At 50.6% G+C, this 57,671-nt stretch carries 39 protein-coding genes (1 of these 39 running past the window's edge); 22 read left to right on the forward strand and 17 right to left on the reverse strand.

The window, feature by feature from the left end:
- Positions 1–60 precede the first annotated feature (60 nt).
- The 11 genes from AAHB90_RS27450 to AAHB90_RS27500 all read left to right on the forward strand — a co-directional run bounded on the left by AAHB90_RS27450 (position 61) and on the right by AAHB90_RS27500 (position 19,880).
- The gene (locus AAHB90_RS27450) at positions 61–3,810 is read left to right on the forward strand and encodes a PVC-type heme-binding CxxCH protein (protein WP_342088454.1); all 3,750 of its coding nucleotides are present in this window, start codon (positions 61–63) and stop codon (positions 3,808–3,810) included.
- 276 nt (positions 3,811–4,086) lie between these two features.
- Positions 4,087–7,278, forward strand: a complete 3,192-nt coding sequence (locus AAHB90_RS27455; RefSeq protein ID WP_342088455.1) for a SusC/RagA family TonB-linked outer membrane protein — start codon at positions 4,087–4,089, stop codon at positions 7,276–7,278.
- A 9-nt stretch (positions 7,279–7,287) separates the two neighbouring features.
- Positions 7,288–9,171, forward strand: a complete 1,884-nt coding sequence (locus AAHB90_RS27460; protein WP_342088456.1) for a RagB/SusD family nutrient uptake outer membrane protein — start codon at positions 7,288–7,290, stop codon at positions 9,169–9,171.
- Between the two features lie 5 nt (positions 9,172–9,176).
- Positions 9,177–9,866 carry a DUF3823 domain-containing protein gene (locus tag AAHB90_RS27465; RefSeq protein ID WP_342088457.1) on the forward strand — a complete coding sequence of 230 codons (690 nt, stop codon included), beginning with the start codon at positions 9,177–9,179 and terminating at the stop codon, positions 9,864–9,866.
- Between the two features lie 158 nt (positions 9,867–10,024).
- Positions 10,025–10,282 (forward strand): family 43 glycosylhydrolase, encoded by a 258-nt coding sequence (locus AAHB90_RS27470; protein WP_342088458.1) that lies wholly within the window; start codon positions 10,025–10,027, stop codon positions 10,280–10,282.
- A 298-nt stretch (positions 10,283–10,580) separates the two neighbouring features.
- The gene (locus tag AAHB90_RS27475) at positions 10,581–11,453 is read left to right on the forward strand and encodes an AraC family transcriptional regulator (protein ID WP_342088459.1); all 873 of its coding nucleotides are present in this window, start codon (positions 10,581–10,583) and stop codon (positions 11,451–11,453) included.
- Between the two features lie 133 nt (positions 11,454–11,586).
- Positions 11,587–15,348, forward strand: coding sequence for a hydantoinase B/oxoprolinase family protein (locus tag AAHB90_RS27480; protein ID WP_342088460.1), 3,762 nt, complete (start codon positions 11,587–11,589; stop codon positions 15,346–15,348).
- 77 nt (positions 15,349–15,425) lie between these two features.
- Entirely contained in the window at positions 15,426–16,583 is a 1,158-nt protein-coding gene (locus AAHB90_RS27485; protein WP_342088461.1) for an NRAMP family divalent metal transporter, read from the forward strand.
- 27 nt (positions 16,584–16,610) lie between these two features.
- Positions 16,611–18,182: a glycoside hydrolase gene (locus AAHB90_RS27490; protein WP_342088463.1), complete on the forward strand. Its 1,572-nt coding sequence runs from the start codon at positions 16,611–16,613 to the stop codon at positions 18,180–18,182.
- A gap of 42 nt (positions 18,183–18,224) precedes the next feature.
- Entirely contained in the window at positions 18,225–19,271 is a 1,047-nt protein-coding gene (locus tag AAHB90_RS27495; protein WP_342088464.1) for a hypothetical protein, read from the forward strand.
- Positions 19,272–19,664: 393 nt separating this feature from the next.
- Complete coding sequence (locus tag AAHB90_RS27500) at positions 19,665–19,880, forward strand: hypothetical protein (RefSeq protein WP_342088465.1); 216 nt, start codon at positions 19,665–19,667, stop codon at positions 19,878–19,880.
- A gap of 179 nt (positions 19,881–20,059) precedes the next feature.
- Here AAHB90_RS27500 and AAHB90_RS27505 read toward each other — a convergent pair whose 3' ends face one another.
- Entirely contained in the window at positions 20,060–21,460 is a 1,401-nt protein-coding gene (locus AAHB90_RS27505) for a S8 family peptidase (RefSeq protein ID WP_342088466.1), read from the reverse strand.
- Between the two features lie 160 nt (positions 21,461–21,620).
- Between AAHB90_RS27505 and AAHB90_RS27510 the strand changes: the two genes are divergently transcribed.
- Positions 21,621–21,947, forward strand: a complete 327-nt coding sequence (locus tag AAHB90_RS27510; protein ID WP_342088467.1) for an ArsR/SmtB family transcription factor — start codon at positions 21,621–21,623, stop codon at positions 21,945–21,947.
- Positions 21,937–22,431 carry an SRPBCC family protein gene (locus tag AAHB90_RS27515; RefSeq protein WP_342088468.1) on the forward strand — a complete coding sequence of 165 codons (495 nt, stop codon included), beginning with the start codon at positions 21,937–21,939 and terminating at the stop codon, positions 22,429–22,431. The genes AAHB90_RS27510 and AAHB90_RS27515 overlap by 11 nt, the downstream gene beginning before the upstream one ends.
- Positions 22,432–22,508: 77 nt before the next feature.
- Here AAHB90_RS27515 and AAHB90_RS27520 read toward each other — a convergent pair whose 3' ends face one another.
- From AAHB90_RS27520 to AAHB90_RS27550, 7 genes are all read right to left on the reverse strand, one after another.
- A complete protein-coding gene (locus AAHB90_RS27520) occupies positions 22,509–23,927 on the reverse strand; it encodes an APC family permease (RefSeq protein ID WP_342088469.1) in 1,419 nt (472 codons plus the stop codon).
- Positions 23,928–24,042: 115 nt separating this feature from the next.
- Entirely contained in the window at positions 24,043–25,302 is a 1,260-nt protein-coding gene (locus tag AAHB90_RS27525; RefSeq protein ID WP_342088470.1) for an NAD(P)/FAD-dependent oxidoreductase, read from the reverse strand.
- A 108-nt stretch (positions 25,303–25,410) separates the two neighbouring features.
- Entirely contained in the window at positions 25,411–26,412 is a 1,002-nt protein-coding gene (locus AAHB90_RS27530; RefSeq protein WP_342088471.1) for a 4-hydroxyproline epimerase, read from the reverse strand.
- A 117-nt stretch (positions 26,413–26,529) separates the two neighbouring features.
- Positions 26,530–28,005, reverse strand: coding sequence for an aldehyde dehydrogenase (NADP(+)) (locus tag AAHB90_RS27535; RefSeq protein WP_342088472.1), 1,476 nt, complete (start codon positions 28,003–28,005; stop codon positions 26,530–26,532).
- 269 nt (positions 28,006–28,274) lie between these two features.
- Entirely contained in the window at positions 28,275–29,207 is a 933-nt protein-coding gene (locus AAHB90_RS27540; protein WP_342088473.1) for a dihydrodipicolinate synthase family protein, read from the reverse strand.
- A 109-nt stretch (positions 29,208–29,316) separates the two neighbouring features.
- Entirely contained in the window at positions 29,317–31,257 is a 1,941-nt protein-coding gene (locus AAHB90_RS27545; RefSeq protein WP_342088474.1) for a DUF3857 domain-containing transglutaminase family protein, read from the reverse strand.
- A gap of 15 nt (positions 31,258–31,272) precedes the next feature.
- Positions 31,273–33,312: a hypothetical protein gene (locus AAHB90_RS27550; RefSeq protein WP_342088475.1), complete on the reverse strand. Its 2,040-nt coding sequence runs from the start codon at positions 33,310–33,312 to the stop codon at positions 31,273–31,275.
- Between the two features lie 215 nt (positions 33,313–33,527).
- Between AAHB90_RS27550 and AAHB90_RS27555 the strand changes: the two genes are divergently transcribed.
- The 5 genes from AAHB90_RS27555 (at position 33,528) to AAHB90_RS27575 (ending at position 43,442) form a co-directional block, all read left to right on the forward strand.
- Positions 33,528–34,619: a Gfo/Idh/MocA family protein gene (locus AAHB90_RS27555; RefSeq protein ID WP_342088477.1), complete on the forward strand. Its 1,092-nt coding sequence runs from the start codon at positions 33,528–33,530 to the stop codon at positions 34,617–34,619.
- 698 nt (positions 34,620–35,317) lie between these two features.
- Positions 35,318–38,548, forward strand: a complete 3,231-nt coding sequence (locus tag AAHB90_RS27560) for a SusC/RagA family TonB-linked outer membrane protein (RefSeq protein ID WP_342088478.1) — start codon at positions 35,318–35,320, stop codon at positions 38,546–38,548.
- A gap of 26 nt (positions 38,549–38,574) precedes the next feature.
- On the forward strand, positions 38,575–40,158 hold the full coding sequence (locus AAHB90_RS27565) for a RagB/SusD family nutrient uptake outer membrane protein (RefSeq protein ID WP_342088479.1): 1,584 nt from the start codon (positions 38,575–38,577) through the stop codon (positions 40,156–40,158).
- A gap of 132 nt (positions 40,159–40,290) precedes the next feature.
- Positions 40,291–42,345, forward strand: a complete 2,055-nt coding sequence (locus AAHB90_RS27570) for a T9SS type A sorting domain-containing protein (protein ID WP_342088481.1) — start codon at positions 40,291–40,293, stop codon at positions 42,343–42,345.
- Between the two features lie 101 nt (positions 42,346–42,446).
- A complete protein-coding gene (locus AAHB90_RS27575; RefSeq protein WP_342088482.1) occupies positions 42,447–43,442 on the forward strand; it encodes a two-component regulator propeller domain-containing protein in 996 nt (331 codons plus the stop codon).
- Positions 43,443–43,493: 51 nt separating this feature from the next.
- Here the strand turns inward: AAHB90_RS27575 and AAHB90_RS27580 are convergent, their stop codons facing one another.
- The 6 genes from AAHB90_RS27580 to AAHB90_RS27605 all read right to left on the reverse strand — a co-directional run bounded on the left by AAHB90_RS27580 (position 43,494) and on the right by AAHB90_RS27605 (position 48,208).
- Positions 43,494–44,273: a TIGR00266 family protein gene (locus AAHB90_RS27580; protein WP_342088483.1), complete on the reverse strand. Its 780-nt coding sequence runs from the start codon at positions 44,271–44,273 to the stop codon at positions 43,494–43,496.
- 50 nt (positions 44,274–44,323) lie between these two features.
- Entirely contained in the window at positions 44,324–44,578 is a 255-nt protein-coding gene (locus AAHB90_RS27585) for a hypothetical protein (protein ID WP_342088484.1), read from the reverse strand.
- 107 nt (positions 44,579–44,685) lie between these two features.
- The gene (gene gltX, locus AAHB90_RS27590; RefSeq protein ID WP_342088485.1) at positions 44,686–46,236 is read right to left on the reverse strand and encodes a glutamate--tRNA ligase; all 1,551 of its coding nucleotides are present in this window, start codon (positions 46,234–46,236) and stop codon (positions 44,686–44,688) included.
- A 168-nt stretch (positions 46,237–46,404) separates the two neighbouring features.
- On the reverse strand, positions 46,405–46,773 hold the full coding sequence (locus AAHB90_RS27595) for a Rid family detoxifying hydrolase (protein ID WP_342088486.1): 369 nt from the start codon (positions 46,771–46,773) through the stop codon (positions 46,405–46,407).
- Between the two features lie 53 nt (positions 46,774–46,826).
- Positions 46,827–47,345 carry an acyl-CoA thioesterase gene (locus tag AAHB90_RS27600; RefSeq protein ID WP_342088487.1) on the reverse strand — a complete coding sequence of 173 codons (519 nt, stop codon included), beginning with the start codon at positions 47,343–47,345 and terminating at the stop codon, positions 46,827–46,829.
- 17 nt (positions 47,346–47,362) lie between these two features.
- On the reverse strand, positions 47,363–48,208 hold the full coding sequence (locus AAHB90_RS27605) for an outer membrane beta-barrel protein (RefSeq protein ID WP_342088488.1): 846 nt from the start codon (positions 48,206–48,208) through the stop codon (positions 47,363–47,365).
- 446 nt (positions 48,209–48,654) lie between these two features.
- Here AAHB90_RS27605 and AAHB90_RS27610 point away from each other — a divergent pair, with 446 nt between their 5' ends.
- Both AAHB90_RS27610 and AAHB90_RS27615 read left to right on the forward strand, forming a co-directional pair.
- On the forward strand, positions 48,655–49,404 hold the full coding sequence (locus tag AAHB90_RS27610; protein ID WP_342088489.1) for a hypothetical protein: 750 nt from the start codon (positions 48,655–48,657) through the stop codon (positions 49,402–49,404).
- Between the two features lie 52 nt (positions 49,405–49,456).
- Positions 49,457–50,527, forward strand: coding sequence for a hypothetical protein (locus AAHB90_RS27615; protein ID WP_342088490.1), 1,071 nt, complete (start codon positions 49,457–49,459; stop codon positions 50,525–50,527).
- A 63-nt stretch (positions 50,528–50,590) separates the two neighbouring features.
- Here AAHB90_RS27615 and AAHB90_RS27620 read toward each other — a convergent pair whose 3' ends face one another.
- The 3 genes from AAHB90_RS27620 to AAHB90_RS27630 form a co-directional block, all read right to left on the reverse strand.
- Entirely contained in the window at positions 50,591–51,286 is a 696-nt protein-coding gene (locus AAHB90_RS27620; protein WP_342088491.1) for a head GIN domain-containing protein, read from the reverse strand.
- Positions 51,287–51,355: 69 nt separating this feature from the next.
- A complete protein-coding gene (locus AAHB90_RS27625; protein WP_342088492.1) occupies positions 51,356–53,887 on the reverse strand; it encodes a PspC domain-containing protein in 2,532 nt (843 codons plus the stop codon).
- 31 nt (positions 53,888–53,918) lie between these two features.
- Positions 53,919–54,293 carry a PadR family transcriptional regulator gene (locus AAHB90_RS27630; RefSeq protein WP_090151757.1) on the reverse strand — a complete coding sequence of 125 codons (375 nt, stop codon included), beginning with the start codon at positions 54,291–54,293 and terminating at the stop codon, positions 53,919–53,921.
- 264 nt (positions 54,294–54,557) lie between these two features.
- On the opposite strand from AAHB90_RS27630, the gene AAHB90_RS27635 reads away from it, so the two are divergent.
- Together AAHB90_RS27635 and AAHB90_RS27640 are read left to right on the forward strand one after the other, a co-directional pair.
- A complete protein-coding gene (locus AAHB90_RS27635) occupies positions 54,558–55,043 on the forward strand; it encodes a dihydrofolate reductase (protein ID WP_342088494.1) in 486 nt (161 codons plus the stop codon).
- 34 nt (positions 55,044–55,077) lie between these two features.
- Positions 55,078–57,671, forward strand: the 5' portion of a protein-coding gene (locus AAHB90_RS27640; protein WP_342088495.1) for a C25 family cysteine peptidase. Its footprint extends 199 nt past the window's final position; 2,594 of the gene's 2,793 nt are visible here — the first part of the coding sequence; the start codon lies at positions 55,078–55,080; its stop codon lies beyond the right edge, outside the window.

Consider the following 57,671-nt stretch of genomic DNA (forward strand, 5'->3'; position numbering starts at 1 on the left):
ATAAAACTCACACACTGCAAGCCAATCAAATTCCATTACCACAAGAAACAATTAACCTCAATGAAAACCAAAGCGTTATCCTTTATCTTAGGTATTGTCCTGCTGGGATGTGCCTCTCAGCAAACGTCTCAGAACGCGTCGGTTAAAAGTGCTTCTTCCAAAAGCGAGGCTGGAAAGGCACGCCGACTGGAAATCCTGTTTCTGGGCGACAAGGGCCATCACAAGCCCGCCGAACGCGTTCCGCAGATCATGGCTGCATTGGGTCCCAAAGGGTTCAACTTTACCTACACGGATAACCTCAACGACCTGAACCCCGAAACGCTGAACAAGTACGACGCATTGATGCTGTATGCCAACTGGGACTCGATCGCGCCGCAACAGGCGAAGTCGCTGCTCGACTATGTGGCCAGCGGAAAAGGATTTATCCCCATTCACTGCGCTTCCTATTGCTTCCGCAACAATGCAGAGGTAGTAAAGCTGATCGGCGGGCAGTTCTGGCGCCATACCTGGGATACGATCCAGCCGGTATGGACGAAGCCCGACCACCCCGCCATCGCAGGCGTGAAACCATTCAAAACGGTGGACGAAACGTATTTGCACACCTTGCTGCAACCCGATAACATCGTATTGACCGAGCGCCTGATCCAGAAAGACCAGGAAAAAGACCGTCCCGGACAGCAGAAAGAGCCTTACACCTGGGTGAGAACGCATGGCAAAGGCCGCATTTTCTACACCGCATATGGCCACGACGAGCGTACCTGGGGCACGCAAGGCTTCCAGGACCTAATCGAAAAAGGTATTCTCTGGGCTGTGAACGACGATGCCCGCAAGTCGCTGGCGGCATTGGCCCCGAAGCCATTCGAATACCGCGAGGCAAAGCTTCCTAACTACGAGCAGCGCCCCGGACCGCAATTGCAGCAGTTGCCGCTTTCACCGGAAGAGTCTGTGAAACACATTCAAATCCCGGTTGACTTTACCCTGGACGTTTTCGCACACGAGCCTGACGTCATGCACCCGATCGCGATGACATGGGATGAGCGCGGCAGGTTATACGTACTGATCACGAAAGATTATCCTAACGAACGCAAAGACACAGGTGGTAGCGACTACATCCTGATCTGCGAGGATACGAACAAAGATGGCAAAGCCGACAAATTCACGAAATTCTCCGATGATTTGAGTATTCCAACCGGTTTGGCGTTCGCTAACGGCGGCCTGGTTGTATCGCAGGCACCGCATATGCTGTTTTTGCAGGATACCGATGGTGACGACAAGGCTGATGTGAAGAAAATTCTCTTCTCCGGCTTCGGAACCGGCGATACCCATGCAGGCCCTTCCAACCTGCATTATGGCTTCGACAACTGGGTTTACGGCTCGGTAGGATACTCCGGCTTCAAAGGCAAAGTAGGCAAAAGCGCAGACCTTGATTTTGGTCAGGCATTGTTCCGCTTCAAACCAGATGGTTCGGATATGGAAATCGTTGCCAAAACTTCGAACAACACCTGGGGATTGGGCTTCAACGAGGCCGGCGACCTGTTCGGTTCTACTGCAAACAACTCTCACGGCTGGTACAGCGCCATTCCAAACCGCTATTTCGGCGCGAGCAAGGTGGATAACGGCAGCCGCAGCACCGATACCCACAAGGATATGCAGCCCATCACGCCGAAAGTACGGCAGGTTGACGTATTCGGTGGCTTTACTGCCGCAGCGGGCCACAACTTCTACACCGCCCGTGCATACCCGAAAGAATACTGGAACAAGGTCGCATTCGTTTCAGAGCCTACCGGCCACATCCTGCACCGCAATGTAATGGTGAAAAAAGGTACGGATTATGAAGATCAGCTGGGCTTTAACCTGCTCGCCGGTGCCGATGAATGGGTTGCTCCCGTATTCGCCGAAGTGGGTCCGGATGGCGCCGTTTGGGTAGCCGACTGGTACAGCTACATTATCCAGCATAACCCTACTCCCAAAGGTTCGGAAAACGGAAAAGGCAATGCCTACGAAACGCCATTGCGCGATTTCACCCACGGCCGTCTTTACCGTATCGGTTGGAAGAATGCACCGAAGTACACGCCGATTTCTCTGAGCAAATCACGCCCGGACGAACTGGTAGCGACTTTGAAAAACAACAACATGTTCTGGCGCCAGCATGCGCAGCGCCTTTTGGTAGAACGCGGCAACAAAGATGTAGTTGCGAAGCTGGTTGAACTCGTCAAGGACAAATCCGTAGACGAAATCGGCCTGAATACGGCTGTGATCCACGCATTGTGGACACTGGAAGGTTTGAATGCGATCTCTGACCCGCAAGTGTTGCCCGTGGTGGTTGAAGCATTGAAACACCCGTCGAACGACGTACGTAAAACGGCTGTAAAAGTGCTTCCACGCACAGCAGCTACGGGCGAGGTATTGCTTACCGCCGATGCGCTGCACGACAAAGAGCCATTGGTGGTACTGAACACATTGTTGGCATTCTCCGAAATTCCATTGATTCCGCAGATCGAAACCGCCGTGCTTGCATTGCTGGATAACTATTCCAACGCGGAAGACCGCTGGATGCCGGATGCATTTGCCGCCATCCTGAATTCACATGACGGAGCTTTGCGTCAGAAATACCTTGCTCAACGTGCTGCAAAAGCTGGTTCAGCGGGAGCTGCGCAGCAAACAACTGCTGCCAGCCACGCAGATCACGCGGCCATGAACCACGAAGGTCACGGCGTAAGCAAAGTGACGGTGCAAGGCGCTGCCGACCTCGCGATTACCAACATCGTAATCGAGCCGAAGACACCTTACGTACGTGAATATGCACGCGTGGTGATCGAGATTACCAACATCGGTTCCGTACCCGTGACGAAAGAGCAGGTGCCTGTCGTGAATGTTGGTATCCGCAGCCGCTCATTGAATACGAACTATATCAGCCGCCAGCTTACCAATGGTATTGCCCCGGGCGAAACCGTTAAGCTTGTTGAAGGTAACAATGGTCCATGGAAAACCGCATTTGGTTTCACTTCCGATGAAGCCGGTAAAGTGAACGTAACGGCGACCGTCGACGTGGACAATGTAGTTCCCGAAAAAGACGAGAACAAAAACAACACGATGAGCAAGTCGTTCGAAGTGCGCCGCCTCGACCGCCTTTCGGATTTCGCGTTGGAACGTACCGTGCGTGGATACACTTCTTACGCAAGCGGTGACGATGTGCTGAAACTCATCCAGACGTCACAATCGCTGGACGCGCAGGGCCGTAATGCGATCATCAAAGGTATCCTGGGTGCATGGAACCCGAAACGGAAGGAAACCACCAGCGACGAAGGCCAGAAGTTGCTGACAAGCGTTAAAAGCACGATCCCGGACGACCTGAGCAGCCGCTACACAACTTTGCTCGAATCCTACGGCATTAAAGAAGACGTTGCCGCCGATCCGAATGTACAGGTTGTGACGATCAAGGCGATTCGTGAAGAAATGAAATTCACCGTCACTGAATTCACAGCGGTGGCCGGTAAAACTGTTGAAATCGTGTTCGAAAACCCGGATGCGATGCAGCATAACATTGTGGTAGGACGTCCCAAGTCTACCGAGATCATCGGCGCTGCTGCCGACAAAATGATCACCGCCAAAGATGGCGCAGAGAAGAATTATGTACCTAATATCCCTCAGGTTTTGGCTGCGACACCGCTCGTAAACCCCGGCCAAACTTACCGCTTGAAGTTTGTAGTACCGGATCAGGTTGGAGACTATCCGTATGTATGTACGTTCCCTGGCCACTGGCGTCTGATGACCGGGGTCATGAAAGTTGTAAAGGAAAAAGGGCTATAATTCTTAACTGCATTCGCCTATGGTTTCAAAAACAATTCAAGTTTAGCGTATAGTTGTCAACGTTCAGATTCGCAAGGCATTTAAAAGTGCCTTCGCGAATCTGGGTGGTTGATTTTAAAACACAAAACGTGCGACGGGTTTCCAAGACCCGCGGGAGGGCTATTTTTGCGCCATTTTTTAAATAGTATTTATTCAATAATTTTTATTAATAAATAGTTAAGAATACCAACAAACTATAATGCTTTAACAACTACTCACATCTAACCCAGGTTAACAATGAACAACCAACAAAGACGAAACCCCTACTCGGGGCTTTGCAGGCCTCTTTTTGCCCTTTTGGCGGCAGGATGCCTGTCGCCCCAGGAGGTCTGGTCGGAAAAACTGCGCTTTGAACCGGCCATCACCTACCGAAAAAACATCGACAAAACAATCACCGGAAAGGTTGTCGACGAAAAGAACACTCCGCTCCCCGGCGTAAGCGTGGTCGTGAAAGGCACCACAACGGGCAGCATTACCGGCACCGACGGCACCTACTCACTGAGCGTGCCCGAAACAGCGACCGCGCTATCATTCTCCTTCATCGGCTACACATCCCAGGAAATCGCGATCGGCAGCCAATCTAACATTCAGGTGACATTGCTCCCCAGCAGCGAAGAACTGACCGAAGTGGTCGTGGTAGGTTACGGAACCCAGTCTTCGGCGGCGGTAACCGGCGCGGTGAGCAACATTCAGGCCAAAGATCTCATCCGCACGCCGTCGATCGGAACGGCCGATGCATTGGTAGGCCGCGTCCAGGGAATCACCGCCCGTAAAGCGGATGCACGCCCGGGTGCTGCCACGACCATTCAGATCCGGAACATGGGAACGCCCCTCTTCGTTATCGACGGAGTTCCTTCGGATGCGGCCAGTTTCAACAACCTTGGACAAAATGACATCGAGAGCGTTTCCATCCTCAAAGACGCTTCTGCGGCTGTTTACGGTCTGCGGGCGTCGAACGGGGTTGTTTTGGTAACCACCAAGAGAGGTAAGGCAGGCGATGGTACGAAAATCAGCCTGTCGGGCTACTATGGCTTGCAAAACTTCACGCGCTACCCCAGGCCTGCGAATGCCTACCAACACATGCGCGGGCTCGTCGAGTCGGATGTGAACCAGGGACGTACACCTTCCATTACGCCTGCTGAATTGGAAAAATGGCGCGTGGGTACTGAAAAGGGCTACCAAAGCTTTGATTATTACGATATGGTCATGCGCCCGAATGTGCCCCAGTACTTCGGCAATGCGAGCGTGCAGGGCGGTTCGGAGAAAATGAATTACTTCCTCTCCATCAGCCATCTGAACCAGGATGCCTTGATCCGCGATTATAACTTCAAGCGGACGAACATTCAGGCCAACATCGAATCCAGCCTGACCAAAGGTTTGAAAGTAGGAACGCAGATCAGCGGCCGCATTGAGAACCGCTTCCAGGTAGGGGTACCGGGTTTGGATGATTACTTCAACCCCTTCCTCAGTATCTTCACCATGTGGCCTACGGAGCGTCCTTATGCAAACGACAATCCGAAATACATCAACCAGACCCACAATGTGAACGTCAACCCGGCTACTTACAAGAAGGACGTGACAGGCTACATCGACGAGGTCTGGCGAAATGTGAAGGGCAACTTTTACGCCGAATATGATTTCAAATTTGGCCTGAAAGCGAAAGGGACCTATTCCTACGCATTCACCAACTTCGATTTCGACGGTTTTGAATACACCTATGACGCCTATACCTACGACGAAAAGAACGACACCTACAATGTAGTGCCCGGGGGCGGTAACCAGAACCCCTGGCGCGAACGCCGGAAACGCAATATCGTCGACCGGTTTGCGCAGTTGCAGCTGAGTTATGCTAAATCATTCGGTAACCACGACATTTCGGCCGTTGCAGCCTACGAGCGTTCCGATAATGTGAACACCTACCTGGTGGTCCACACGGTTCCGCCGAATAATTACATCCCGCTGATGTCCTTCGCCAACCAGGATGTACTCATCGACGAATGGAGCACCGAGGCGCGGGCCGGTTATGTGGGCAGGATTAATTATGATTTTAAACAAAAATACCTGCTTGAACTGGTGGGCCGCTATGACGGATCGTTCCTGTATGCGCCTGGCAAACGTTACGGTTTCTTCCCCGGCGTTTCCGCTGGATGGCGTATTTCGGAGGAGAACTTCTTCAAAGGCAAACTGGAAAATGTGTTCAGCAGCCTGAAATTCCGTGCTTCCTACGGCCGTACCGGTGCCGACCGCCTGAGCAACGACAACTTCCTGGTAGCACCGTTCAGCTATTTGCCGGGTTACAACTTCCTGCAAGGCAGTGCTATTTTTGATGGTAACTACACCATTGGCGTTCGTCCGAGAGGCTTACCGATCACGACGCTTTCCTGGATCACCAACATTACGACCAACATCGGTCTCGACTTTGGTTTGCTGGACGGAAAGCTCACGGGTCAGTTTGATATTTTCGAAAGAAAGCGCGAAGGCTTACCGGCTGCCCGTTACGACGTGTTGCTGCCTTCAGAAGTGGGTTATTCTTTGCCAAACGAAAACCTGAATTCTGATACGCACCGCGGTTTGGAAGGGGTTTTGACCTACAAAAGCAATGTAGGACAGGTTGATTATACATTGAGCGCCAATGCGACGCTATCCCGCCGTCGCGACCTGGACTTCTACAAACCGCGCTTCGGGAATTCCTTTAACGAATACCGCGACTCATTCGTAGACCGTTGGGGAAATATCAACTGGGGTTACCAGGTGGTAGGCCAGTTCCAGTCGATGGAGCAGATCGAGAGCCATACGGTCGATAACGACGGACAGGGCAACCGCAGCCAACTCCCAGGCGATTTCATTTACAAGGATGTCAACGGCGATGGCATCATCAACGGTCTCGACGAACGTCCGATCGGATACGCGGAAGGCGCCAACCCGTACCTGAGCTTTGCATTGAACGGAAGTGTTTCTTACAAAGGCTTCTCGATGTTCTTCGACTTTGCGGGCGCTTCGCTGCAAAGCTTCCAGCGCAACTGGGAATTGAAAATTCCTTATCAGAACAATGGTACCTCGCCGCATTTCATGCTTGAAGACCGCTGGCACCGCGAAGATCCGTTCGATCCCAACAGTAAATGGGTCCCAGGCACCTATCCAGCCCTCCGCAAGGACAATACCAGCCACGTGAATTTCCGGAAAAGCGATTTCTGGATTACCAACGTTCGCTATATCCGCCTGCGTAACATCGAATTCGGTTATAGTTTTGATCAGAAAATTTCGAAGAAACTGGGCCTCTCGGCACTGCGCATTTATGTCAATGCATCCAACCTCTTTTCGATCGACAATGTGAAGAAGTACGAAATCGATCCGGAGATTTCATCGGGTAATGCATTGGTATACCCCCAGCAGCGCTTGTTCAATGCAGGTTTTAACCTTACTTTCTAAAAACTGATTATGAAAAAACTATCACTCAAAATATTCGTTTCTGCCTCCATGCTCGTTTTTGCCGGTTGCAACGACTGGCTGGAACGCAAGCCGCAGAACATTATCCTAGAAGAGCAGGTCTGGAACGATCCAAAGATGATCACGGGGCTACTTGCCAACTATTACGATCGCCTGCCCTACCATACCGACCTCAACCATGGCTCCAATGGTGATGTGAATGCAACCAACCGGGAAGGCTGGCAGGATTTTGCCGCCTATGACGAGGCGATGTGGTCCAACAACGACGATGCTCGGAACAATATCCTCTCCTACCCGGTGGACCGGTGGCGGCTTTGGGACTACGGGCTGATCCGTGACATTAACCTGGCGCTGGAAAATATCGGGACTTATGCGGTCAAAATCTCAGATGCCCAAAAGGCGCAGTTCACTGCTGAGCTACGGTTCTTGCGTGCATTCGCGTATTTCGAGCACGTAAAGCGCATGGGCGGTGTCCCGCTGGTAACCCAACAGCTCATTTACAACTTCGATGGCAATCCTGCGGCGCTCCAACAGCCCCGTAACAAGGAAGAAGAAGTGTACGACTTCATCGCCAGCGAGCTCGATGCCGTGAAGGATCAGCTGGGGAACGGGACCAGTAACACCCGCGCCAACAAGTTTACCGCATTAGCAGTAAAAAGTCGCGCAATGCTCTACGCTGCTTCGATTGCGAAGTACAATGGTAAAATGGCATCGCCTATTTCCACGCCAGGCGGTGAGGTGGGGATTCCTGCTTCCCGCGCCAACGATTATTATACCAAATCGCTGGAAGCTTCGAAGGAGATCATCAATAGCGGGAACTATGAACTTTACAAATCCAATCCCGATAAAGGTGTAAACTTCTATGAAGCCATTACGAAGAAAAGCGCTAACCGCGAGGTAATCTGGGCGCAGGATTTTTTGGTTACCAAAGACAAGCGCCATGGGTTCACTTATGACAACATTGCGCGCAACGTACGGGAAGATAACCTGTCGTCGTCGTCCATTACACCTTCGCTGAACCTGGTCGAAGACTACGAATACCTCGACGGCTCTTCGGGTGAGCTCAAAAACCGCAATACAGGCAACACGGATTACATCTATTACGACAAGTTACAGGACATTTTTGCCAACAAGGATGCCCGCCTCTACGGAACGGTCATCTTCCCTGGTACGACGTTCCGTGGTTTGGAAGTTCAGATACAGGCCGGGGTAAAAGTCTGGGATAATGCGACAAATGCTTTCAAAACTGTCGAATCCAACGTTCTGGGCTCTCTTTATGAAGACGGAGGCTTGCTTACCGGTGCTTCCGGCCCTCAGCGTTCGCAAACCGAGGTTTCCAACACCGGGTTCTATCTCCGCAAATATGTGGACCAAACCGCCATGTCCAGCACACGCGGTATTCGCAGCGACATGTGGTGGGTACGGTTCCGTTTGGGTGAAATTTACCTGAATGCCGCCGAGGCCGCATTGGAACTGGGACAAACTGCCGATGCATTGAAATATGCCAACACCGTCCGCGAGCGCGCCGGCTTCCCCGCCAACAGCTTGAAAACGCTCAACCTGGAAAAGCTCCAGAACGAGCGCCGCGTCGAGCTGGCATTCGAAGATCACCGCGTGTGGGATTTGAAAAGATGGCGCATTGCCCACGAAGTTTGGAATGGCAATCCGGCCAATCCGGATGCGGTTGTGTATGCATTATATCCTTACCGTGTAGTACGCCCGGGCCACGCTTCCCACGGCAAATATGTTTTCGACAAGCTCGTAGCACCGCGTTTCCGCGCTCCCCGATTCTTCCAGATGGGCAACTATTACTCAGCCATTCAGCAGAACGTCATCGATAACAACCCGAAAATCATTCGTAACCCATTCCATTAATCGCTATGAAATCAAAAATCATACAATGCATTCCCGCCTTGCTGCTGGCATTCATGGTCGGCCTGTCAGGATGTGAAAAAGATAATCGCACCGAACCTAAGTCGGTTTTGAAGGGGCGGGTCGTATTCGAAGGACAACCCGTTGGTCTGCGTTCCAATGGTGTACAGCTCGAACTCTGGCAGCATGGTTACCAGCTTTTCACCAAGTTGCCGGTGCACGTAAACCAGGACGGCACATTCTCCGCCTCGCTTTTCGATGGCAACTACAAACTCGTAAGGCTCCGCGGCAATGGCCCGTGGACCGACAATACCGATTCCATCGACGTGGAGTTGCGCGGTTCGAAAGAAATCGATGTGCCGGTCAACCCTTATTTTGTGTTTAAAAATGAAGTGTATTCCAAAGGCGAAGGCAAAGTCTCGGCCACTTTCAATGTGCAACAGGTGGCAACCGGCCGGACTATCGAACGGGTGAACCTTTACATTGGTACCACGACGATCGTTGACCCCAACAATAATATCGCCAATGCGCAGGAAGTAGCTGCGAATCTGACCGACCTGTCGAAACCGGTTACACTGACAGCCAATATTCCGGCTAACCTTGCCTCGCGGCCGTACGTTTACGCGCGTATAGGCGTGAAGACTTCGGGCGTGGGCGAAATGCTTTTCGGCATGCCGCAGAAGATCATACTGAAATAATGAGGCAATTCATGTTCTTTATACTCATCCTGGGCGTGCAAATCGGTCGCGCCCAGGATGGGGCCATCTAAGCGCCATTTATTTTCAAAAAATTTGATTATTTCTACCTCTTTGCCTCCTATGGTTATTGTTGCCGGGGTGCAAAAAGTACTTAAAAAATGCGCCTGGGCCGTTCGAAAGCATTAACCGGTCCCTACCTCGACCGCAATGGAACGCCAATGAAGCAGGGCGGCGGTACATTACTGCTGGAAGGCAATGCAGATTGGCACGGCGTCGGGTATAATACCGTTTGCACGTCTGATGGCGTGGACTATCTGGTTTTCCATGGTTACAATGTGAAGGATAAGGGGAGATCGAAGTTGCGTGTAGAGCGTTTGGAATGGAAGGATGGCTGGCCTGTGTTGCGTTCGCATTGATGTTACATCCCTGACGGGATTGGAAATGAATGCAAACAGCGGCTGGTTTCTACCAATGTTGCGTCGCTACGCGACTTGTTGCCTGAAATGAACCGTGTTACTGATTTCGACAATGCCGTCAGGCATGAAACATTGGTAGCTAACAGATCGTGACTCCGTTTCGCAATGCCGTCAGGCATGTAACAACCAATAGACGTTTGTTCCTCCGTCAGCCTCAACCGAAAAAAAATGCAAATCTACCCCTAAAATCCAAATCCGCATAAGGCATTAACCAACCTTCCTGCGTATATTTAGTATTATGAAAGTCGTACAGTTCACTATCCCCGTTTCCCGCGAAAGTACAATTGTAGTGCAGGAGGAAAAACTACCACATTACTACCCGCATTTGCACCGCCACCGCGAGGTTCAAATCGAATGGGTAGTAGAAGGCTCGGGCATTCTGGTTGCGGGAAATTATATGCAGCGGTTCGAGTCCGGCGACATTTACATTATCGGTGCCAATCAATCACACATCTTCAAGAACGACGAGTCCTATTTCAATCCTGACGAACCCAGGCAAATCCACTCCGTTTCCATCTTTTTCGATCCCAATTACCTATCCCAAAATATTCTGAGCCTGCCGGAAATGGCCAATATCCGGAAGTTCGTGAACGGGGTACATAATGGTTTTCAAATTCCGGAAGAAGCGCGGGAGGCTGTGCAGAAGATCATTTCTGAAATCATTCACCACAAAGAGAGTCAACGGGTTGCGGCGTTCATCAAGCTCCTTTACCAGTTCTCCACCACCCGTGATTTGAAGCCGCTGGCCACGAGCAATAGCGAACAGGTCATTTCCGAAGTCGAAGGTATCCGCATGGACCGCATTTTTCAATACCTCGTCACGAACTACAAACGCCACATTTCCCTCGCGGAAATCTCCGAGATCGCCAACCTTACGCCCCAGGCATTTTGCCGGTATTTCAAAAAGCATACGGATAAGACATTTGTCAGTTTTTTGAATGAGGTACGCATTAATGAAGCCTGCAAGATCATTCTTTCAGGCAAATTTGACAGCTTTTCGGATATCTGCTACCAGACAGGTTTCGACCATGTGACGAATTTCAACCGGGTTTTCAAGAAAACAACGGGGATGTCACCGGGGGAATATCAGAAGGGGTTCCGAGATATTTAATGGGTGTCTGGTGTTCATCAGGAGGCCCCAAAACTGCAATTTTGAATCATTAAAACGTGTCCAAAAACCGATTCTGTGTTATTGATTTGGCTAAATTGGAATCCGATCACTCTATTCTCACAAATTCGTTGTTTTGAAAGACACCCCTGCAACCGCCTGGCAAATCTGGATCGATACCGGCGGGACATTTACCGACTGCCTCGCTATTGATCCGGCCGGAAACAAGACGCGCATCAAAGTACTCAGTTCCAGTTGCCTTCGCGGCCGCATTACCGGAAAATCAAGCCCGAGTACCTATCGTTTCGAAGCCTCCTGGCCACACGATGGCGACCTTTTCAAAAACTATACATTCAAACTGCACGGCAACAATGAGACGAGTCACGTTATCCATATCGACCGGCAGCAACACACGATCACATTAGCGGACGATCTGGCGTTCACACAAGCGGTAGATTTTGAAATAACCACCGGCGAAGAAGCCCCCATCCTGGCCGCACGCCTGCTCACGCAAACACCACTGGATCACCCACTCCCACCGATCGCAATGCGACTGGGCACGACCAGGGGCACCAATGCATTACTCGAACGAAAAGGCGCTAAAACTTTATTGGTTGTTACAAAAGGTTTTAAAGACCTGCTTTACATCGGCAACCAGCAGCGTCCTTCGCTTTTCCAGCTCAATATTCCTGAACCTAAACTGCTTTATAATGAAGTGCTCGAAGTGGAAGAGCGGCTGGATGCAAGCGGAAATGTGTTGGAAGAATTGAAATTAACACAAATTGTGGATAAAGACAGACCTACTGATTACAAGTCAGTAGCCATTTCACTGCTGCATTCCTACCAAAACCCGGAACATGAAAAGCGGGTTGCAGGGCATTTCCGGGATAATGGCGCGAACTACATTTCCGCTTCCTCCGACCTGTTTCCATTCTCGCATTACCTGCGAAGAACGCAAACCGCGGTCGTCAACGCCTATCTCGACCCGATACTGGATCAATATCTGACCAATATCAGGGCTGTATTGAACGGCGCCAGCCTGCAAGTGATGACGAGTACGGGCAGCCTTTCGGAAGTGAGCGGTTTCCGCGCGAAAGACAGCCTGCTCAGCGGGCCGACAGGCGGAATGGTCGCGGCAACGAATTTTGCCCAAAAACTGGGTTTCACCAAAGCAATCACATTCGACATGGGCGGTACCAGCACCGATACGGCGCTGATAGACGGCCAGCCGGAACTGAAATACATTACCGAAATCGACGGCATTGAATTCCATAACCCTACCCTGGCCATTGAAACCGTGGCCGCAGGCGGTGGCTCGGTTTGCTGGTTTGATGGATTTTCCCTGCAAGTAGGTCCTGAAAGCGCTGGTGCATCGCCCGGCCCGGCTTGCTACGGCGCCGGCGGACCGTTGACGGTAACAGACGTGAACCTGCTGCTGGGCAAACTGGAAACTTCCAAATTCAGCATTCCCATTGACCCGGCGTCGGCGATTACCCGGCTGGGAGAGCTCAGGACCGCAATTCAAGCCCAAACCGGCAACCTACTCAGCCACCAGGAAATCCTGACCGGCCTCGAACGCATTGCCAACGAGAAAATGGCCGACGCGATCCGCAAGATTTCAGTGGAAAAAGGCATTAACCCCAATGCATTTGCTCTCGTCACCTTTGGCGGTGCGGGCGGCCTCCACGCTTGCCAGTTGGCCGAATTACTGGATATGGACACGGTGTTGCTGCCCTACGACGGCGGGCTTTTCAGCGCGGCGGGCATTGGTGAGGCGTTGATTAGCACTATTGTTTCGAAGCAGCTCCTTTCGCCGTGGCAGGGAGCATCGCAGCACATTGCCAGATGGCGTGATGTTCTGGAAAAACAGGCGGGCGAAATTTTAGGGGAACAGGGTATTATTGCTTCTGAAACTGTTTTTTGCCATCTCTACCTGCGTTTTGCGGGTCAGGAAAATACCATTGAAATACCTTTCCAAGCGGAAAATACACTGAAAGCATTTGAGGAAACCTACCGCGCGCAATTCGGTTACTATCCCGCCAATGCGATGGTGGAACTGGAAAGTATCAAGCTCAAAGTGCAGGAGCAAAGCCCGCGTCAGGAACCGTTCACGATCATCGGAATCGGGCGAAAAGCAGCGGATTCCGGCCATACCAGGCCTCTTATGACTGACATTAGGCTACCCGAAACAGCCGTTTTTGAATGGGATAATCTACTACCGGGCGACGGAATTGACGGGCCTGCCATTCTACTCAACAATACTTCCACCACTTATCTGCCGGCAGGCTGGCAGCTCGTGATTCAGCACGGGCTCGACGCCATTGCCCGGAAAACACGGGCTGCAAAGGTCAATGCAAGCCAGCAAAGCGAGGAAGTAGCACTACAACTTTTCACGAACCGTTTCAAAGCCATTGCCGACGAAATGGGCGTTCAGTTGCAGCGGACGGCCTTTTCCGTCAATGTCAAAGAGCGCCTCGATTTCTCCTGCGCCCTGCTCGATGCCGATGGCGAACTGCTCGTAAATGCGCAGCATATTCCCGTACACCTGGGTAGCATGGGCATATGCGGGCGCCTCGTGCGCGAGGCCATCGCGATTGACCCGGGCGATGTGGTAATTACCAACCATCCACGTTACGGCGGGTCGCATTTGCCGGATATTACCTTGCTTTCCGGTGTTTTTACGGAGGACGAGATTTGCGTCGGTTACGTCATCAACCGTGCGCACCATGCGGAAGTCGGGGGTAAAACGCCCGGCTCGATGCCGCCGGATGCTACCTGCCTGGCCGAAGAAGGCGTGGTGATTGTGCCGCAGTACCTAGTGAAGGCGGGGGAATTTCAGTGGGAGACATTGCGGGCTCTTTTTACCAGCGGCCCCTATCCTACCCGGTCGTTCCTCTCCAATGAAGCGGACATTATCGCAGCATTGTCGGCATTGAAAAAAGGCAGCGCGCAGTTGTTGAAACTGGTGGAAAATCATGGATTGGCAACCGTGCAGAAATATATGGGTCTGCTGAAACAGACGGCTGTTTCGCAGCTCCGGAATGCATTGGTACCATTGCAGGGCCGGGTTTTCGAAGCTTCAGAATCCCTGGATGATGACCATCGGATCGTCGTAAAAATCAGCATAACCGATAATAAGCAAGTTTTCGATTTTACCGGCACGTCAGGCGTCCATCCGAACAACCTGAATGCCAACATTTCCATTCTGTACAGCGCCATTCTGTATGTTTTAAGGCTTTTGGTTGATCAGGAAATTCCTTTGAACGACGGACTGATGCGGGATGTGGAAATTAAATTACCCGAAAACAGCTTCCTGCACCCCGATTTTTCGGACGACCCATTGCGCTGCCCGGCGGTGGTAGGCGGTAATACGGAAGTGAGCCAGCGGCTGGTCGATACCTTGTTGAAAGCATTTGGCCTCGCCGCTTGCAGCCAGGGGACGATGAACAATTTCCTTTTCGGGAACGAGCAATTCGGCTACTACGAAACCATTGGCGGCGGCGTGGGTGCAGGGGACGGGTTCAACGGCCGCTCGGCGGTTCACCAGCACATGACGAACACGCGCATTACGGATCCGGAACAGTTGGAGCGGAAATATCCGGTCAGACTGCTGGAATTCGGCATTCGTCGCGGTTCGGGCGGTGCGGGGCATTGGCGCGGCGGGGATGGAATCGTTCGTAAACTGGAATTTCTCGCGCCCTTGCAGGTGACGTTGCTCGGCCAACACCGGCGGTATGCGCCTTATGGGATGAATGGAGGTGGCGATGGGCTTTGCGGGAAGCATACGCTGTTATCAAATGGTTTGAATAATGAGCTACCGGGGATTTGTAGTCTGAAAGTGGATGCGGGGGATATTTTGACTATTGAAACTCCGGGGGGCGGGGGGTATGGTGTTTAAACTTTAAATGCCACGAAGACACAAAGGAACACAAAGCGCATTCGTGGACATTCGTGAAATTCGTGGCTAAATCAAAAATGTCAAAAAACAAAAATGCCCTGCTAGGCGCAGCATTCCTGATGGCCACCTCCGCGGTAGGCCCCGGCTTCCTGACGCAAACGACCGTCTTCACCGAAAAGCTGGCGACGAGTTTCGGTTTTATTATTTTTATATCGATTTTGATCGACCTCGCCGTCCAGTTCAACATCTGGCAGATCATCACCGTTTCCGGCAAACGCGCCCAGGACCTGGCCAATGAACTGCTCCCCGGCCTCGGTTACCTCCTCGCATTCCTCATCGTAACAGGCGGGCTCGCATTCAACATCGGCAATGTGGCAGGCGCAGGCCTGGGCGTCGAAGCTATGACGGGCATTTCGGTTAAAACCGGAGCCGTCGTCAGTGCGGGCATTGCCATCGCCATTTTCCTTTTCAAAGAAGCCGGGAAAGCGATGGACAGTTTCGCCAAAATCCTCGGTTTTGTGATGATAGCCCTCATTCTCTACGTCGCATTCACCTCGCACCCGCCATTGGAAAGTGCCTTGAAACACACCTTTTTCCCCGAAAAATTCGACGCGATCGCCACCCTCACGCTCGTAGGCGGGACCGTGGGCGGGTACATATCGTTCGCCGGCGCGCACCGCCTGCTCGACTCGGGCGTACGGGGCGAAAGTGCGTTGAAGGAAGTCAACCAGGGCGCATCAACGGGCATCCTCATTACCGCCACGATCCGCTACCTGCTCTTTCTCGCCACGCTGGGCATTATCCTCACCGGCGTCAGCATTAATCCGGAAAACCCGGCCGCTTCCGTATTCGAAAATGCAGCAGGAACATTCGGAAAGCAGCTTTTCGGGTTGATGATCTGGGCGGCGGCCATTACTTCCGTCGTCGGGGCAGCTTATACTTCCATATCGTTTCTGAGGTCGTTTCACCCGCTCATCGAGCGATATCATGCTTACATTACCATTGTTTTTATCCTCATTTCCACCGTCGTTTTCCTGCTGGTCGGCCGTCCGGTAAAAGTACTGGTATTTGTAGGTACGCTGAACGGCTTCGTACTCCCGGTAGCGCTTGGGATTTTGCTTGTAGCGAGCCGCAAGCCGCGCCTGATGGGCAGTTACAGGCATTCGTTGCTGCTGCAAACCGCGGGTTGGGTCGTCGTGCTGATCCTTCTTGCTATGGGTTTTAATATGTTTTGATTAATAATATTCCTGAATCCTTAGTCGATGAAAAAACTACTGCTTACTGCTCTTTCGCTGCTTTTTACCGTTACGGTTTACGCCCAAAAACCGCGTGAACTGGTTGTTCAAATAGACATCAAAAACAAGGCCCAAAAGATCGACAACTTTGGCGCTGCCGGTGCCTGGTTCACCGAAGGGATTGCCAAAAACTGGCCGACGCAAAACCGCGAGCAAATGGCGGAATGGCTTTTCAGCAAGGAATTCGACACCAACGGCAATCCCAAAGGAATCGGACTCTCAGCCTGGCGGTTCAACATCGGCGGCGGCACCGCGGAGCAGGGCGACAGCAGCGGCATCACCGATTTCCGCAAACGCGTCGAATGCTTCCTGCGCCCGGATGGCACATACGACTGGTCGAAACAGGCCGGTTATGTCTGGTTTACCAAAAAAGCGAAGGAATACGGTGTAGCGAACCTCATTGCATTCTCCAATACACCGCCGGTACAGTTTACTAAGAATGGACGGGGCTATAAAACGGATAAAGATTACATTTCAAACCTCAAACCGGAGCATTATAGCGGCTATGCGGGCTTTCTGGTGACAGTTTTGAAGCATTTCGATGGCGAGGGCTTGCATTTCAACTACATCAGTCCGGTCAACGAGCCGCAATGGGACTGGTACCACGCACCCGGCCAAGGCGCCAAGCAGGAAGGCAGCCCGTGGCGCAACGATGAGATCGCGCACGTCGCCAAAGCCCTCGACAGCGCACTGACCGCCACCGGATCGCCTTCCAAAATCCTCCTCACCGAAGCCGCCCAGCTCGATTTTCTTTACGGCAAAACGGGTAACGCTAACCAACAAACGCAGGCCTTTTTCAAACCCGGCAGCAAGCTCTTCCTCAAAAACCTGAAACACCTCCCGTCCCTCATCGGAGGCCACAGCTACTTCACCGACAAAGGCGACAGCGCCCGCATCGCCATCCGCCGCCACGTAGCCGACACAACTGCCAAATACGGCGTCGCCTTCTGGCAAACCGAGTATTCCATGCTCGCCGACGGCTACCGCGAAGGCAAAGCCGGCCGCATCCCCGCCATCGACTGCGCCCTGTTCCTCTCGAAGGTCATCCACGACGACCTCGTGTACGGCAACGCCGCCGCCTGGCAACTCTGGAACAGTTGGGAACCCGGCAACCCCGATTTCGACACGCGTTACTACCTCATCGCCCTCAAACCCTCAAACAACGAATATACCGACGGCACCATCACCGCCACCAAAAACTTATGGGCGTTGGGCCATTATAGCCGTTTCATCCGCCCGGGCATGTACCGGTTAAACATTATCCGGAATGACGATCTTTCCGCCGAACAAATCGCGCAGGATTTAATGGTTTCGGCGTATGCGAGTGAGAAGCAGGTGGTTTTGGTGGCTATTAATTATGGGAATGAAGCGCGGGTTTTGAAGCCGGAGGTGAGTGGGTTGAAGGTAAAGGGTGATGCGGATGTTTATTTGACTACCGGGGAGACCGGGGTTGATATGAAAAGGGGGAAGGTTGGGAATTTGAAAGAGGGGTTTAAAATTCCTGCACGGGGGATGGTGACCATTACATTAAACAACTAATAACGTGTATCTTAGCCTCATGCTTTTCCAAACAATAAGGCAATGGGGTATGACAGCGTAAAAACTGACGATGGCCGAACAGTGCTGTTCAGTGTCGAGGAATTTTATGAAAAAATTGTACTTCAGAACCATTGCTTTATTTGCGGTGCGCCGCCCCATTCGAAAGAATTCAATAATGAGCACATTCTCCCTGATTGGCTGTTGGCAAAGTACCAGCTACATAGTCAGATCATAAACCTTCCAAACCAATTGGGTCAACTTTACGGCAAATACACCATTCCATGTTGTAAAGACTGCAATTCGGAGCTGGGAGATAAAGTGGAGATTCCGATGAGTAAGCTGCTAAAATTGCCGTTCAATGAATTCACTTTCGCTCTGACTAATTCACATCAGAATATCGGCCTCCTGTTCCAATGGCTAAATCTTATCTTTTTAAAGACACACTTGAAAGATATGCATTTTGATTGGGCCATGGACAAAAGGAAACAAAGTCCTAAAATTGGCGCCTCCTATATATGGGAATCAATGCATCATATTCACTGTATTGCGAGAGCCTATTATACAGCTGCACAGATCACTCCACAAGCGATAGGTTCTGTTTTTATCATACCTGGCATTCAGCACGACTCGATTCCCCAATTTTACTTTCATGACAACACAACTGCGCAGACAATACTCTTTCGTATGGATGAAAAGGTTATAATATGCGTCTTGAATGACTCATGTGCCGTCCTTAACGCTCTCACCGAAACTCTCCGAAAAATTACTGCACCGGTAACCCATTTCCAGATGTGCGAGCTGTTTGCAATCGCGACCCATTGCAACCTAAGTATCAAAAACAGACCTGTATTTTTTTCAGAAATCTCCGGCAAAGGTGATTACCAAATAAAAGCAGACCTTCCTCAACTCGAATTTGATAAGGATAAGGCAGGTATCACTGTTGGAGAGTTGCTTTATTTTCAGGTTAAGGAAATGATCACTAAAACTCCCGATACGGACAGAATACTAGCCGAAATAAAAGAAAATAAACGAACCTACCTATTTAACCCGAATGGCACATTTTCCGATCATCAAACCGATTTTCAATAATTCGTGAGTTCGGGCTCGATACGACTTTCCGCGCTTATCGTTGCCCCCCGGGCAATGGTGTTTAATCCATTACGGTAGCCACGACACCGTTTTCGGTGAATGACAAAACAGCACATTAGGCTTGGCAATACCGCCGTCCCTCATACAGGTAAAAATTGGATTGGATGGGGTAAACTTAAACCGCTTATGCCCACTTACAAAGCGTCGACGGCTTAAATTGAAATAAATAAGTGACTGGTTTCGCTTATCAGGCAAAGTAGCTTGACGCTTACGGACGAATTATCTTCATTCCATACTTCGAAAACGCCTGCGGTGCATGAAGGTCGACCTCGGGTCGTCGAGGGATATCCCTCTTAGTGTACATATGGGCATTTTTTGTAAATTTAAAGTTAGATGAAACCAGCAAAAAGAAATACAACCATCGTGGATGCTTATGCCTCCCTTTTGGGCAATCTGAGCGCTGATGACAAACTCGCGCTGATATCCAGGCTAGGCGAGAAGGATGAATTGACTTCTCACAAAAGGAAATCTTCCTTTCGCAAGGCCTTTGGTGCCTTTGTCTCTGATAAATCGGCCGATGAGATTATAGAGGATATTCGTAACAGCTGAGTTGCAACCCGTCAGATAGAACCGTTTTGAAAGATTAGGCTCGAAAATTGGACAACCTAGTTTCCTATCTTTTTTGCCAATCCCATCCTATTCGTAGGCACCGTCACCATCAGCCACTTATTATCAAAAAAGGGAGAACAGCCCAACGCCATTCTCCCTTCCACAAAGATTCAACAAACCTACTTGCTCAAAGCCGCATTCACATCCAACCTCCCGCCAGTAACTGTCTTTCCTGCTAATGAAGCGGTAGGTACCGCGCTGGACAGAATAGCATTGCGGATCTGTGCGACGGACGCACCCGGATGTGTAGACGCGTACAGAGCCACAGCGCCTGTCACGTGCGGGGTCGCCATGGAAGTGCCGTTGTAAGACGAATAGGTGTTATAGGCCGTAGTAGAGTTGATGGCAACGCCCGGCGCGCCAATGTCCACAGTAGTAGCGCCGTATTGGGAGAAGCTTGCCAGTGCACCGTTTTTATCGATCGCTGCCACTGCAATCACATTGGGTAGATTGTAGTTGGACGGATAGCTCGCCGTAACGTCGTTGTTCGTCCCGGAGTTACCAGCAGCAGCAATGAACATAATTCCCGCATTATTGGCGCGGGCAATCGCGTCGTATAATGCTTGTGAATAGCCTCCGCCACCCCAGGAATTGTTACTGGCAACGATGTTAATGCCGCGGTTTTTCAGGTTGGTGAGATAGTCGACTGCCTTTACCGCATTGGCGGTGGTGCCGCCGCGACGGCCTAGGAACTTCGCCGAAATGAGCCTGATGTTCCAGTTTACACCTACAACTCCCTGGCCGTTCGCCTTGCCGCCAATGGTACCCGACACGTGCGTACCATGGTCGTCGAGGGAGCCTTTGGTGCCGCCGTCGTAAATGGTGGCGTCGTTATTGGCGAAATCCCACCCGTTGGTATCGTCTGCAAGGCCGTTTCCATCGTTGTCGGCGCCGTCAGTGGGGTCGGCAGGATTAACCCAAATCTGACCTGCCAGGTCCGGATGTGTGAGCTGGATACCCTCGTCGATCACCCCGACGTACACCGAAGCGAGCCCGGTGTTACCAGCTGCCCAGGCAGCCGCCGCATTACTGCCGTAGGGGCTCGCAGGGCTCGTACCCGCGCCATACATACCCCAAAGCGATCCGTTGGTAAAGTAGGTGTCCGTCGAAATTGCGGTGTGATAATACACGTAATTGGGTTCGGCGAACTCCACGCCCTCCGCGCCATTCAGTTCGGCAATGGCTTCCAACACATTTTTGTTAACCTTCACCAGCGCCAGCCCTTCTTTCTTACCGGCCCGTTCCATCGCCTTCGTCAGGATTTTCTCAACAGGTTGACCTTTCACCCTGTCAAAAGCCTTCTGCTTGGCAGCGGCCGATACGCCTTCTTTAAACTGGATCAGTAATTCCCCTTCCACAAATTCATTTTCACCACTTGTCCGCAGCGCATTGCCGGAAGTTTCCGAAGGCGGAGAAGGTTGGTTTTCAACGGTAGTTTCCTGACAGCCGGCCAACGTAAACGCCGCCACCGAAGCGACAATCAATGTCTTGGTTGACAGCCAGTTGTACATCTTTTTCATAATTCAAATTTTTAAGGTGCGATTTATCTTCAATGTGCATAAAAATTATTTTCCGGTAAAGCTTTCTGACAAACGATTCGAAATAAATTATCAAAAAACTTGCGCAACTCAAAAGTTGCGCATATATTTGCAACCATCAAGTTGCATATTTCGATCGTGTATGAAAGGAGATATATTTCAAGCTATTGCGGACCCGACGCGGCGGGCGATTCTCGTGCTGATTGCCGCGCAATCTATGACGCCTAATGCGCTGGCAGAACATTTTGACACTACCAGACAGGCGGTTTCGAAGCATATCAAGGTACTCGCCGATTGTGAACTGCTCACGCAGAACAAGGTCGGGAGGGAGATTCATTATTATTTCAATCCTGTGAAAATGAAAGAGTTCGACCACTGGTTGACGCAGTTCAAAAAACACTGGGAAGACCGTTTTAATCAATTAGATCAACTTTTAATCAACCTAAATTCCGATTCCAATGAAAAGTAACCTGTTAATGAATTTTTCGGTAGACAAGGAGAATAGCCGTGTCAATGTAGAACGTGAATTTGCCGCCCCGGTTGGAAAGGTCTGGGCTGCATGGACCCAAAGTGAGCTGCTCGACCAATGGTGGGCGCCGCGCCCGTGGAAAGCGCGGACCAAATCTATGGATTTCCGTGAAGGCGGCAGCTGGCTCTACGCCATGGTAGGTCCCGAGGGCGAAGAGCATTGGGCGAAAGCAGACTACAAAACGATTAATCCCCAAAAGAGCTTTTCGGCGATCGATGCATTCTGTGATGAAAACGGCACGATCAACCAGGACTTCGCACGGTCTACCTGGACGAATACTTTCACCGAAGCCGATGGCACAACTACTGTTTCCGTCGTGATTCAGTATGACAAATATGAGGACATCGAGCAAATCATGCAGATGGGCTTCAAGGAAGGATTCACGATGGCGCTGGGTAACCTTGACGAGTTGCTGGAAAAGTAATTCTGCACATTCATCAACAAACAAATGTCCCCCTAAACGGTCGGTTCCGCCAGGGGGACATTCATTTTATTGTCTGATTAATCCACAGACGCTACTTCTTTCTTTGCTACCATAAAATAAACCGGTATGCCAAGCAACACAATAATCAATCCAGGCCAGGTATATTCAGGCTTGTAGATAATGAGCAGCACGCAGAATGCGATACCCATAATAATGTAAATGATAGGCAAAAACGGGTAGCCGAATGCCTTGTAAGGCCTCGGCGCGTCGGGACGTTTTTTGCGAAGAATGAAAATCCCGATGATCGTGAGCATATAGAATACCACCACCACGAAGGAGATCATATCCAGCAGGTTACCATACTTCCCGCTCAGCGCCCACAACGAGGCAATCACGCATTGCAGCCAAAGGCCGATTTCCGGCACCGCATTCTTGTTTAATTGACCTACTTTTTTGAAAAACAGGCCGTCTTTCGCCATCGAGTAATACACGCGGGCGCCCGACATGATGAGGCCGTTGTCGCAGCCGAAAGTCGAAATCATAATCATAACTGCGATAACGATCGTTCCCGCGTTGCCGAATATCACGTGCGAAGCGGATACAGCAACGCGGTCTTTGTCGGCGGCGGCGATTTCCTGCAACGAAAGCACACCGGTATACATCACATTGGTGAGCACGTAAATGACTGTTACTATGATAGTTCCTAATGCAAGGCTTAGGCCTATATTGCGTTGCGGGTTCTTGATTTCGCCTGCGATGAAAGTAACGTTATTCCACGAATCACTACTGAAAATGGACCCTACCATGGAAGCAGCAATGGCGCCGAATGCGGCGATCGTGGTATAGGATTCGATGCTGCCGTCCGGCATGAGTTTGTGCAGATCCCACATGCCTTCGCCCCAGTTGGCCGCCCATACTTCGGGTTTCATGAAAATCAACCCAAAAACGATGAGTCCGAGAAGGCTTAACAGTTTCGTTAATGTAAATGTGGTTTGGATAATTTTCCCGCTATTCACGCCACGTGTATTCGTAAACGTCAGCACCACAATGACGACAATGGACAGCAGCTGGGCGGGACTTATTTTGAGAAAGCCGAGATCCAATGCGACCAGATCCTCGCTGAATTGCGGTATCAGGTAAGCCGTAAATTTGGCAAATGCCACAGCCACAGCGGCGATAGTGGCGGTTTGGATGACGGTAAAAAAACTCCAACCATACAGAAAACCGATCAGCGGGTTGTAGGCTTCTTTGAGATAAATATACTGACCACCAGCCTTGGGAAACATCGCACTAAGCTCGCCATAGCTTAATGCGGCCGTAAGCGTCATGAAACCCGTGATGAGCCACACGAACATCAGCCAGCCCACACTTCCGGTGTTGCGCATGATGTCGGCGCTAACAATAAAAATGCCCGATCCGATCATACTGCCGGCAACGAGCATCGTGGCGTCAACAAGACCTAGTGAGGGCTTGAAAGAGGTGTTTTCTTGTGGCATAAAGGGTAATAGGTTATGAAGTCAGGTGTTAATCTGTGTAAACTACGAAGTATTTGGACTACTCACAATATTCCCGCCCCGCCATACGCTAAAATGGCCCTAAATGGCCCCGCACTTATTGATAGCGCTCAGGGTCGTAAAGCGCCACATCCACGGAAGGTTTTACTCGCTCGGCCAGTTCAGCTACGATTTTCCCAGTCCCGGGTCCGAGGCTGATGCCCATCATACCATGCCCGCCGGCGACGACCAGGTTGCTGAGTTTTTTGGAATACCCCAAATAAGGCAGGCCGTCCGGTGAACAAGGCCGGAAACCGTACCAAATGCGATCCTTTGGAGGAACAGCCACATTCAGCTCAGGATAATATTGCGGGATGGAATTGACGATTCCCTCCACCCTGTTCATATTAATCTGGTTATTCAACGGCGCGAGCTCCATCGTACCGCCGAATCGCACCTGTCCGTTCATCGGCGTCACCGCCACACGGGCTTCTAGGAGCAATGCGGGATGAACGATCGGGTGCGCAGCATTAGGTTCCATGAAGGAATAACCTTTGCCCGGCATTACAGGAATGGAAAGGCCTGCTTGCTTCGCCAACTGCGGCAGCCACGAGCCACCGGTCATGACAACCAGATCGCCTTCGTAAGTTTTGGTTGCTGTTTTAACGCTCTTGATCTCCCCGTTTTGAATATCAAAACCAGTTACCTCCGCGTTTTTAACGATTTCAGCGCCAAGAGTAGTAATGCTCTTGATTAAACCGTTCACCAGCGCGGTCGGATACAAATGTGCATCGCAGCGGTAATGGACCGCCCCTGCTACATCGAGCTTAATACCTGGCTCCAATGCCTGCACTTGTTCGCGGTTCAGCATATCGATGTCCAGGCCGAGCTTTTGACCTTGCTTGCCGACGTGAATTTCCTCCTCGCCGGTTTTGTCGGATTTATAGAGCATGAGTATGCCCTTTTCTTCCAGTCCAAAATCCAGGTTTTCGTCGCGAACGAGGTCTTCGTACAGTTTTTTACTCAACAAATGATAGTCCCTCAAATGCGGTGCCGCGCGTTCCACATTGGCTTCGGTAGCTGCTTTCATGAATTTCAAACCCCAGGAAATCAGCGAAAAATCGAGGGATGGTTTTACATAAAAAGGGCTGCGGCTGTTGAACATCCATTTGATGCCCTTCGAAACCATTCCAGGAGCGGCGAGTGGTATGAAATGGCTCGGCACAATCATGCCCGCATTGCCGATAGAGCAATTATCGAACAAATCGCCCTTATCGAGCAACGTCACTTTCCATCCGCTTTTGAGCAAATAATAGGCCGAAGCCAAACCCGAAATTCCGCCACCAATGATGACGGAGGTGCCTTTTTTGGTGTTCATTGTTTTTGTTTTGCTTTAAGCTTTAGGCTGTAAGCTTTAAGCTATTTTTAACTCTATCACTTTAACAAAGCATTAGCTTATTGCTTAAAGCTTACACCCTAAAGCCATTTAAATCACCTGAAACCCAAACGCATAAGGATCTTCCTCGTCGTCGATGAAGATGGTATTATGCCCGGTGATGACGGCCCAGCCTTCTATGCCGGGGATGATGGCTGGCTTATCGCCTATGGTTGTTTCTTCCTCGACCGTACCAATGAACTTGGAGCCGATAATGCTTTCGTGCACGAAACGGTCGCCTTTTTTGAGCTTGCCTTTCGCGTGCCATTGCGCCATACGTGCGGACGTGCCCGTGCCGCATGGGGAGCGGTCGATGGCCTTATCACCATAGAACACTGCATTGCGCGCGGTGGAAGTCGGGTCGAGCGGTGCGCCGGTCCAGAGGAAATGGCTCAGGCCTTTGATATGCTCGTTTTCGGGATGGACAAACTGGTATTGCTCGTTCATCCGCTTCCGGCATACGCGGCTCCAACTGATCAGCTGATCAGCGGTATAGTTTTCGATGCCTTTGAAGTTTTCCTGCGGATCGACAATGGCGTAGAAATTACCTCCGTACGAAACATCTACGGTCAATGTGCCCAGATCAGGACATTCGACCGTCAATTTTTCAGCCGCGAGGAATGATTTAATATTAATCAGCTTAACCGACTTCACTTTCCGGCCTTCCTGCACATATTCTACCAAAACCAGTCCGGCAGGCGTTTCGAGGCGCAGCTTACCCGGTACTTTGGGTGTCACCAGCCCTTCTTCGATAGCGATGGTGACCGTACCGATCGTCCCGTGCCCACACATGGGCAGGCAACCGCTTGTTTCAATATAAAGCACGCCGATATCGTTGGCCGGATCGATCGGCGGATAGAGAATGCTACCGCTCATCATATCATGGCCACGCGGCTCGAACATGAGGCCCTTACGGATCCAGTCGAACTCCCTTAAAAAATGGAGCCTGCGCTCCATCATGCTGTTGCCCTCAAGGAGCGGCCCGCCACCTGCGACTACGCGTACAGGGTTCCCGCAGGTGTGGGCATCGATACAGAAAAAAGTTTTGCGCATAAAAAGGGCTTTAGGCTTTAAGCTTTAGGCTATGTTTTGGTTGGAGCTTTAGGCACTAAGCTTTAAGCCATAAGCTTATTATTTACTTTTTTAAAAATTTTGCTTATAGCTTAAGGCCTAAAGCCTCAAAGCTTCCTTCGTCACCTCATTATCCACCGTCCGCCATATTCCGAGCGGGTTGGTGTTTTTTAATTCGTCGGGTAAAAATTCGTCGGGCCAGTTCTGGAAGCTTAATGGGCGGGTAAAACGCTTGATCGCATCCGGGCCTACCGATGTAAACTGGCTGTTGCTCGACGATGGGAATGGGCCGCCGTGGTGCATCGATTTGCATACTTCAACACCCGTCGGGAAATTGTTGAATATAATGCGGCCGCATTTGTTCTGGATAGCAGCCACCAGCTCGCGGTGAGAAGCCAGGTCTTCGCTTGTCGCCAGCAATGTAGCGGTCAGCTGGCCGTGTAGTTTCTCAGTTACCGCCAGCACTTCTTCTGCATTCCGGCATTTGACGATCAATGCAAATGGCCCGAAAACTTCGGTTTGCAATTCCTCGTTAATCAGAAAGTCGACACCCGAAACGGTTGCTACCGTAGCAGCACCCTGCCCGTCAGCCGCTTCGGCAGCAGCAACTGCCACCAGTTCCACGCCTGTCTGACCGATCACCTTCTCGCGGTTGCCACGGTATGCGATTGCAATGCCCGCATTGAGCATGGGTGCGGGAAGAATATTTACAATCTCCTGGTTCAATGCTTCAATGAAGCCGTCCAGCGCCGGGTTGTCCTCCGTGATCAGCAATCCCGGGTTAGTGCAGAACTGTCCGACACCTAATGTCAACGAGCCGGCATATTGCTTCGCCAGGTCTGCACCCGCCGTGCCCAGCTTGCCCGGAAGTAGGAATACCGGGTTAATGCTTCCCATTTCGGCAAATACCGGAATGGGTTCTTTACGTTTGTTGGCCACATCGACCAATGCCAAACCGGCGCGGTTCGAGCCCGTAAAACCCACTGCCTTAATTACCGGATGGGCAACCAGTGCCTGCGCTTCTTCGACGGTTTCAGTAAAAATATGGGCAAATGTCCCTTCCGGAAAACCGCTTTTCGACACCCCGCGGCTAATGGCGTCCGCCATGATCTGTGATGTTTTCGGATGGCCCGGATGCGCCTTCACCACCACGGGACAACCCGCTGCAATAGCGCTTGCTGTGTCTCCACCCGCTGTTGAGAATGCAAACGGGAAGTTGCTCGCCCCAAAAACTGCCACAGGACCTAATCCCACATTCGTTTTACGGATATCCGGCTTGGGCACGGCACGCTGCGGATTGGCGGTATCGATGCTCGCGTCGAGCGAATAACCTTTCTCCACCGCATCGGCATAGCTTCTCCATTGGAATACCGTCCGTGCTTTTTCGCCGTTAAGGCGCGCTTCGGGCAGGTTGGATTCCGCCATGGCCGTCTGGATGAGCTCGGGCCCCAGGGCTTCGATCTCGTCGGCAATGGTGTGCATCAATGCCACACGGCGGCGCAATGCGTAGGCGTTCATCGCCACGAATGCCTCTTGGGCTTTTTCAAGAATAAGGTCTAAATCGGACAATTTCATAATTTGATGTTTTGACAAAAAGGAATAAACCTATAACGGAAATTCGACGATTATCCTCCGTTATTTTGTCAATATTACGCCTTTTGGCCGGGTTGTGGCCATTCTGGACAAAAGGAAACCCCGCCGGGGTCCGGAAAATTGTATGATCGAATTTGCTACAAACAGGGGATTGCTCCGCAATCATTGCCGTATAAGGCGTCGAATAGCTCCGGAGGAACAACCTGTTTGTAGCAAATCATAGCCAATGCGGTCAGCTACGGAGGAGCCTCCTATGCCACATCAACCGTCAAATTCAAATAATCGGGCAACTCAGGCTGCGTAGCGATGGCCTGATCGATGATCGCGAGCACTTTCTCGCGTTCGGCACCTTGCAGCGGCTGGCGCGGGGCGCGTACATATTCCGAACCGATACCCATTTTCGTGGCGGCGAGCTTGATATTTTGTACCAGCTTAGGATGAATATCGAGTTCCAGCAAAGGCAGGTACCAGCGGTATATAGCCAGTGCTTCCTTGTATTGACCCGCTTTCACAAGGTTGAAGATCGCAACGGTTTCTTTCGGAAACGCATCCACCAGGCCACCGATCACACCATCCGTACCGAGCATTACCTCTTCCATAATCAAAGTATCCACGCCGCAGAAGACGCGGAAACGATCTCCGAACTTGTTGAACAGGCGCGTTACATTGCTTACGTCGCGGGTCGATTCCTTGATGGCGTGGATGTTCGGAACTTTGGCCAGCTCTTCGAACATAGGCAGCGTTACCTCGATCTTGTAGTCGTAAGGATTATTATAGATCATGATCGAAAGCGACACACTTTCCGCGATCGTCCTGAACCAGATCACTGTCTCTTCGTCATCAGCCTTGTAGCGCATCGGCGGAAGGATCATCAGACCATCGGCACCAATGCTTTCGGCCTCCTTCGCAATGCTCACCGCTTCGGCAGTAGACTGCTCGGCAATACCGAGAACTACGGGCAAACCAGCAGGAAGAGCCTTTTTAGCATATTTCACCAGCTCCATTTTCTCGGCCCTGGTGAGCGTACTGGCCTCCCCGAGCGAACCACCAACGATCACCCCGGTTATACCTGCTTCAACCTGCGCTTCGAGGTTCTTGCCGAACAGCTCAAAATCAACCGTATCATCTGATTTGAATGGCGTCACCAACGCGGGGAAAATGCCGTACCATGCTTCTTTGTTCATATCCTGCTTATGTTAAAATTTTAGTTCAAAATTAATCCATGCCGGCATGCGGATATTCACATGTTTTAATCAATTCCTGACATATTTTAACATACTCCCCAAAATACGCTCAAAGCTTGTTTTCGACGAACACCACCTGTGCCCTGTCGGCCTTTCTGATCTTTTTCAGAAAATCGACCCAGGCGGCAAAGTCCTTCGATGCGTAGCGTCCGCCGTTCATTACCACTTTCCTCGCACAAACGAGCTTGTTGTTCTCATAGCTCGTTTTCAGTTCATAGCTGCCGAATCCCGAACTGATCTGGAATGCAGGCAAAGTAGTTTCCAATTTGTAGTTGGCCGGAACTTCATACGATACCGTATCAAGATCGGTAAAGTTATACTCCGAAACCGGCAGGTAGAAATCCGTCGTGCGCTCGCTCGTCGCGGGAAGCTCGAAAGGCCGGCTTAGCAGGCTGGGCTTAATGAAAAGGCGTGTACCGGTTTTGGTAGCGCAATTGCGGACGTTCAGGGTGAGTTTTTCGATCACCGACGGCTCCCCTCCCGCACCTTCCGCAAGTTCGAAATGACGCAAATCCATGCTCGGTAGATTAATGTGGCTTAAAAGCCATTTCTCCTGCTCCTCTTTGGTCCTGTACTGGATCAGTTGCACGCGGGGCTCGTGCTGCAAGCCGGTGTACCGAGCCCATGCCACAACCTGGCCATCACCCGTTTCGTTCAACTTCACATTCGCCCTGCTTTCCTTCACATTTTCCCGCGCAGTGTAATCCGGCGTCATCACCAATTTCCCGCCCGTAGGCAATACGAGCAATGCCGGGCGGCCGCCAGTGAAACTACCCATGAAATTAGGTTTCTCGTTGGGACTTGTGCATTCCAGCCACACAGTGTCTTTCCCTACAAACGCGCAGGCGATCACGTGATTAAACGTGCTGCTTGGAAAGTCGGCCTTTATCTTCGCTTCTTTTCCGGCCCGGATCAACGCGGCGCAGGATGGCACGCCGGCTACTTTCAGGGCGGCGAGGGTGAAGTTTGTCAACGCCTTACAATCGCCGTAACCAGTTTTCGCAACTGTCATCGCGTCGATGGTCTGCCATCCGCCGATTCCCAGTTGAATGCTCACGTACCGCGATCTACCCTGCATCCATCTATAAATCCGGTCTATTTTCTCCCGGTCGGACCGAGCGTCTTTGATCAACGCTTTCACCTCGTCCTGCATTTGAGGGGGCAAGATGTCCCGGCCGGCATTCAATGTGTGGTAAAAGCGGCTCAGATCTTCCCATGTATTGAAATTCCCCTTGTATTCCTGCACCTCGAAATCGGAGGGCGCAGTAAAAACCAAAGGAATCCGCTCGAAATGCGGTATGGGGTAAAGGTCGTCAATCCTGGGCCTGGCGTAGTCTCTCTGGGTCCATTCATAAATATCCGAGCCATCGACATCCTTCGATTTCTTCACCGAAGGTGCGCCGTTGCATTCCTGGTAGCGGAATGCAAGACCAGCCGGTGTTTTGATCCTGAAATAGGAGTATTCCGCTGCTGAGCCCTCCGCAGGTGCGGGTGTCCAGTTGGGAAAAAACATCATATTCCTCGTACGCACTTCCGTAACAAATTCGACGGTGTAAGGATATGAATAGCTTTTCTTACCAAAACTAGCGGTCTTCACCCGGTTATCAGTAATGTCGTCCCCCGCAGTACCATCCCCGCGATCCTCGATATCGGAATTACGAAGTCGCTTCACCACTTTGCCGCTGGCGTCGTACAAAGTCCCCGACAGCTCGGTCACTTTTCTGAACTTGTCGTACCACTCGCGCGTCGAACCGTACCGCTCTTCTCCTTTTTCATTAAATACTGTGACAACCAACCGGTTTCTCTGGACACCCTCCCCCTTCGACTTGATATCCCAGAACAATTCATCGACGCGGATCACTGCATCTGCATTTTTCATCAGATCAGGCTTAATCCCAGCTACACTGAAATCCGACTGCCCCAAAACAGTCAGCGGCAACATCAGGCACACGCCAATCGCGTACCGCACAGATAATTTTACTTTTTGCATGAACAGAGGAGGGTATTAAATGTTCTTTTTCTTGATCACCAATGGTTGCGCATGCTTCTGTACGACGCGCTCGAAGAATTCTTTCAGGTCCGCGTATTCTTCGGGCAAAAAGCGGGTACGGCTGACCTGAATCATCGTATTGATCTGAATTACGTTATTCACCTGCCTGACCTGGTAAGAGAACTTGCCGCCCTTGTCGGGCAACATGATGATTTCCGTCTTTGGCATTTCTTCCAGCGCGTAACCTTCCGGCAAGGTAAAATTTCCGATGAAGGATGCCGAAATGCCCGTTCCCAGGTCGATAGGATAGATGCGGTCCTTCGATTTCAGCGGATTCTTCGTCCATCTGCCTGCCATAACAGGATTAAAATAGAACACGCCCGGCGACGCATTTTCATCTTCCAGCTCAAAGTCACAACTTATATTGACGGTCCCTTTGAGATCGTCGGCCTTGTTCTTGATCACCAAATTCTGGATTTTCCATTCGGGAACTTCCTTTTTAAGCGCCTCATGGTAAACATTATCGGCTTCCGCCGCATAGTTAGATCGCCAGTCGAGCGCTTCGTAGCCGCCATAGGAAATGCTGTAACTGCCTTTCACGATACCATCCTCCGGGACAATACTGGCCGTGATCATTTCCAGTTTGCTCTGCGAGTCGGCCGCGTTAATTTCTATGAAGCGGCCTGCCCCTTTTTTCGGGATCAACCGCCCAAAACCGTTCAATGCGCGTTCAGGTAGCAATCCCGGCTTAGCGAAGGGTTCCGACGCATCCAGGAGAAGTGTCTTTTCACCAATCTTCACCTGGGCAATCACATAATTAAACCAGTCGATCAATGGGATGTACTGATTCAGGTATCCATGCGCACGTGTGCTGAGCAATACCGGGTCGCAATCAACGTCCAGCTCGCGGAGCAATACAGTAAGCATCAGGTTGATGTCACAAGCATTGCCCTTCCGATTGTCGTAGGCCTTTTTGATGCCATCACCAGCATATAACCCTGAATATCCGTCCCATTTCATACGGTCTTGAACGTGTTTGTAAGCCAGGGCCATCCTTTCCATCGGATCGGTTGTTTTCTGGGCGATCTCGTCCCGCACTTCCTTTAAAAAGCTGCTTCTCCGTAATTCCCCACCAAACCACTTGGCTTCATCGAGCGTCCTGTCCACATTCTCCCAGGTTTGGGAATAATTTTTGACCATCTCCCCAGGCACGCGCACGGTCGCGAGCTCGAAAGAGATCTTGGACAAATAATCGGCTTCCGTAGTGATGAACGGCTCATTAACAAACGCGGGTGCATCTTTCACGACAAAGCGATAAGAGATTCCCGGGCCGTCAAACTTCGAGTGTCCCACGCCGACGTTAACCGGCTCCTGCTTGTTCATATGTAGCTGCAGATAACCGCTCATTGTCATCTTGTAATCCAGGAAGCCTGGAACGACAATATTGTATTCACTCCATTTGGAGGGGATCGGCGCCTGGAAAACCCATGGACTGGGCTCGTTCTTTATATTCATCGGCGACACCACCGAGTACGAATATTCGACGACTGAACCCTTTTTTGCATTCGGAAGGTTAAACTTGGTAGTGACGACCGACGCCGCTGTTTTTTCGCGCCGGACTGCTTTTTTTTCCAGTTCCGTACGGACGATCCGGTCGTTTTCCAGGTTGTAAGTGTAGCCTTCCAGGTCCTCGATCCACTGCTGCTCTTTATAGCTGGGCCCATCGTAAAGCGGAATGCCGACGGACGCCCGGGAGAGCGCCGATTCTTTAAGGATTTTGACCCTGACCCAGAAGTTGGCTTTCATCAGCAGGCCCTTTTGGTCGTCGTAGGAGAACGTAACCTTACCGTAATCGTAGAGGTAAACGGCGTCGGCCGTGCTGTCGCCGGGGTAGGCAGTCATTTCAAGCGAAGCACGGTCGATAACTCCCAGTTTGGGTTTGAAATCGTCCTGGGCGAAAGCATGAAAAGTGAAGAAAATCAACAGGAACGGGATGGGCAAAACACTCCTGAGGCACAGACCGGACAGTCTGAGAGGAAGTAAAAAGTTAGTCATGAACAAGTAGATGAGGAGTAACAAATTTTATGCATTATCGTACAGTTATTCGGATTTTCAAAGAGAATTTTATCACCGAAACCGGATTTTTTTTCACTTGACCCGAAACTGGCCGAATACGGATTTTAATGCCTAATTTTGACACAAAAACCAGGATGCATTGTTGCATGCATCTGTTCCTGCTAACCCATAATCTTAACATTTATCTTTAATCTATGTCATCTTTTGAAAACGAAAGCCCCATCCGCGTACTGGTAGTCGGTTGCGGGAATATGGGTGCTTCCCATGCCTTTGCTTACCAGCTTCTGGACGGTTTCGAGATCTGCGGGATCGTTTCGACGGGAAAAAGCAAAGAGGTACTTAATGAGAAATTAGGCGGCGGCTACGCCCTTTTCAATGACTACGAAACGGCATTGAAAGAGACGAAACCTGACGCGGTTTGTATTTCAACCTACCCCGATACGCACGAAGATTTTGCCGTCAAGGCGCTGGAAGCCGGAGCGCACGTATTCATCGAAAAACCGCTTGCCGACACCGTTGAAGGCGCCAAGCGCGTGGTAGAAGCTGCCAAAAAGGCCAATAAGAAAGTAGTAGTAGGCTACATCCTGCGCGTACACCCGTCGTGGGAGCGTTTCGTGACCGAAGCGCAAGGCCTGGGCAAGCCGCTGGTTATGCGTATGAACCTCAACCAGCAGAGCCACGGCTATATGTGGGGCGTTCACCGTAACCTGATGAAGAGCCTCAGCCCGATCGTGGATTGCGGTGTGCATTATATCGACGTGATGTGCCAGATGACCCGTTCAAAACCGCTCCGTGTCAATGCGATCGGCGCACGCCTTACCGAAGATATCCCGGCCGGAAATTATAATTATGGTCAACTACAAATCTGGTTCGAGGACGGTTCGGTAGGCTGGTACGAAGCCGGCTGGGGCCCGATGATCAGCGAAACCGCATTCTTTGTGAAGGACGTGATCGGTCCGAAGGGCTCGGCGTCGATCGTCGCGAAAGATGCCGGCGGGACCGGCAAATCTTCTTCCGTGGAAGCACATACGAAGACCGAGTCGATACGTGTACACCACGCCGATCTGAACGGTTCAGACGAATTTGTAAAAGAAGATACGTGGATCAATCTGGAAGACGAGCCGGATCACCAGGAGCTTTGTAACCGCGAGCAGCGTTACTTCCTCCGTGCGATCACCGAAGACCTCGACCTGACGGATCATTTGCAGGATGCGGTGACGAGCTTGCAGATCGCCTTCGCGTGCGACGAGTCGGTTAAGACCGGGCGCACTGTCGACCTGGCCTGATCGTCATATACTAACCTTCCAAGCCCTGCTTTTGAATCGGAAAGCAGGGCTTTTTTATACGATGTTAGCATAAAATCAGTGGTATACTACTCTATACTTATAGGATCTTTGCAAAATTCGTTCCTCTCCTCTAAGCTCTTAAATATCGCCATTTTTGCCCAAAATTACCCTATAACTTGCTGATTCAACGTCTGAAAGGGTAATTTTGTACCGATATAATGCAAACGTTTGCATAAATAATTCTGCATTTTTCCGTCCTCTTTATTCGAAATCTATTGTTAAATATTATAATATTGCAACGCGTTTTCTTAAAGACTTTTAGTAATACCAAACTGACGCCACTTACTAATTAAAGTATTTACCCAGGCAGACAATCGGTGCAGTCCCGAAAGTCCGCCGTCCATTCCATCCTCCGTCAGAGAAAATGTAACGTTATCTTTTTGCCTTTTGACAAGTGCTGTCAGGACCTGTGATCACGATTTGATTTCAAAACCTTGGCGAGGATCGTTGCGGCCTTAATGGAATATGATTTATCGAATAACAACTATTATTATTTAACTACTCACCGAAACATTTTAACTGTAAACCGCAAACTATGATTAAACAAAAAACGCAAAAGCCTAACGAACAGAGACCTAAGACTAAAATTCTACGTGTTTTCCAAGACTGCATGAGAAACGTTTAACAAGCCTTACTACATGAAAATTTCCGATACCAACTCATGGTTGCTCCAAATGCGGAGCATCCGTAACTCTTTATTGCTCCTGCCCGCGCTCGCAAGCCCATTATTGGTGAATGCAGCCCTTGCCAACTCCGGCATTACGACGACAATCCGCGCTGATAAAACAATCAAAGGAAAAATTACCGACAAGGAAACCGGCGACGGTCTTCCCGGCGTAAACGTTGTGGTGAAAGGCACCAGCAGTGGTACCACCACCGACGGGGAAGGTAACTACACGCTTTCCATACCTGATAATGCCACCCTGGTTTTCAGCTTTGTAGGCTATATCAGCCAGGAAGTAGCTGTTGGAAACCGCACTTCCCTTGACATTTCGCTGGCCCCGGATTCCAAGGCGCTTAGTGAAGTAGTCGTGATCGGGTACGGTACCGCGAAAAAATCCGACCTTACCGGCTCGGTAGGTTCCGTAAAAGAAGAACAACTGAGAGAGCGTCCTGCTCCTTCATTGAACCAGGCTTTGCAGGGTAAAATCTCCGGTGTGCAGGTGAACGTCAACTCGGGTCGTCCGGGTGGTCGCGCCAACGTACGTATCCGTGGTTTCAGCTCCATTAACTCGTCCAACAACCCGTTGTACGTAGTCGACGGAGTAATGCTCCCTCAAGGTAACCAAAACCAGCAGAGCCAAGCGATCGACTTTATCAACCCCAACGATATCGTATCTGTTGAGGTGCTGAAAGATGCCTCGTCGACGGCGATCTATGGTGCCCGTGGTGCTAACGGGGTAATCATGATTACCACCAAAAGAGGTAGATCAGGTGAAAGCCAGATCACCTACGGCCTTGATCTGAGCGTACCGAAAGTAGGCCCCAAAAGAGCGAAAGTTCTGAACGCCCAGCAGTACATGGACGTGGAAGATCTTGCTTACAAGAATATGCAGAAGTTCGACCCGGCCGGGTGGGATGCGGGTAAATACAAAACCCACGATCCGCTCGTACGTCGCGCCGCACTGGCAGCTGCCCACCCCGACGTGTTCACCAAACGCGCGGACGGTACATTTGCTCCCAACTACGACACCGACTGGTTCGATGAGTCGACCCAGCACCGTGTTTCTCAAAACCACCAGCTGGGTTTCAGCGGCGGTAACGAGAGAACGACTTACTCTTTGTCGCTCAACTATCGTGACGACCAGGGTCTGATCAAAACCTCTTACCTGAAACGTTATGCTACCCGTTTCAGCATCGACGACCAGGTGAAGAAATGGTTACGTCTGGGTGGTACTTTGAGCTACAACAACCAGGCGGAGAACCTCGTCGATATCAACGACGCCGTACCTCGCCAGATGGTGGAAGACTTTCCTTTCCTTCCTGTGAAGTGGCCTGATGGATCTTATGCCAACAACCGCGATTATCCGGGTGCTGAGGGTTCGTTCAGCTCGGTACACCGTTTGATGGGACGTAAATTCAACCTGAATACGCAAACTACCCTTGGTAGCCTTTACGGAAACGTTACGCTTGCAAAAGGCCTGGAATTCAGGACGGTATTGGGTGTGAATGTGATCAATCAGGAGGTAAACCAGTCGCAAACACGTACACTTACGCCTAACGAGCTGGGTACCGCAAGAAAAGAGACCAGAAAAGAGACGTTCTGGTCATGGGAGAACTTGTTGACCTACAACAAATCATTCGGCATCCACTCGATCAATGCCCTCGTAGGTATTTCATGGCAGGAAACAAACGTGGCCACCACCGGTGTAGGTGCTCAGAACTTCTCTACCGATTACTATACTTTCGATAACCTTGGTGCGGGATCGGTAGCGCCTTCATCGAACCCGTATGTGTCTGGTGCATCACGCTTTGCATTTAACTCGTACTTCGGTCGCTTGAACTATACTTTGCTTGATAAGTACCTTTTGACAGTAACAGGCCGTGCTGATGGTTCTTCCAAATTCGGGGATAACCACAAATTCGCCTTCTTCCCATCTGCGGCACTCGCATGGAAAGTCTCTGACGAAGAATTCCTGAAAGGCAACCCGATCATTTCCAGCCTGAAAGTTCGTACGAGCTACGGTTTGACAGGTAACTCGGAGATTCCACCTTACTCGTCGCTTGGACTGCTGAGATCCAACTATGCTACCGTTTATGGCGACACACGTTTCGGCGGAACGGGTATCAACAGGCTTGCTAACAACGATTTGCGTTGGGAAAAAACAGCACAGACCGACGGTGGTTTGGAAATCAGCTTCCTGAAAGGCAGAATCTCTCTCGAAGCGGATTACTACTATCGCAAAACTACCGACATGCTTTTGGATGCACCCGTACCACGTACAAGCGGTTACGCGACGATCAGAAAGAACATCGGTTCGATGGAAAACAAAGGTTTCGAATTTGGCCTGAACACGGTTAACATCGAGAAACAGAATTTCTCATGGAATACCAGCTTTAATATCTCATTCAACAGAAACAAAGTATTGTCACTGGCGACACCGTCGGATATCTTCGGCGTGGGTGGTCCTTCGATCACCAACCAAACCAGCGTAATCCGTATCGGCGAACCAGCAGGTGCATTCTGGGGATTGACCCGTCTGGGAACCTGGAGCGAAGCTGAAAGAGACCAGGCTGCGAAATTTACCAGCTACCGTGGAAACCTGAAAATGCTGCCGGGTGATATCAAGTACAAAGACGTGAACGGCGACAATGCGATCACCGACGCTGACCGTGGCATTATCGGTAACGGTTCTCCAAAGGGCTGGGGATCGCTTTCAAACAGCCTGCGTTTCCATGGCTTTGACCTGACCCTCGACCTGCAATTCTCGTACGGAAACGATCTGATGGACATGAACCTGCACGCCAGCGAAGACCGTCAGGCATTGGCGAACAGCTACGCGACCGTATTGGATGCATGGACACCTGAAAACCAGAACACGCCGATCGCACAGGTCCGCGACACTAAGGCTGGTTACGTGACTAACGTGGATACCCGCTGGATCTTCGACGGGTCATTCATCCGTGGCCGGAACCTGTTGCTGGGTTATAACTTCCCATCAGAAATTGCGAGCAAGTTGAAAATGAGCAAACTGAGATTGTATGTTTCCGCTCAGAACTTCTTCATTATCAGCAAATATCCGTTCGGCGATCCAGAGCAGACCCCAATCCGCGGTGGCGATTCCGACAACGTATTCTCACAAGGTATGATCTGGCACAGCTACCCTAAACCAACCACATTCCTGGGAGGTATTCAGGTTGCATTCTAATCACCGGGACCGTTGTATCATCAAAAATGACTTTCAGCATGAAACTTAATAACAAAAAATTCTATCAACTTTTGCTCTGCGGAGCGATCCTGCTGGGACCGACTGCCTGCTCCGACTTCCTCGACGAGCAAGACCCGTCGAACCTTCAACCGGATACCTTCTACACCATTCCCGACCACGCGGAAGCTGCCATTGCTGCTACTTATGCGGACATGCGCTTCTTCGGCGACGGTGCCGGTATCTTCTCGGCAAACTGGCAGATGCTTGAAGCGCCTACCGGTACGGCTACGACCGAAACAGGCCAAAACTCCGACCTGAACAACCTGTATGCCCTCATTTACGATGGTAACACGGGGCACATCAGCAACTGGTGGAACGGCTTGTACCGCGTAATCGCGAACGCCAACCTGGCGATCGAAAAAATTCCGGGCATTCAGTTCCCTGCGGCGAACGAGTCTCAGAAAGTGCGCCTGCTGGGTGAAGCGCGTTTCCTTCGCGCGTGGGCTTATTTCTATGCTGTGAGATTGTGGGGCGATGTACCGTTGATCACCAAACCTCAAACGGCCGAGTCGGAAGATTTCTTCCCGGCGCGCGCACCACAGGAAGAAGTGTACAAACTGATTGTCGACGATCTTCTGGCTGCCGAAGCTGCCGGACTCGCTGACTTCAACTCTAACGGACGTGTGTCTAAAATGGCGGTGAAAGCCTATCTGGCCAAAGTATATCTGACCATGGCTGGCTTCCCGTTGTCAAAAGGACAATCGCATTACAAGCTGGCTGCCGACAAAGCGCTTGAAGTGATCACTTACGCCAAAGCTAACGCTTCTACGCTGGGTCTTTTCCCAACCTACAAGGAGTTGCACGATGAGAAACTGAAAAACCGCATGGAGCACCTGTTCCAGATCCAGTATAACACGGTAGTAGCGGGTTTCCCGCTGAACGACTTTTTCCCGAACTTCAAAGCGGTGACCTATGCTGGACCCAGTGGAACAGGTAGCACAGTACCTACGCTGTCGTTCTATAAGTCTTACGAAACAGGCGACCTTCGTACCAAAGATCAGGAGGGCTGGTTCTACACCACCTACTATACCAATGGTACCGGCGAGAAATTCGACCTGGGAGCTCCTTATGTATTCAAGTACTTCAACATCGCTGCATTGGGCGGCCCGGGCATTACCCCTACCCGCTTGAACAACCTGAATGTAAACCAGATGCGTTACTCGGATGTATTGCTGATGTACGCCGAAGCACAAGCGGAATTGGGTACTGTAAATCAGGAAGCATACGAGGCTTTCAAGAGCATCCGCGACCGTGCCAAGTTGATTACACCTGCAATCGGTACTTATACTCCCGCTTCCTTCAAAGAGGCTGTATGGAAAGAGCGCTGGCACGAATTCGCTTACGAAGGCATTACCTGGTTCGATATGGTGCGTCTGCGTAAAGTGTTTAATGAGGAAACCAAGAAGTTCGACAACTTCGTGGGACACCGCAACCTAAACGTGAGTGGCGGCGCAGCTTTGCAGGAAAAACACCTGCTGTTCCCGCTGGGCATCCAGGAAATGACTAACAACCCGAACCTGAAACCTCAGAACCCGGGTTATACCAAGTAGTATTTTCTTATCTGCTTTATCAAAGCCGGCCTTCATCTGAGGGCCGGCTTTTTTCGTTCTTATAAGAGCATTCCGACCAGGAAGCCATTTTCTCTTATATTCACAAACAGAGATCATCAAAGCGTTTTGCAGATGTTAGAAAGGATTTGTCTTGCTGCCGGATGGCCTGCCTATGGCCGGATAGCCCTGCTTTGCCTGGTTACCGGTATCATGCAGGTAAATGCACAGTTGGTCATTACCAACCCTGTCCCGAATCAGGTCATGCAGCGAGATTCGTCGGGCACAGCCTCCATTTCCCTTACCGCTTACGCGCATTATCCCTATTCCCGCATCGATGCCTCTTTAATCCCCGTCGAGGGCAATACAAATGCCCGGCAGGACCAGCAATTTGATGCCAAACAGCTGACCCGGGGATTTCTTTATACTGCATTCAGCGCCGGCACCGGCTGGTATCGTCTCAAACTAACGGGAACAGCCGCCAACGGCATTACTGATTCAGCAGTGGTAGACCGTGTGGGTGTAGGTGAAGTGTTTCTCGTAGCGGGCAACTCCAATGCCATGGGCTTACCCGGCCTCGGCGCCAAAGACGCGTCTTCCAATGTGGTGTCTTACAATGCACTCAACAAAACCCTCAATAGCGAAAACATCACCGTAGCGCCCGACGGCCCGATGCCTGCTCCGCGATTTGAACCTCTCAAAAACAGCAGCTACATTTTTCCGAACGGCGAAACTTCGTGGTATTGGGGCGAATTGGGGGACTTATTATTCCAAAGATGGAAAACACCGGTGCTGTTTTTCAATACTGCCTGGGCAGCAGCTAATGCTGAAAACTACCGCGATGCAGCTTCGGGCAAAGACGCCTATAATTTATATGTTGGTAAATTTTGGCCCAACAGACAGCCGTACAGCAATATCGTCAACACGATGCGCTACCTGACTGCGCTGACGGGCGTCAGGGCGGTGCTGTGGTCGCACGGAGAAAACGATGCACAGCTCGGTTTTAACGAAACACAATATTTCGAAGGTATCCGAACACTCATTCAGAACAGTCGCAGGGATTCGGGCTATAACATTCCCTGGTACATCGCCCGCAATTCGGCCAGTAATCAGCAAAGAGATCCCTATCTCCCCGTATTGAATGCCCAAAACCGGCTGATAGCCCTGCGCGGTTTCAATACATTCCACGGCCCCTACCTCGACACCATTCAGATACCACGGCCCGTTTCCGCGCATTTCGAAAATGTACCTGGCGGGATTCAGGGGTTGACACTCGCAGCAGCGGCATGGAACAGAAGCCTGACCGATACAACTATTGCCAGGACTATTCCCTTGCAACCCGCATACACGTTACATACAGGCGTGACGCCCGCGCGTGCTTACCCGGGCGCCGCATTCGATCTGCCATTCATGGTTACCGGCAATGCACCCGCGGGATTGCAAATCGTGGCGGAACTGCTGGATGCCCAGGGGCAGTTCATCGCCAATGCAGGTACAGGCCATGGCAAGCCGCTTAAAATCCAGCTACCTGCCGACATCGCCGACGGGCCGTACCACATCCGGCTCACTGGATTCAACCCGATCCTGCCGGGCAGCGTATCCCAGCCGGTTTATGTGGAGCGCTCATCACGGACGATCGAATATGTCAATACCATCGGCCTCCGAAATGCTGGCGGTGCTATTTATCTGTCCTGGGTTGTGGCTCCCGCAACCGGGCTCGCATCTATGACCGTCCAGAAAACGACCGACGGCGTACAATACTCTGACCTTGAAACTCTCCCCGCCCCGGCCGCCGGCGAACCGGGGGTATTTGGTATTACAGATAATGATCCCGGCAACGGGACGATCTTTTACAGGATCAAAATGGGGTATACCAATGGCACCACTGCCCATTCCACCATCGTAACGTTATTCCGCGACGGTGCCCCCGCCCCATGGACTGTTTTCCCGAACCCCGTTACGCAACAGCAGTTTTACATTATGCCGTCCGACGAAGCGGCAAACGGGCAAACTGACATTAGTTGCCGCCTTTTCGAAGCGGCTGGTCGTGAGCATCCCATTCGAACATCGGGGCGAGACGCTGTCGGGTTGCTCTCTGTTCGCCCGCATTATACTTTACCAGCCGGAAAATATATCCTTCAAGTAACTTATGGCGGCCAAATCAAAGTACAGAGCGTTGTTTTTCATTAATGCAAAATATATCTTGCTAACAGTCAGCAAGTTCCAACCATACACTACTCCACTGTGTCCATAGGATAGTTCCACTTCCCGAAACCGCAAATTTCTATGCTATGAAAAAATTGCTACCTATTTTGCTTCTTTTGATCCTGGTTAATGCCTGCAAGAATGGCGACAACCCCGTCCCGCTGGAAATCTCGGATGCCAAACTTAAAGATTACCACGTCATTTCCATTGCCTTCGATGCGTCGGGTACCGCATGGCTTGGGACACTCAGCCAGGGACTTATCAGGCATAGCGGCACCAGCATAGCCGTTTTTGATTCCAGCAACTCCATTCTCAGCAAGGCGCCGATCTGGGACATCGAGGTTGACAAAAAAGGAAACGTCTGGCTCGGGACGGATGACCTCATCAAATATGACGGCTCGAAATTCACGCGCTATGGCTCCGGGCAATACAACCTGCCACGCAATGCGGTACGTTCGGTGGCTGTCGACGGCGCGAACAATGTCTGGTTTTCGGCCGGAGCATTTCGCCAAGGCGGGTTGGTGAAATATGACGGTAACCGGTTTACCGCTTTTACGCCTGAAAATTCCAAACTTCCTGGAAACCTCATTGCCGGCATTGCGATCGATCAGAAAAATACGGTGTGGGTTGCACTCAACGACGGCGTTACCGCTACGTCGATTGTACGCATTACCGGCGATAAATGGGATATTTTTGGAGAAAAAGAACTGGGATTCAATCCTTATTACTACGGCAATATCGTGGTCAATAAAGACAATGAACTGCTGGCCTCTATCAATTACGGGCTATCGAGCACCATTGTCCCGGGACGACCACAGATATTTAAATTCAATGGGCAGTCAAGCCAGGTGATCAATCTTCCGGAAGAGGGTACAAAAGTTTACATGACCCAGCAGGTCTTCTCCGACAAAGACAACCGGATTTGGGCTGCATTTTGGGACGATAAAGAATACGGCATTTTCCGCAACGGGAAATGGGAGATGAAAGACCTCGACGAAAGTGAAGGGATATTTGCGATAGGCCAAAGTCCTTCCGGTGAAATATGGTTGGGAGGCGGCAGAGGGGTTTATATTTTGAAATAAAAAAATGTCACCCTGAGCGGCCCGGGCCGCTCAGGGTGACATTGATATATATTAATCCTCGAAAAGGCTTCCCAACCCGCCGATCACCGAACCGCTTTCTTTCCTGGCATTAGGGCCGTGTGCAGAAAGCCGCTGAACCAGTTTGGAAATCGGCATCGACTGGATCCAGCAACGGCCGGTACCACGCAAAGTGGCCAGGAACATCCCTTCACCACCGAATACCATCGATTTCAGACCGCCCGAGCGCTGGATATCGAAGCTCAGCGATTGTTCGAACGCTACTACGCAACCCGTATCGACGCGCAGGGTTTCGTTGTTCAGCTGCTTCTCCATGACCACGCCGCCCGCATGCACGAAAGCCATCCCGTCGCCTTTCAGCTTTTGAAGTATAAAGCCTTCCCCGCCAAACAATCCCGATCCGAAACGCTGGTTGAAATGGATTTTCATGCTCGTGCCCATGGCCGCGCAGAGGAACCCGTCTTTCTGCACGATCAGCTCGTTGCCGTAGATTTTGGACAGGTCGATCGGCATCACAGTTCCCGGATAAGGCGCTGAAAACGCCACTTTCTTTTTACCGACACCCCTGTTGGTAAAATGGGTCATAAAGAGTGATTCGCCCGTGATCAAACGTGTTCCCGCCTGGAAAATCTTGCCCATAATGCTCTGGTTCGCTTCCGATCCGTCGCCCATTTTGGTTTCGAACTGAATGCCGTCTTCCATAAAAAGCATAGCGCCCGCTTCGGCGATCACGGTTTCGTTCGGATCCAGTTCAATTTCCACGACCTGGATGTCGTCGCCGATAATTTTGTAATCGATTTCGTGTGAGATCATTTTTTCGTAAAAGGTTTTATAGGTTGGTCAAAACGAACTGCGTGGACGGCCTATTCCTCCTCCTCTTCTTCCTCGGAAGTCTTTTTCTTCGATTTCCGGGTTTTTCGGCCCGGGATATCCTCCCGGTCACGGAGTTTTTTATCATCCACATTTTTATTCAAAAATTCATTGATACGGTCCATGTCAAAGCTCGTGGTGATCTCACCGAAAGAGTTGATCTGGATATCAAAACCTTCCAGGTCTTTGTGCACGCGCGGTTTCTCCGGTGCAGGCTTGGACGTTTCCGACTGTTTTTTCTTAGCCATGTGTTTGATGCCAGTGGGCCGCAGCGCGGTCCGTTTTTCACTTGTTACGAAAATATGCAATGATCCCCGCCGTACCAATGGTTTTTGATCCTACGGTTTACGCGGCCTTATGCCAGCCTGATTTGTGCTGACAAGCGGCTGAGCGCTGTTTCAAGCCTTTTGACGACCTCGTCCTTTCCAAGTATCTCCATGATGATCATCAAGTCAGGGCCGGCACCTGCGCCGGTCACCGCCAGGCGCAATGCCTGCATGATCTTGCCCATTTTGATCCCCGCCGCTTCCATGGTCGCCGAAAGGACTTCCTTGATATCGTGCGCGACGAAATTACCTTCAAAAGCTGCCAGCGTATCTTTGAAAGTGCCGATCGCATTCACAGCTTCCTCATTCCATTTCTTGATCACCACGTCCTGATCGTACGCTTCGGGCGCCGCAAATAAAAAGAGCGATTCGGAAACGATCTCCTTAACGAAATGCACGCGATCTTTCAGTAAATGCACGATCTGCGCGAGCTGATCCTGGTTTACATCAATTCCTTGCGCACCGTACAGCGGTTTCAACTGTTCGATAATGGCAGCCTCGTCCAGTTGTTTCAGATATTGCTGGTTGAACCAGTTTGCTTTCTGGATATCGAACCTCGCGCCCGCCTTATGCACGCGCTCGAAGCTGAATTGGGCTATGAGCTCGTCCATACTGAAAATTTCCTGCTCGGTACCTGCATTCCATCCCAGCAATGCGAGGAAATTGGCAGTTGCGCCCGGCAGATAGCCTTCTTCGCGGAAACCCCGTGCTTTATCGCCGGTATTAGGGTCGGTCCATTCCAATGGGAAGATCGGGAAACCGCCCAGATCGGCATCGCGTTTCGAGAGCTTGCCATTACCATCCGGTTTGAGGAGCAGCGGCAAATGTGCGAACTGCGGCATGGTGCTTTCCCAGCCTAAATAGCGGTATAACAGCACGTGCAGCGGAGCCGACGGCAGCCATTCTTCCCCGCGGATCACGTGGGTGATGCCCATCAGATGGTCGTCCACGATATTCGCCAAATGGTAGGTAGGCATTCCATCCGATTTCAAAAGCACCTTATCATCAATTTGCGACGAATGGACCACCACCCAGCCGCGTATCAAATCATTGAAACGGATGTCTTCCTTCGGACTGATCTTCATCCGGATCACATAAGGATCGCCGCTTTCCAACCGCGCTTTGGTTTCCTCGGCCGACAGCGTCAGCGAGTTCGTCATTTCCGTTCGGGTAATCGCATTGTATTGCACGGCAGCCACTTTCGCAGCTTCCAGGCGCTTACGCATATCGTCCAGCTGCTCGGGCGTATCGAAAGCATAATATGCCTTTCCTTCCTGAACGAGCCTTTCCGCATACTCGCGGTACATTTCTTTTCTTTCCGATTGCCGGTAAGGCGCATGCGGGCCGCCTTGCTGAGGGCCTTCGTCGATGCCGATACCCAACCATTCGAGCGCTTCCAGAATGTATGCCTCGGCTCCCGGAACGTATCGGTTCTGGTCGGTATCTTCGATGCGAAGCAGCATCTGGCCGCCTTGCTGGCGCGCAAACAGGTAATTATACAGGGCCGTACGCACACCGCCCGCATGCAGCGGACCGGTAGGACTAGGCGCAAATCGCACCCTGACAGGTTTGTTATTCATTTATTCTAAATTATTTACTAGTTCTATCGTATTGTCATTAATAGTCATTTGTTGTCAAGTATTGTCATTGATTGTCAGGCATTTTTATTAAACTCTCTCCTCTTAACACTTGACTTGCTGACCACGCTTGACCATATCTGACTACTTCCTGACCATACCTGACATTCGTTACTCCACCGCAATAACCGATATTTCAACGTTAACGTCTTTCGGCAGGCGTGCTACCTGTACCGTCTCGCGCGCGGGAGGTTCTTTGGAAAAAAAGCTGCCGTAGATTTCGTTGACAGAGGCGAAGTCGTTCATATCGCGGAGGAAAATGCTGGCTTTCACCACGTGCTGAAAGCCAAGGCCTGCCGCTCCCAGGATATGCCCGATATTTTGCATGACCACGCCGGTTTCTGCTTTAATGTCCCCGGATTTCGCCAGCTCCGCAGCGATTTGCCCTGAAACATAAACAGTACCATTTACTTTAACAGCCTGGCTGTAAGGACCAATGGGGGCCGGTGCTTTATCTGAAAATATGATTTGCTTGGGCATAAGTTACAAGAGTTTATGCCGCAAAATTACCAAATTATGCCGTGCATACCGCCTTATTCCACTTTAAAAAGCGCTTTCAGCTCCGTGGCTTCGGCCGCATTCAATCGTCCGGCCAGTACGAGGCGTAACTGGCGGCGGCGAAGAGCACTCAGGTACAACTCCTTTTCCTCGTCGGTTTCCGGTTCCAGGGGTGGAACTTCGATAGGCCTTCCGTTCTGGTCCACAGCCACAAAAGTATAAAAAGCACGGTTGGTGCTCACGCGCTGGCCAGCGGGAATGTCCTCTGCCCAAACTTCGAGAAACACTTCCATCGAGGAGTTGAATGCTCGGGTAACCTTGGCATGCATTGTCACGATGTTCCCCAAACGGATCGGCTCTGTAAACGATACATTATCCACCGACGCCGTTACCACGATGCGGTTGGAATGCTTTTGTGCCGAAATGGCCGCGCAAATATCCATCCAGTGCAGCAACCTTCCTCCCATCAGGTTATTCAGTGTATTCGTATCGTTGGGAAGCACCATTTCAGTCATGGTCACTTCGGATTGATGGGGCTTTTTCGGTTTCAGCATGTTGGTATTGAGATGATTTAAAACTTGGGACAGCGGGTCTTTTTCCGCTCGATTGCCTGGGCGCGGTTGCCGATCAGGTAAGTAGCCCGTACCTGCAAAAACAGATAGCTGTCCTTGCTTTTTGCACTTCCACGGTTCCATCCGGGCTGGCGCAATGGTTCACCGATCTCGGAAGAACGGTCGGATAACCGTCGTGCGAGGTCGCTGGGCAGCTGGTCGGGGTTGGGATAAACCGTGCTTACATCATCGAGATAATCGGATCGGACGAAGTTGTTGCAAAGCTCCACGCCGATACTCAGTCTTTCGGAAGTTTTATAGGAAACGCCTATTCCGGCGGTGAATACGAGTGGCAATCGTTTGTATTTCACGCCCTCTGTCGTAAGCGGCGCCAGACTGTACCAGGTACCGTCGAGCTTTGCTTTCGGGTTCAGGTACGTAACGCCCACTCCACCGAAAAGATAAGGGTTAATCCGCGCGTGCCGGTTATATGCGAATAGATCCGCCTGCAAACCCAGGTTAATGTCCGGGTTGAATGTCTTGAATGAAAGGTTATTCTGGTAATTTTTGGAGTACTTCTGATGCGCCGAAACCTGATAAAAACGCAGCTCTCCACGAGCGCTCACATGTTCCGTAAGCCGGTACAGCGCGCCCAACGATACCGAAGGCCCGAGTCCGAGGTGTTTGATATTCACGCCGTCGTTCAGGTCACCCATGTAATATGCCACACCTACCCCCGCCTGCACGCTCAATATTCCAAACGGGTCGGTATAGCGCCCGCCGAACCTGGAACGCCCCTGTCCCATCGCGAACTGATGAAATAAGCTCAGGACTAATGCAACGGATAGTAAATATTTTCGGCTCATTTGTGATGTCAGTAATGCGTGTTGAGTGATGCAAGTTGTAAAAGAAACTGATTTATCCCAAATTGTTAAAGTTATTCTGGGTTACTTGCAAAATCGCTTCTCAACCTTCTGAAATATCCTTCAAACTTAATCTGTTCAATCCCGTGCGCCTTTCTACTGCGTTCCTTGTTGCTCTTCTGATACTGGGTTCACTGATCTCCTGTTCTAAAAAGGATCCTGTCCCAGAGCAAACTTGCCTCTATGCTGGCAAAACCTCGACTATTATTTCCAGCACGTCCAAGATTGATTATGGCAATGAAATTGTATTGAATGACGCAAAACAGTTGGCATCAGCCCGAAAAATAGATAATTCCGAATTTTTTGACGGGTCAAATAACCGGCGGTGGAAGCGAACTATCACCACTAACTATACACCTCAATACGACACGCAGGGTTTTCTAACTCAAATGACTACTACCACAGTCAATTTATATGAAGGAACGAAAGGCTATTCGTATCAAGATAAGGGCCGGGAATACCTGACTTTCAAATCAGAAACCATAGAGACATCCGACTACCAATATGAATCGGGGCATTTAAAATCGGTTCTGACTAAAATCCTCCTTCGGACGCAAGGCGATAACGACACGCCGGTCGTAACGGAAAGCCAACAAACGAAGGCATACACGTACGACAGTCAAAACAATCCCTTATCAGCATTAACTTCCGCGCCGACCGGCACGATCATTTCGACTTTCAAGAACGGAATTATCTCTTCTGAAATCCGAAGAAATGCAGACGGTGTAGTTACTGCAGAATTCCTCTACAACGACAAAGGGCTTAGAACATCCATCAAGGACGGAAATTACCAGTACGAGTTCGAGTTCGACGCGAATGGCAATCGGAAGAGCGTCAAATTTACGCAAGGCCGCCAGCTAAATTATCTTCAGGAGTTCTCGTACGATGATCACGTCAACCCCGAGACCCACATTCCTGTAAAATTCAAGGGCATTCCCGAAGAAATCTGGACCGCTCAAACCTCCGAAGGCAGAAATAATCTGATAGCTGAGAAATTTACGAGTTACGCAGGAGGAAGTAACTATAACAGCGAATTCCTTTATCAATACAATGCAAACGGACTACCGGATTCCTGGTCACCCAAATCGGTTCCTGGCGGAGAAACAATGACCACCACCTTCCGCTACAAGTGCCAATAACAAACCTGTTGATCACCTCTGTGGTGAATGACGCTAACCCACTATTCATTCCATGCGTATTTCTCCAAAATCCCTCGTTCCAATTTTTTTCATCGCGTTTTTCATTTCCTGCTCTAAAAAGGATCATGAAACCAAACCAACCTGTGTTTATAGAGGGAAAACTGATTTGTATGCTTATACGGGAGGAATTGGTTCTAAGTCAACAGGCACCAGCGAGTTGGATTATGATGATCCTAAAATGCCCAGAAGCTTGACCAGGACATTCATTCGCGAAAGTACAGACGAAGTTACAAATGATGCTATAAGCAAAGTCACGGAAACCCTTCGCTTCACTTTCCAGTACGATATGGATGGCTTTCTAAAAACAATGGTGGCACATAGGAGTTACGAATTTTTAGGCTTCGGAAAAGCACATTATCAACACAATAACCAGGTATTTTCAAATTTTAAACTGGATGAAGTACGAACTTCAAATTTCAGCTATCAGGCGGGACGGGCGACATCGATATCAGCCAAAACGGTGACGACTACAAAGGGGGATAGCCAGCCACCGGTAGTCGTTGAATTAGAAGAGTCGAAGACTTACCAATATGACGAAAACGGCAAGGCAATGTCGGCGGCGACAATTTCAGCCGAAGGCAGCATTGCCTCCACGTTTGTGAACGGTGTCATCGCTAGCGAAATCCAGAAGAACAAAAACGGCGCAATCATTTCTGAAACCAAATACAATTCAATGGGTCTCAACTCAAGCATTACCTCAAACGGATCCACTTACGAAATGGGATGGGACACCAGAGGGAATTTGACAAGCGTGCAACTGAAGAATAACGGGAAGATAATTTACATTCAGGAATTCGGCTACGATGATTATGAAAATCCGGAAAACACAATCAACCAAATCTTCAAGGGTATTCCGGAAGCGATCAAAACGATCCAACTAACGGACGGCGTGAACAATCAGATCTCAGAAATTTCAACCAACGAAAAAGGGGAAGTCGCGTCTAAAATCAAGACTGTCTATCGATATAACAGCGCCGGCATGCCGGAATCGTCAATAATGAGCCGCATCGGGGATGCACCCGTTCAGCTCAAGACCACCTCCTTCCGCTACAAATGCCCCTAAACAAACAAGGCCCGCAATCGCAGGCCTTGTTTGTAGTTCGTGGTGAATATTAAATGATTGCCTTTAGTCTCTTTTGATCGAACTGGCACCGGAGGTGCTGGAATGGATGTCTTTCGCCCCGCCTGAGTAACGGATGCTGCTGGCTCCGCTTGCTTCTGCATTAACGGTATTACTCGCCAATATAGCTGCACTGCTGGCACCCGATGCGTCGATATTGACGGTTTTGGCTGAGAAATCGCGGCCTTTGAGCGACGATGCGCCTGACACGTCGCCGGTTAAAACGTCGCCTTCTCCGGTGAGCGTAAGCGACGATGCGCCGGAAAGATCGACGGTTACCTTTGGAGAAGCGACACTCATCGTAACGGCCGATGCTCCGGAAACCTCAATATCCATGCTTTTCACGCCGCTGAAACGGGCCACATTCGCTTTGGAAGCACCTGAAAAATCTACACCTTCGAGGGCTGGCATCGTAATACTGATTTCGACGGTCTTCCGGTTCCTGTTCCAGCCATTGTTTTTATAACCTAAATGCAGGGTACCGCTTTTCACTGCCGACTCCATATCGTCGAGATCCTCGGCACGGCCCGTTGCCGTTACACTGAAACTGCCTCCCTGCTTTACATCTATTTTGAAGGCACTGCCCATCGATAGCTTGTTGAAGCCCGACACGGAAAATTTACGGGTCTCCTGCGCCGATACCTGGCACGATAATGCGGTGATCAATAGGGCTGCAATAAGGAATAGTTGCGTTCTTTTCATGGTTCAATAAGTTAGATTTTCCGAAAAGATGAAAAGAATGCCGGCGACGTTGCACCGGCATTCGAAATATTACTGTACGTTGATGTTGCTCGCGCCGCTGGCGTGCTTATTCAGGTTGGGCACATGGCTCAGCTCAACTTTCGAGGCGCCGGAGGCATTTACGTCCGCATTCTGGATATTCATTTCCGTCGCGGTCAACTTGCAGGCACCGTGCGCGTCCAGCTTGGCCGACTTGGCCGAACCTCTCAGCGTGGCTTTCGATGCTCCGGAGACATTGACGGACAGTTGATCCACGAACACATTCAGCTCGGTTTTCGAAGCACCCGAAATATCCACATCCAGCTTCGGCAGGTCTTTGAACTCGGTTACCAGTGTTTTATTAGCTCCGGAAAGCGATAGATTTTCAATCGCCGGCATTGTAATTACCAGGCCAACGCGCTCCCATTTTTCATGGTCGAAGAGGTTAAACTCCCGGTTACGCTTCACACGCAGCACGCCTTCTTCCACCACTACCCTGATATCGTCGATATTCTCCTGATTATCCGAATCGGCCGTTACACTATATTCGGTACCCTGACGGATGATGATCGAATAGGCTCCGCCGATATCCACTTTTTTGAAATCCGAAACGGGGAATTGTTTGCTGTAATTGCCACGCTCACCCAGTTCCAGGTCGCTGTTATCATTGTATTCGAAGGAATAGCCGTCCTGATCGCCTTCGTTCTTCTCACTGCGGATGTATTTCAAAGGGATGTTGGTACAAACCAGTCCCGAATCGCGGCGCATGACCCATATCAGCTTATTCCAGGTAATGTCGTCGGCCTCGCGCAGATCATATTTTTTAATGTTCTGCTGATTTACGTCCCAATCATTCAACTGGTGGTAAAAATCACGTTTCATTACAAAAGGCTTGTCATAAGGCACACTCACCGTCAGGTCTATCTGCTGGTCGCGGAATCGCGAGCGGCTTGAAAGCGTCGGGCCTTCTGTAAGGACCAGAACCGAGTCGCGGAACTGCGGATCATATTTAATTTCCCGTGCATTTTTCTGAGCATCCTCGCGGGACCGGCCTTTTGCATGGAGCGTCTTTTCAACCTTAATGCTGTCAGCTGCATTTAGTCCGGCCAGTTGTACATCTACATCAATATTTTCTTCATCATATACATAATTATAATCCAGAGTCAGCGTCCCGCGCGGCGCGGCATAATATTTGGTTTCGGTCACTTCGCCTCTCTTAGCAAAATTTCGCTGATAGTTAACCCCGCCGACACTGGCCCCGATGATGCCCACGATCCAGAGACCAAGCAATGTGAGCCATACGCTTCCTCCTACAATCTTTTTATTGGAGATTAATGTAAGTCCCAGCAAAAGGAAGGTCACCAAAGGAATAGCCGCCACCAATATTCCCGACAGGATCAATATTTCGGGTAATTCCTGGTAAATCAGCATCGGGATAGGCAGGTCATCAAACACGCCCGCGCTGGTAAGGCCCAGCGCTATGCCGGCTGCGATTACGATCCCTAACAACCCGAGTGCCGACATACCGATCAGAAATGCGCCGATAAGCACCCTTAAAATAGGCCCGAGTCCTTTCAGTAACTTACCCAGCGCCGCCACAACCAACCCGATGGCGCGAAAAGGAAGTAGCAATATTTTGGTAGCAATGTGCTCTTCTCCCCCTCTTTCTTCCAAATTGAGGCTCTGCTTGATGTTCGACTCAATATTGGAGAGGGTAATAGGCTCCCCCTGCATTTCCATTTTTTCGGTGAGTGTATTGGCATTCGGCGCGATCACCCACAACACGATGTAGATCAGAAAACCGGTTCCGAACAGCAGGATCGACAATACCCAAAGAAAACGCACCACGCCAAGGTCCACTCCGAAATAGGAAGCCACACCGGCCGCCACACCACCCACGACTTTGCGGTCCGGGTCACGGTAGAACTTCTTGATATGAGCATCTTCCTCCAAAGTGGTCGACCCCGGGAATGCGACCCACATCGCAATATAAACCAGCACCATAAAGCCCGAGATCGGCCCGAAAACCTCCTCTGCATTCATGTCGAGCATTCCAGAGCCTGCCGGCAAGCCGATCACCGCGAACAGAAACGCAAGCCTTACCCAGATAGCATCAACTGTAAAGTAATGCGCCAGACCGGCTGCCACGCCCCCAAGCAATTTTCTGCGAAGGTCGCGGTAAAGTTTTTTGGGCCCGATAGGTTTCACCGGCTCCGTTTTGGGCGCGCTGTGAGAAGAATGTGCTTCCTGTTTCGGTGCAGATGTTTTTGCGGAAGCCGTTTCCAGCGGGTCGGCCAGGATATCCTCCGCCTGTTCGATCGCCTCGAAATCGGCCACGGTACCCATCGCCGCGATCAGCTCGTCGACGTCCGACAGCGAGATCACCTGCTTGTTCTCCACTTTTTGTTTGTTCAAAAAGCGCTCTGCAATCCTGCCCTCAATGTCTGAAAGGATCTCTTTGCTATCCGCGAACGAAGAAAAATACTTCTGGATAGAGGCGAGATACCCTTTCAGTTTCTCGTAGCCATCCTCCTCGATGTGGAAGATTATACCGCCAATATTTATGCTGATTGTCTTTTTCATGATTGAAATAATCGAATGTCTCTTAGAGTGATCAGTTAGGGTCAGGAAGATTGCTTGAAGCCGTTTTGCTCAACTCCTCTGTGCGTTTAATCACGGTTTGCACCGAGTCAGCGAGCTCAAACCAAGTAGCCTGCATCGCGTCCAGGAAGACCTTCCCCTCATCCGTCAAAACATAGTATTTCCTTGGAGGGCCCGAAGACGACTCCACCCATTTATAATCCAGCCAGCCTGAGTTCTTTAACCTGGTAAGAAGAGGGTATAATGTTCCTTCCACCACCATGATGTGAGCGGACGTCAGTTCATCCAACATATCCGAAGCATACACTTCGCCCCGGGATATGATGTGCAGGATGCAGAATTCCAAAATTCCCTTCCGCATCTGCACTTGGGCATTTTCAATATTCATGTGGTTTCATGAGTTAATTTTAAATGAATATGTTCATGGCTAATAGATAGAATTCAAACTTCTAACAATACAAAGGTATACACAGGTACTTTGTGATGCAAGGTACCATGTTAAAAAGATCCTCTTGTTAGGATGAATGGTTAATTTAATGTGCCGATCGGTTGAAAATCATTTTGGCACTAAAAGCATTATTATTCTGAGTATCCGCCGGAGGAATCCATCGGCCAAAACCTGACAATGTTGAGCACAAAACCACAACTTTACATGATCGCTGCAATGAGCGAAAACCATGTGATCGGACTGAACAACAGCCTTCCCTGGCACTTGCCCGATGAATGGGCGCATTTTCGGAAGGTCACTGCCGGCAAGGCATTTATCATGGGCAGAAAAAGCTTCGAAGCTCCGGACGCGCTGCACTCGGAATACCGGAATGTGATCATTACCTCCAACCCACCGGCCAACGCTGAGCCACATACGGAATATGCCAAAGATATTTCCGGAGCGATCGCGTTACTTTCCGGCGAAACGAGCGTATTCGTATTAGGCGGCGCGAGTATTTTCCAGCAAATGCTTCCGCTGGCTGACAGAATGTATCTGACCATTGTACACGCACAAATCGAAGGCGATGCGTATTTCCCGGCATTCGACCCCGACGACTGGCAACTTGCGAGTTCAGAATTTCATGGTACCGATGACGATCATGCCTATTCGTTTTCCATGAACTTGTATATCCGGAAGCAGCCGAGGTAAGCCCAACCGTCCTTGTGCGTCAAAATTTAATAAGATGACAAGGACATCGGCACACTCCCTACCGATCCTTTTTTGTATTGTCTGCTGCGTTAATGGCTATGCGCAAAAACACTACGGCAACGAATGGATCGATTACAAGCAAACCTATCTGCGCATTCCCGTCGCAGAAACCGGCATTTACAAAATCACCGCCGCCGAACTCGTGCGCGAAGGAATTCCCGTCGATTCGATATGGGCATCGGGCTTGCAACTGTTCGCACACGGCGGCGAAGTGCCTATCGAGGTTTTAAGTGAATCATCTGGCAGGCTAGGCCGCGATGGATACATTTTGTTTTCAGGCAAAAAGAATGACGACTACCCGGACACCGTGCTTTACACGAAGCCCGATGCAATGCCGCACCATTACTATAACCTTTACTCGGATACCACCGCCTACTTTCTGACCTGGCGAAACGGCCAGCGTGGATTAAGGACCAGGTTCCCTGCTGCCGGTACAGTTACCGACAGTGCGGTATTTCATTGGGAAGAAGCTTTGCTGCTATTCACCTCCCATTACCTGCCCGGAAGGTTTTTCCCACCCGAAACCGACTATGAAACCGGTTCCTTATTGACTACCTACGACGAGGGTGAAGGCTGGACCGGGCCGGAAGTAACCGGGCAAGCTCCCTTTAAAATTGCATTTAAAACCAAGCAGCTCTTTAAAAAAGAGCGATCAGCCATTGACTGCGAAATACGCATGGCAGGTTGGTCTCCTGGTAAGCATTCATTTGCATTATGGCTTGGTAGCGACCAAAATTTAAAGAGAAAATTAGCTGAATCAAGTGTTACGGGGCGTGAACCAAAGTCCATCAAGTTTCAAATACAAATGGAGGATTTTGACGAAACAGGCTTGCTGGCATTAACAGTATTACCCATCGGTTCCGCAGGACACATTTCCGTCTCGTATGCACGTATGCGCTATCCGCAGGCAGGTCCGCGCGTTGCGCCCGAGTCCCTGAGAATCCCGCCTCCCCGTGTAGTGAATTTTACCCTGATCGATCCCGAAACAGAATACCTCATCATCACACACCCACTCATGCGGGTACCGCCGGCCGGGAGCGGGACAGACGCGATCAGGGCATATGAACACTATCGCGCCTCTGTTGTCGGCGGAGGGTATAATACGCAAGTCGTTTTTACCTATGAGCTGTACGACCAATTCAATGCAGGGCAACCTGGTCCGCAAGGCATACGCAATGCGATCCGCTGGGCGCACGATAAGGGGCATCTGAAATTCGTATTGTTGGCAGGGAGGTCTGTTGACCCTCAGAAAGCAAGAAAAACAAGGGATTCGTGGTCAAGCGACATGGTACCCAATGCGGGCTGGCCAGGTTCCGACGTCGCACTGGCGACCGAACGAGGCTATTGGAATCCCCTTGTTCCGATCGGCCGCATTAATGCATTAAATTCCCGGCAACTGCTCGATTACCTCCGCAAAGTACAGGCCATGGAAGCAGAACCGCCCGGAGCTGCCTGGCGAAAGCGTGTATTGCACCTGAGCGGCGGGAGATCGCGCGACGAGCTAAATGTGTTCCGATCTTATGTTCAATCATTTGCAAGAAAACTAGAAAAGACATCCCCCGCACCCAAAGTAACCACGATCTCGAAGCTCACCGATAATGCGGTTGAAGCTGCTAATATTGATAAACAGATCAACGAAGGTGTAGCGCTTCTTACCGTGTTTGGCCATTCCTCGGTTGACATTACCGACATCGACATTGGCCGCGCAAGCGACCCGGCGAAGAATTATCAGAACCATCCCCGCTATCCGGCGATCATCGTGAACGGGTGTGCGGCGGGTAGCATTTTCTATTCGACCCGGACGTTGAGCAGCGACTGGATTTTTACGCCCGAAAGCGGAGCGGTACTCTTTCTGGCCCATACTTTTAATGCTCCGTCGACCGCATTGAAACGTTACACCGAGATATTCTATGAAGTCCTGGCCGATTCCGCATTCACGCACGAGCCGTTTGGCACGATCCAGCGGGAAGCGATCCGGCGAAACCTGTCGCGAAACCCCGGCATTCAGGATAGCATTACCGTCCAGCAAATGACATTACACGGCGACCCGGCCATCCGCATTTTCCCGGCCGCACGCGACGCCTACCCCATCGATAGCGAACAGGTGGCAACCGACCTACCGCCGCTGATGCAGGTTTCAGTCGATGGAAGGCAACTTATGAATGGAGACATCATTTCCGGGAAACCCGTTATCCGGATTCGTATTTTTGACGACGCGCTCCCGAATCTCAGCAACGACACAACATTGATCGCCGTTTGGCAAAAAGAACAATGCAACGGATGCACCGATACCCGGGTGCCGTTACGAAATGCGACTGGAAAAAATGTGGACGGAAAATTTTATGAAATCATTCTTGAATATGCATTTGAGCCCGGCAAATACCTGCTCACCATCCAGTGCCGCGACAAAGCAGGGCATTCGGCGCCTCCTTACCAGATTCATTTTGAAGTAACTGACCAAAGCGGACCGATTGAAGCGAGCGTTTCGCCGAATCCTTCCGGGCAATGGTTCAGGTTTATTATTCAAAACCAGGGGACTTCCGCTACCGAGCTGGAACTGACTATCCG

The sequence above is a fragment of the Dyadobacter sp. OTU695 genome, from assembly GCF_038440355.1.
GTDB lineage: Bacteria > Bacteroidota > Bacteroidia > Cytophagales > Spirosomataceae > Dyadobacter.

What these genes read in the sequence shown, in the direction of transcription:
- AAHB90_RS27450 (WP_342088454.1), top strand. Translation starts at nt 61, where the DNA reads ATGAAAACCAAAGCGTTATCCTTTATCTTAGGTATTGTCCTGCTGGGA.
- AAHB90_RS27455 (WP_342088455.1), top strand. Translation starts at nt 4,087, where the DNA reads ATGAACAACCAACAAAGACGAAACCCCTACTCGGGGCTTTGCAGGCCT.
- AAHB90_RS27460 (WP_342088456.1), top strand. Translation starts at nt 7,288, where the DNA reads ATGAAAAAACTATCACTCAAAATATTCGTTTCTGCCTCCATGCTCGTT.
- AAHB90_RS27465 (WP_342088457.1), top strand. Translation starts at nt 9,177, where the DNA reads ATGAAATCAAAAATCATACAATGCATTCCCGCCTTGCTGCTGGCATTC.
- AAHB90_RS27470 (WP_342088458.1), top strand. Translation starts at nt 10,025, where the DNA reads ATGCGCCTGGGCCGTTCGAAAGCATTAACCGGTCCCTACCTCGACCGC.
- AAHB90_RS27475 (WP_342088459.1), top strand. Translation starts at nt 10,581, where the DNA reads ATGAAAGTCGTACAGTTCACTATCCCCGTTTCCCGCGAAAGTACAATT.
- AAHB90_RS27485 (WP_342088461.1), top strand. Translation starts at nt 15,426, where the DNA reads ATGTCAAAAAACAAAAATGCCCTGCTAGGCGCAGCATTCCTGATGGCC.
- AAHB90_RS27490 (WP_342088463.1), top strand. Translation starts at nt 16,611, where the DNA reads ATGAAAAAACTACTGCTTACTGCTCTTTCGCTGCTTTTTACCGTTACG.
- AAHB90_RS27495 (WP_342088464.1), top strand. Translation starts at nt 18,225, where the DNA reads ATGGGGTATGACAGCGTAAAAACTGACGATGGCCGAACAGTGCTGTTC.
- AAHB90_RS27500 (WP_342088465.1), top strand. Translation starts at nt 19,665, where the DNA reads ATGAAACCAGCAAAAAGAAATACAACCATCGTGGATGCTTATGCCTCC.
- AAHB90_RS27505 (WP_342088466.1), bottom strand. Translation starts at nt 21,460, where the DNA reads ATGAAAAAGATGTACAACTGGCTGTCAACCAAGACATTGATTGTCGCT.
- AAHB90_RS27510 (WP_342088467.1), top strand. Translation starts at nt 21,621, where the DNA reads ATGAAAGGAGATATATTTCAAGCTATTGCGGACCCGACGCGGCGGGCG.
- AAHB90_RS27515 (WP_342088468.1), top strand. Translation starts at nt 21,937, where the DNA reads ATGAAAAGTAACCTGTTAATGAATTTTTCGGTAGACAAGGAGAATAGC.
- AAHB90_RS27520 (WP_342088469.1), bottom strand. Translation starts at nt 23,927, where the DNA reads ATGCCACAAGAAAACACCTCTTTCAAGCCCTCACTAGGTCTTGTTGAC.
- AAHB90_RS27525 (WP_342088470.1), bottom strand. Translation starts at nt 25,302, where the DNA reads ATGAACACCAAAAAAGGCACCTCCGTCATCATTGGTGGCGGAATTTCG.
- AAHB90_RS27530 (WP_342088471.1), bottom strand. Translation starts at nt 26,412, where the DNA reads ATGCGCAAAACTTTTTTCTGTATCGATGCCCACACCTGCGGGAACCCT.
- AAHB90_RS27535 (WP_342088472.1), bottom strand. Translation starts at nt 28,005, where the DNA reads ATGAAATTGTCCGATTTAGACCTTATTCTTGAAAAAGCCCAAGAGGCA.
- AAHB90_RS27540 (WP_342088473.1), bottom strand. Translation starts at nt 29,207, where the DNA reads ATGAACAAAGAAGCATGGTACGGCATTTTCCCCGCGTTGGTGACGCCA.
- AAHB90_RS27545 (WP_342088474.1), bottom strand. Translation starts at nt 31,257, where the DNA reads ATGCAAAAAGTAAAATTATCTGTGCGGTACGCGATTGGCGTGTGCCTG.
- AAHB90_RS27550 (WP_342088475.1), bottom strand. Translation starts at nt 33,312, where the DNA reads ATGACTAACTTTTTACTTCCTCTCAGACTGTCCGGTCTGTGCCTCAGG.
- AAHB90_RS27555 (WP_342088477.1), top strand. Translation starts at nt 33,528, where the DNA reads ATGTCATCTTTTGAAAACGAAAGCCCCATCCGCGTACTGGTAGTCGGT.
- AAHB90_RS27560 (WP_342088478.1), top strand. Translation starts at nt 35,318, where the DNA reads ATGAAAATTTCCGATACCAACTCATGGTTGCTCCAAATGCGGAGCATC.
- AAHB90_RS27565 (WP_342088479.1), top strand. Translation starts at nt 38,575, where the DNA reads ATGACTTTCAGCATGAAACTTAATAACAAAAAATTCTATCAACTTTTG.
- AAHB90_RS27570 (WP_342088481.1), top strand. Translation starts at nt 40,291, where the DNA reads ATGTTAGAAAGGATTTGTCTTGCTGCCGGATGGCCTGCCTATGGCCGG.
- AAHB90_RS27575 (WP_342088482.1), top strand. Translation starts at nt 42,447, where the DNA reads ATGAAAAAATTGCTACCTATTTTGCTTCTTTTGATCCTGGTTAATGCC.
- AAHB90_RS27580 (WP_342088483.1), bottom strand. Translation starts at nt 44,273, where the DNA reads ATGATCTCACACGAAATCGATTACAAAATTATCGGCGACGACATCCAG.
- AAHB90_RS27585 (WP_342088484.1), bottom strand. Translation starts at nt 44,578, where the DNA reads ATGGCTAAGAAAAAACAGTCGGAAACGTCCAAGCCTGCACCGGAGAAA.
- gltX (WP_342088485.1), bottom strand. Translation starts at nt 46,236, where the DNA reads ATGAATAACAAACCTGTCAGGGTGCGATTTGCGCCTAGTCCTACCGGT.
- AAHB90_RS27595 (WP_342088486.1), bottom strand. Translation starts at nt 46,773, where the DNA reads ATGCCCAAGCAAATCATATTTTCAGATAAAGCACCGGCCCCCATTGGT.
- AAHB90_RS27600 (WP_342088487.1), bottom strand. Translation starts at nt 47,345, where the DNA reads ATGCTGAAACCGAAAAAGCCCCATCAATCCGAAGTGACCATGACTGAA.
- AAHB90_RS27605 (WP_342088488.1), bottom strand. Translation starts at nt 48,208, where the DNA reads ATGAGCCGAAAATATTTACTATCCGTTGCATTAGTCCTGAGCTTATTT.
- AAHB90_RS27610 (WP_342088489.1), top strand. Translation starts at nt 48,655, where the DNA reads ATGACTACTACCACAGTCAATTTATATGAAGGAACGAAAGGCTATTCG.
- AAHB90_RS27615 (WP_342088490.1), top strand. Translation starts at nt 49,457, where the DNA reads ATGCGTATTTCTCCAAAATCCCTCGTTCCAATTTTTTTCATCGCGTTT.
- AAHB90_RS27620 (WP_342088491.1), bottom strand. Translation starts at nt 51,286, where the DNA reads ATGAAAAGAACGCAACTATTCCTTATTGCAGCCCTATTGATCACCGCA.
- AAHB90_RS27625 (WP_342088492.1), bottom strand. Translation starts at nt 53,887, where the DNA reads ATGAAAAAGACAATCAGCATAAATATTGGCGGTATAATCTTCCACATC.
- AAHB90_RS27630 (WP_090151757.1), bottom strand. Translation starts at nt 54,293, where the DNA reads ATGAATATTGAAAATGCCCAAGTGCAGATGCGGAAGGGAATTTTGGAA.
- AAHB90_RS27635 (WP_342088494.1), top strand. Translation starts at nt 54,558, where the DNA reads ATGATCGCTGCAATGAGCGAAAACCATGTGATCGGACTGAACAACAGC.